Source organism: Thermoleptolyngbya sp. PKUAC-SCTB121, assembly GCF_016919485.1.
Lineage (GTDB): Bacteria > Cyanobacteriota > Cyanobacteriia > Elainellales > Elainellaceae > Thermoleptolyngbya > Thermoleptolyngbya sichuanensis.
In genome coordinates, this window is the sequence record NZ_CP070366.1 from 632335 (window position 1) to 690005 (window position 57671).

Below are 57671 nucleotides of genomic sequence, written 5' to 3' on the forward strand. Positions count from 1 at the left end.
TTTCAACGAACTTCAGCAATTTCGCCAAACGTTGTATGCCAGCTTGGGAAACGCCAGAGATGCCCTGTTTGATCTGATGGATGCCGTGTTAGTGAGTGCGTGCATCGTGTCGTTTGTGAGGCTATCGCAGAGTCCTGTCTTTCGTCGCCAGTGGTCGAGCCCCTATGAAGCGTTGCGCGATAGCCGCCTACCCCGCTCAAAGGTGCTGAAGCTGTTGGTGCAGCAGATACCGACTCAGCAGCAACCGTTGTTGGCAGGTGATGCGAGTCGGTGGAACCGTCCTGCTGCCAGGCGTTTGAAAGACCGCACCTTATCAGGCAGAACAGGACATGCCCCGATAGCCGGACAAAACTACAGTACCTTAGCCTGGATTGCTGAAGACAGGGGCAGTTGGGCATTACCATTGCGGCATGAGCGCATCACCAGCTTTGAAACACCCGCCAGTAAAGCGGCATTCCAACTCAAACAAGTGACTCGGCAGTTAGCGGTGCGTCCGTTGGCGATCTACGACCGAGGGTACGGCAATGCCAGTTTTGTCAACCAAACGGCAGGGATTGAGGCAGACTTGCTGCTGCGGGTTACATCCAATCGATGTGTCTATGGCGCGCCCCCAGCGTATCGAGGGCGAGGCGCACCTGCCAAGCATGGACATAAGATGAAACTCAATGACCCTGACACTTGGAGTGTCCCGGTCGAAACCGTTGAAGTCGATGATCCCAACTGGGGACGAGTGCGGGTCAGTCGTTGGAGTGCATACCATTTCCGCAAATCCCAACGGGCAATGGAAGTGTTGCGCGTGGAGGTGCTGGAGACACAGAGCAGCACGCGACGCTTGGCTCCTTTGTGGTTAGTTTGGCTGGGTGAGCAGATGCCTCCGTTAGAAACCCTGTGGTTGCACTACCTCCGTCGCTTTGCCATTGAACACTGGTATCGCTTTGCCAAGCAGAGGCTATATTGGACACATCCCCAGTTCAGTTCTGTATCGGCAACCGAACAGTGGAGCAGCCTGATGCCGTTGCTCAGTTGGCAGTTGTGGTTAGCGCGAAAGGACTGTACTGACCACCCCTTGCCCTGGCAGGCACCGCAAGAAACGTTGACTCCGGGTCGGGTCGCACAAGCGTTTGCAGGCATTTTGGCAGCGATTGGCACCCCTGCTCCTGCGCCTAAACCTCGTGGTAAATCGCCAGGACGAGGCAAGGGGCACAAGCCAACTCCTCGTCCCTGCTATCCGATGGTCAAAAAACGAGCCTCGAAACGCAAGACATCCGAACAATCCCTGAACAGTCCGGTTGCAACAGCAGCTTAACTGCGAGCAGGATTGTATCCAATTCCTTAAGTTCAACTGTTATGAACGGTTGAGCAGATTCTTTATGGCATCCTGTTGAGCATTATTGTGATGCCAGTTAGTCCAAACTAAAGTTATGAAGCCGCCGACGTGATGAGAACGCCGCCGCTGCGGACGTTTTTGACGGTAACGCTGCCCAGCGTCAAGTATGGGCTGATGAGCGCCATTTTTGTCTGTTTTACCCTGGCCTTTACCGACTTTGGCGTACCCAAGGTGGTGGGCGGCAACTTCAATGTGCTAGCGACCGACATCTACAAGCAGGTGATTGGGCAGCAAAACTTTTCGATGGGCGCAACCATCAGCGTTTTTCTTTTGCTGCCAACAGTTTTAGCATTTATCCTCGATCGCATCGTGCAGCGCCACCAGACGGCAATGGTCAGCGCCAAGTCGGTGCCCTATCAGCCCAAGCCCAAGCCCGCCCTCGATTGGCTGATGTTTGCGATTTGTGGGGCGATCGCCTGCTTTGTGCTGTTGGTGTTTGCGGCAATCGTCCTGGCTTCGATTGTCAAGGTCTGGCCCTACAACTTTGAGCCAACGCTGCGGCACTATAACTTCAATGCAGTCGGGGGTGGGGGCTACGCAGCCTACTGGAACAGCATTCGCATGTCGCTCTATACGGCAATTTTTGGGACTGCCGCTGTCTTTGCGATCGCCTACCTTGTCGAGAAGGGCAAAGGACTCAGGGGCCTGCGCCTGGTTAACTATTTCCTGGCGACGATTCCCCTGGCGCTGCCCGGATTGGTGCTGGGGTTGGCCTACGTGTTTTTCTTCAACAATCCCACCTGGAATATTGGCGGGCTGGCAATCAGAAACCCGCTGAACTGGCTCTACGGCACGATGGCAATTCTGGTGTTGTGCAATGTGATCCACTTTTTCACCGTTTGCTTTCTAACGGCCACCACTGCCCTGAAGCAAATTGATCCAGAGTTTGAATCGGTGTCTGCGTCTATGCGGGTGCCATTTTACAAAACCTTTTGGCGCGTCACGCTGCCGCTCTGCGTTCCAGCCATTTTAGACATCGGCATTTACTTTTTTGTAAATGCGATGGTGACGATTTCTGCCATCGTTTTTCTCTATCCGCCCACGTTGCCGCTGGCGGCCGTGGCCATTGTCAACATGGATGATGCTGGAGACATTGCACCCGCTGCGGCCATGTCTACCCTCATCGTGGCCACCAGTATCGGCGTGCGCCTGCTGTACTGGTTTTTGACACGCGGCCTGCAAACCCGAACCCAGGCCTGGCGATCGCAGGCAAGATAACTCCAGGCAAGATAACTCCAGGCAAGATGACTCCAGGCAAGATGACTCCAGGCAAGATAACCCCAGGCAAGGTAACCCCAGGCGAGAGCAGGCTACAAATCTTGAGCCTCGTAAACTTGCTGGCTGAATCGCTGAAAGTCTTCCTCACAGAGCTTTAGCGCCTCCACCGCAGTCGCATATCCAGCCGCATCAAACAAGTCTCGCTCGCGGATCTTTGGCAGCCATGAGCGCAGCTTAATTAGCTCTGTTTCGTTTTCGTCGAGTTCGGCAAAGGTAAGATTCTGCTCTTGCCGCTCGTGCTCTAGCTCTTTGTGAAAGTCCTGACAGCGCCCCAGAAATTCCTCGTACTCGGCCTCCGCCTGCTGCTGAAATCGCTCAATTAGTCTTGAGTTTTGCTTCTCCTCTTCAATCGTGACGGTCAGCAGATCCGCCTCCCCGCCACCGTCGATAATTTCCATCGTCAATGTCTCTAGCTGTAGCTGCAAACTCTGGCGTTGGGGCAGCACGCACACCGATTGCTGGAGATACAATCCCCCCCACCCTTTTAACTTTCGCCAGACGTAGACCCTCTGCGTGGACGGCTGAGAGGGGACACGGTAGATCAGCAGATTCCAGGACTGACCAGACATGGGTTTATTGTAACAGGTGTTGCATTTATCCTGAAGACGTGTCAAACTCTGATGCAACAAGTGTTGCTTAATCTGCTTGTTGCCTGATGATGCCCTAGAAGCAGTTGCCTCCCTGGAAACTCTTGGAAGAGTGTTTACTACAAATCCTCCTGCTACAAGTCCTCTTGCTACAAATCCTCTGGCATGAAAAACTCTGCACTTTGGTTCGTAATTTGTTTGGGGGTAGTGAGTCTGTGCGCGGATGCGACCTACGAAGGGGCACGGAGCATCACGGGCGCGTATCTGGGCAGCCTGGGTGCAAGCGGCGCGGTGGTGGGCTGGGTGGCGGGGCTGGGCGAACTGATTGGCTACGGGTTTCGGCTGGTCATTGGCTATTTGAGCGATCGCACTCGGCAATATTGGCGCATCACCACGCTGGGCTACTGCATCAACACGGCCGTCGTACCGCTGCTGTCGCTGACCACCACCTGGCCCGCCGCCGCCGGATTGATGATCGCCGAACGCACAGGCAAGGCGGTTCGCACGCCGCCGCGAGATGTGCTGCTGTCCCACGGCGCGATGCAGATCGGGCGGGGATTTGGCTTTGGGCTGCACGAGGCGATGGATCAAATTGGGGCTGTGGGCGGGCCGCTGATGGTGGCGGCGATGCTGACTTGGCAGTATGGCTATCGCGGCGGCTTTGCGATTCTGGTGATTCCGGCGGTGCTGGGGCTGCTGGTGCTGCTGGTGACGCAGCGGATTTATCCGAATCCGAGGGACTTTGAGCCACCGACTCCGGCGGATTTGCACACGGAGGGGCTGCCGCGCCGCTTTTGGATGTATCTGGGGGCGATCGCCCTTGTCGCGGCGGGCTATGCCGACTTTCCGCTGATTGCCTTCCATCTGCAACGGACGGGTGTGGAATCTACCAGCCAGATTCCGCTGCTCTATGCGCTGGCGATGGGCGTGGATGCGATCGCCGCGCTGCTGTTTGGGCGCTGGTTTGACCGGGTGGGGCTAGGCAGCCTGATGCTGGCGATCGCCCTGTCGCTGCTGTTCGCGCCGCTGGTCTTTTTGGGCAGCTTCCAGACGGCAATCTGGGGGATGGTGCTGTGGGGTATTGGCATGGGCGCACAGGAATCCATCATGAAGGCAGCGGTTGCGGGCATCGTCCCACCCCAGCGACGCGGCTCGGCCTTCGGCATTTTCAACACGGGCTATGGGCTGGCGTGGTTTGCGGGCAGCGCCCTGATGGGTACGCTCTACGATTTTTCGCGGCCCGCCCTGGTGATTTTTTCCGTGCTGATTCAGGCCCTATCGCTGCCTGTTCTGTTCTTGGTTGTCCGGGGTGCGCGGTCGTCCTGACTTCCGCCAATGCATTCTTTCACACGCCAGCCCCCACCCTGTCGTCCACAGGTTCCACACTGCCAGCCGCCGCCTGCACCCGCTGCGCCTGAATTGCGGTGATGGCGACGGTGTTGACAATATCGGGCACAGTGCAGCCCCGGCTGAGGTCGTTGACGGGTTTTCGCAAACCCTGGAGGACGGGACCGATGGCGACGGCGTTGGCAGAGCGCTGCACGGCCTTGTACGTATTGTTGCCCGTGTTCAGGTCAGGAAAGATAAATACCGTTGCGTGGCCTGCGACCTTGCTATCGGGCAGCTTGGTTTTGGCGACGCTGGCATCCACCGCTGCGTCATATTGAATCGGCCCTTCAATTTGCAAGTCGGGGCGCTGGCTCTGGGCAATGCGGACGGCTTCGCGCACCTTGTCCACATCTTCGCCCTTGCCCGAATCGCCTGTGGAGTAAGATAGCATCGCCACCAGCGGCTCGATGCCAAACAAGGCAGCGGTTTCCGCCGAGCTAATGGCAATGTCGGCCAACTGCTGTGGGTTGGGGTTGGGGTTCACGGCGCAGTCGCCATAGACCAGTACCCGGTCTTCCAGACACATGAGAAAGACGCTGGAGACGATGGAGCAACCGGGCTGCGTGCGGATAAACTCCAGCGCGGGACGGATCGTGTGGGCGGTGGTGTGCAGCGCCCCCGACACCATGCCGTCCGCCAGTCCCTTGTAGACCATCATCGTGCCAAAGTAGCTAACATCGCGCATCAGATCGTGGGCAAATTCCAGCGTGATCCCCTTGTGCTTCCGCAGGGCGTAGTAGGTCTGGGCAAAGTCTTCCTGCCAGTCGGATTCTAGCGGGTCGATCAGCGTTGCGTCGTCGAGATGGAGTCCGAGGGCGGCGATCGCCTCCTGAATCTGTCCCCGGTTGCCCAGCAGCGTCACGTCTACCACATTGCGTTGCAGCAAGATTTCGCTGGCCCGCAGGATGCGCTCGTCCGCTCCCTCCGGCAGCACAATCCGCTGGCGCATCGTCTTGGCCTGCTGGATCAGTTCATATTCAAACATCAGCGGGGTCATGCGCGTCGAGCGGGCCACCTCAATGCGGGCTTCCAGCTTGGACAAATCTACCGACGATTCAAACAGCCCTAGGGCGGCAGCGATTTTGCGCTCGTTGAATGGGCTAAGCTGGGCACGAACTTGGCTGGTGCGGGTGGCCGTTTCGTAGGTATCGGTGGCGACGGCGAAGATGGGCAGGGGCGATCGCCGAAAACCGTCCAGCAGTGCCCGCACCGACGGAGCTAGCTCCAGCCCGCCCGTCAGCGCGATGCCCGAAATTTTGGGATAGTTTTCGGCAAACATGGTCGTCAGGCAGCCCAGCACGATATCCGCGCGATCGCCCGGCGCAATCACCAGCGCCCCTTCCTGCACGTGGGTCAAGAAATTGGGCAACTGCATCGCCGCTACCTTGTAGCCCAGCACGTCGCGGTTAAGCTGGCTTTCGTCGCCCATCACGAGTTCTCCACCTAGGGTATGCATCACCTCGGCCACCGTGGGTTTGGTAATGCGCGGCTCCTCCGGCAGCAGGAACACAGGGTCGTCGGTTTGCCATGTAGCCTGGAGGCGATCGCCCAGTTCCTCGCGCATCTCTGGCGCAATCCGGTTGATGAACGTAGCGGCGATCGCACAGCCATAGTTCAAAAACGCCTCCCGCTCTGTCCGCACTGCGCTGATCAGTTCCTCTAGCGTTTTGCCCTCGCCGCTCGATACTAGGGCGATCGGTGCCGCCAGCAAGTTTGCCACCTGCGCGTCAAAATCATCCACAAAGGCAGAGCCGATTTCCGTCGCGTCCACGCCTTCGCACACGACAAAATCGCACTGCGCCTCCAGCGTTTTGTAAGCCTCCACCACCCGTTTCAGCAGGGTGTCCGTTTGGCCAGTGGCTAATAGCGCCTGCGCTTCCTCATGGGTGAGGGCATATTGCAGGTCGTAGGGCGCGGCAATGGCGTAGCGACTCCGCACTAGGTCAATATCGTTGTCCGGCGTGTCGCCCGCGTGGATCACCGGACGAAAGAAGCCCAGCCGCCCCACCCGTTTCGACAGCAGTTCCATCAGCCCTAGCAGCACCAGCGACTTGCCGTTGCCCGGTTCGATTGCGGCAATGTAGAGATTTTTAAGCATAAGATTTTGATCGGGGGCAGATTTTGAGCGGGGGGCGATCGCCAGCAGACATGACATCAGCGCTAGCCGAATAGAACACTATTGATTTTGGGTTTTAGATTTTGGATTTTGATTTTGGATTTTGGATTCTAGAGTGGCGATTTTGGGTTGCCAAGCCAGCGCCGCTGAAAGATCTCCAGCGGCCCTGTAGGAGCCTCTTGTAGGAGCCTATTGATGGGGAATCGATATCAAAGCCAATACCCAATACGATTGCTCCACATTCTACGCAGGCGCTTCCAGAAGATTTGGTAATCCTGGACACGGCGCACGACGCACTCGGATTGTCTCGATCAGGAATGTCAGGAATTCTCAATGAAAACGCAGTATTACACCGCAACCAGCCTGGATGGCTACATCGCCGACGCAAACAATTCTTTGGAGTGGCTGTTTCAGTTTGGCGACCCAGAAGACGGCAGCTATCCCAGCTTTATTCAAGAAGTGGGGGCGATCGCTATGGGTTCTACCACCTACGAGTGGATTCTTAACCACGACAGCCCCGACAATCCCAACGCAAACCCGGCGCAGCCCGCCTGGAGCTACACGCAACCCGCCTGGGTATTTACCACGCGCACGCTGCCCGCGATTCCAGGCGCGGATATTCGCTTTGTGAAAGGCGACGTGCGCCCGGTGTATGAGGAAATGCGGGCGATCGCCCAAGACAAAAACATCTGGGTAGTGGGCGGCGGCGACCTGGCAGGGCAGTTTTATGACCACGGGCTATTGGATGAAATTATCGTGACCATTGCCTCGGTAACGCTGGGCAGCGGTGCGCCCCTGCTGCCACGCCAAATTACCACACCGCCACTCAAGCTGGTGTCTGCAACGACCTATGGCACGGCCTTTGTCGAACTGCGCTATGCGGTGCAGCGAAGCGCCGATGAGGTCTAGTAGCTCCCAACAGAGGAAAACAAGAGTCCTGACCGCCTTCTCCTCCGGGAAAAGAGTTGGGGATGTAGTCTGCTTATCGCAGGGTGAGCAATATCTGCGTTCTGCTATCTGCGTTCAGCAACGCCCCTGTTGGAATTAATTGGAAGTAATTGGAATTGATTCGGAATTGATGCGTAAAGTTGCCTGAATGTCCTGATAAGTGCATAACCGCTGAAGAGTGGCGCTGGTCAGGTCATCCCAGACTGGAGATTTATCCAATCAAAGTATTCGGTTTTTTGGGGATACGGTTTATCGATCAGCGCTGGCTTCTCGGTTTCCGTGATTTTCTCAATTTCACCAGTTCTTTTGATTTTTGAGGTAATTTCCTATGAAGTACATTATGGCCTTTGCTCTTGGTGCTATGAGCGTTTTGGGGTTCGCTACGGCTGCCTCTGCTGAAACCTTTACGGTTGAATGCACCTCTACTAGCCAACTCTGTGACCGCACGGCAACGCTGAACTTTATCTCGGATGGGCCAGGGACAGAGTATGCCGTTACGCTCAAGGCTCCGTCAACCCACTGTTCAGCCGTGAGATACCTGGTGTACTCCAATGATGGTCAGCGCCGCTTATTGGGTCGCACTACTTTCTTGAATGCAGGGGAATCAGATTATGTTTTCTTAGGCAACAACTATGCCCGTGGTTCCCAGAGTGTGCTGATTGGGGCGGAAGGCTGGATTGGAAACTGCAATACTGGCCGTCTACATTCCTGGGGAGTCGATGCCAACGCATACCCCGTACCGCGTTAAAAAAAATCGCGCGATTCAGGTATGACTGATGGGGAAGCTGAGAGAGTAAGACGCAACACATGGGCAGTCTATGAATCTTGCATCCATCAAACAACAATTTCCAGAGTCAGCCAGCGACATCGAAGCTCTTGAAACCTTGGGGCTTGCGACTCGCCAGCCTGGTTGGATCAACACCCTCGACCTAGACAAGGCAATGACCGCTTGTTGGCTACTTGGCAAGATAGGAGATGACCAAGATGCAGATGCGATCGCCGATGTGTTAGCGGGTCAACGCAGTGAATTATGGGTGCAGGCAGCGGCATCCCTGAGTTCAATCATGACTCAGAGGCACTTAGGGCCCCTGCTCTCGATTCTTGAAACGAGTTTTGATCCGGCACAGCGAGAAAGTGTTGTGTATGCTCTCTCTTTCCAATCAGACAGCAAGATTACCCCACAAGTGATTCGGGTATTGACTGACGTTGCAACTCATCGGGGTGAGGCTCCTTCTGTTCGAGCGCAAGCCCTAGAAGGACTGGGAAATCAACTTTCCCAGGAGTTACTAACTCTACATCAGGAGTTACTAACTCTGCATCAGGAAGCAGTGAACGCAATATTGACCGCACTTGATGACTCGGAAGCTGTTATTAGGTTTTGGGCCTGCTTTGCTGCGGGCTGTCTCAAAAGCAAGGAAGCATTGTCAAAGCTCCAATTCTTAGCTCAGAACGACAAGACCTTTGTGGACGGGTGGTGGACTGTGAGTCAGGAAGCTGAGGATGCCATTGCTTTAATCAATCGAGATTAATCAATGGGAAACCTCCTCTGCGTTAACCAAGCCAATTGCTCACTATCTGCTTACTATCTGCTCACATCTACTCACTATCTAATAACTTTCGTACTCATGCGTACTCATGCGTACTTATGTGTACTTATGTGTACTTATGTGTACTCATGTTGTACCCATGAGCCGCCCCACGTTACTCAACTTTTATGGACATATGGAGGACAAGTATGATCGCCAAGTTTACGACCGATGAAGCCTATTACGCCAGTTTTCCCAGTCCAGCAGAGCAGCTTACGATTGAATGGGACACCGAAACAGGGAAGCCCATCCGCCTAGAATGGGTGCATGGTTCCGCAGTTTGGTTCCTCCACCCCAAAACGCCTGGCAGCATTACAAGGGAAATGCCAGACTTCAACTACTATGACGTTAACCTGCGGATGACTACGGCTGGCTACGAAGAAACCGCATACGGACTCAAGGGAAAACTCACGGTGGACGCGCACCGTCCTTCAGGGGCCACATTCGCTGCTATCTATGAAGGCACTGGCACGGCTTGGTTTGTGGCTGATGGTACGTTGACCCACATGGGCGCTTCCTGACTCATTGGAAATCTGTTCAGCAACGCCGTTGGGTCTGTTCATCAGGCTATGCCGCGACTGAAGGCTATAACGCCGTTGAGTCTGTTCATCTGTGACATCAGGCTATGCCGCGACTGAAGGCTATGCTGCGACTGAGGGCTATGCCGCTGTTTCGACCTTTTGCAAGAGTTCTTGGGCCAGCGACTCAAAGGACGCAAGCGCATTCTCGGCAGCGGTGCGGTCTTGGGCGGTGAGTCCGTCCAGAGAGTCCACCGCAAACAGCGGGCAGCCCTCGCTCTGAGACTTGGACACGATATTGAGGCGGGGCACCCAGGTTGCTTCTGAAAACAGTTGCACCTGATTGCCCCCAGGCAGTTTATTCAGCCGTCCGTATAGCTCTTCGACCATCGATAAGTTAAAGGCCCGCGAGGCGCGATCGTGCATACTGACTGCAATGCCCACGATGGGCAGCGGCGTTTCGCGAAACTGCCCGACTTCTTCGATTTGCCCCAGCACAAATTCCAGCGCTCGGATGGGATAGGGCGAAAGCTGAGTCGGCACTAGCACGCCCCCAGAGGCCATCAGGGAAATGCGGTTCACCTTGCCAAAGGAGGGCGGTGGGTCAATCAACACAAAGTCATAATCCTGGCTTTTGAGCTTTTTGGACAAAATGCGATCGCTGTCCACAATCTGAATCAACTGATTCTCCATATTGCTGAGGCGGATATGGGAAGGCACGACATCTAAAACTACGTTGCCCCAGCGCTTTTTCACAATCACATCGTCCAGCATCAGTCGGGGTTCGGTGAGCAAATGGGTAATGTCTTTTCGTCCGACTTTTTCCACATCTTCTAGCGGGTCGATTCCTAGGCCCGTGGTCAGATTTGCCTGTGCGTCGATGTCGATCAGCAGCACCCGCTTGCCCAGTTGCGCTAGGGCCGCAGCCAGGTTAATGGTCAGGGTGGTTTTGCCAACGCCGCCTTTGTTGTTGAAAACGGTGATGATCATAGCGTTTCGGGGTGGAGTGTGGGGGGACAAATCGGGCTGTATGGGCAGCACCGAGAGGACGTGGGAGTCTTGCGACAGTTGGGCGATCGCCCGCACAAGCTGTTCGTGAATTTTGCGGTGGCTGCTGCCAAAGGCCGCCATGACGCGATCGCAGTTTCGCTTCCACAGTAGCGACCCTAACACCCGATAGCTTTGATAGAGGTAGTCGCGGCTATAGGTCCAGAGCGAGTGAACCGCCTCGCCATCGTTGTAGAGCAGGCGAAACTGCTTGCCGTTGGTCAACAGTCCCAAAATGCTGCCCGAAGCGAGCAGATAATCCCGTAGTTGCCAGCTATTGTGGGCGATCGCCTGCTTGGGCGACTTCGCTTCGATAATCAGGTAGTGGCAATGGGGGGCAGATTGCTGCGCCCTGAGTAAAAAATCAACCCGCTTTTTGCCGAATGGAACCTGCTGAAGAATATCCTGCGGCCGGTAGCCCAGCAGTTCTAGCATGGGCAGAATGACTTGGGTTTCCAGCGCTTTTTCAGAATTGCAGCCATCTACCCGATCGAGCAAGGCACACCAGCGCTGATGAAACTCGTCTGAAACTGCCATAGGGAATTTCCATCCAAGCCAAGCCATGAGCGTTGCGATCCAGACTATCTTGGCATGGGGCATCCTGCCTGATCCACAAAAAAATCCAGAAATTTGACTGAAACAAAGCTAAAAGAAAGCTGTCATCAATTTTGCCGAGTCACATTGCCCAATTCTTCTGAGTGGCGCTAATTGAGTGGCGCTAGTGAAGTTGCTGGAAGATTGAGTGGCGCTAATGAAGTTGCTGGAAGATTGAGTGGCGCTTGACTGGCAATCTAAAATCGCAAATCCAAAATCGCAAGTCCGAAATCGAGAACTAATCGAGAATCAATCTGGTTATTCGCGGGTGGTCTGCCGCAGCCATGCTTCGATGCCGTCGGCCAGGGCATCGGCCAGGCGCTCCTGCTCCTGCGGATCGACGATCCACTCGAATTCAAAGGGATTGATCATAAAGCCCAGTTCCAGCAGGACGGACGGGGCAACGGCGGGGCGCGTCAGGGCGAGGTTATTCCAAAAGACCCCGTAGGAAGGGCGATCGCGCGTTTCCACCAGATAATCATGCAGAAATTCCGCCAGGTCTTGCGCCTGGTTTTGATACCAGAACGTGCCAATGCCTGCGGTGTTGATCGCGTCGCCATCGTCGGGCAGCGCATTGTAATGAATGCTGAGGGCGAGGTGTGGCTCCTGTTCCACGATCATGGCGGCGCGTTCGTTGGGGCCGAGGTCGATGTCTTCGGTGCGGCTCATGATCACCGTTGCGCCCCTCGCTTGCAGGCGATCGCGCAGCAGTTTGGACACAATCAGCGCCACGTCTTTTTCGGGATAGCCCGTGGGGCCGCGAGCGCCGAGGTCATCCGGGCCGCCGTGGCCGGGGTCGAGAAAAATCCGCAGTCCCGTCAGCGGTTGCCGCCGCGATGACGACAGCACAGGCGGGTTTCGCAGCGACAGCACCAGGCTAGTACCCTCGTAGCGCAGCTTGTAGCCCCACTGGTGGCGCGAGTTGAGCAGCACGGTGTATTGCACCTGGGTCGGCGAAATTTGCTGCCAGTCGAAGCGCTGGATCAGGCGATCGCGCGGCACGAAGATTGTGTCGGTTTGGGCGATGGTGTGGTGCAGGGTGAGGGCAATCGTGCGATCGCCCTGATGCAGCGACACGGGCACAGGTGCTTGCAGCGGAAACACGATTTCCATCCATTCCCCAGCCGATCGAGAGCGAACGCCACGAATCAGCGTTTGGGGTGGCGCGGCATTGGGCACGGGCTGGGTTTCCGACTCGCGAATCCACGCGCCATAGCCCAGCCGCAGCCAGCCGCCCTCGCGCCCCGTCACCATATCTCGCGTGCCCTGGGGCAGGGGGGTGAGGCGGGAATAGTCGGTGCTAGGGCCGGTGCGGGCGGTTCCCGATGCAGCGACCACCTGCACCACAGGCGGGTTTAGCAGCGGCAACAGCGACACGCTGCCGGGAGCGGTCTGGCGCAGGGTTTCGCCGCGAAGCTGGAGTTGATAGTCTGGCTGACCCAGCGCGACGGTCTGTGCCGGGTTCGGCAGCACGGCCCCGGTGGAAATTGCGTTGCCGTAGGTGAGGATCGGCTGGCTCAGCGGCAAGCAGCCCTGGTAGCGCTGGGCAGCCTCCATCACAGCGGGCTGGTTCAAGTCTGTCAGCACGGCAGAGTTGGGCGGCAAATCCACGGCGCTGGGCTGGGGCGCGAGGGGAATGGTCTGCCCCGCAAGGCTGACAGAAACGGTGGCATTGGGCGGGGCGATCGCCCCAAAGCAGACGGTCTCTCCTGGTCGCCGCGCCACGTCCACCCCTGGCCACAGCGATCCCTCTGCAAAACTAGCGCCCACCGGAGCCGCTGCCCCCGCCGCCACGCGCACCACGCGAATCACCACCGCCTCCGAACCGCGCCGCAGCGTGAAGACGTTTTCGCCCAGTTCTAACGGAAAACTGGGGGCAAAGTGGCCGGCTGGACTGCGCTCAATGGGCTGCCCGTTGACCGTCACCTCGCCGCCGGGAGCTGCCGTGCCAATCAGGAAAATGCGGCTGGCGGTGGTTTCGTGGCCGTCGTCGGGATAGACCACGCCCAGGGGCTGCTCGGCACGGGCGATCGCCGCCATGCCCACTATGCCCACCGTGCCCACTAGCGACAGCCCCAGCCCGTGTTTGATCCAGTTCATAATCTACCCAGGTTCAATCTTTGCAATCCAGCTTTGCGATCCAGCTTTGCAACCCAGCTTTGCAATCCAGGCTCAATCTGCATCGGGCGGCGCTGCGGCAGCGGGCGATCGCCCCCAAAATGGCTGGATTGCTTTTACTTCTGCTTTCACGCCTACTTTCACGCCTAAAAGAAGCCGCGTGGCACATCCTGCGTTAGACGGACTTCGATAATCTGGTTCGGCAGGATCGTCGCAGGCTGGGGGGCAGTGATAAAGGTCGTCGCTGCTCCAGCCCCCGCTCCCAGGGCCAGCCCCACCAGCCCGATGCCGCCCGTCAGCAGGCCCAGCAGCAGCGCCCCGCCTGCACCAATGGCGGAATTCCGCAGTATGTCGTCTTCAGAGACGCGGCGATCGCCCGATAGCCGATCCGATCGCGCTTCGATTCGCTGATTGCGTCCACCCACGCTCACTGCCTGGGCCACAAAGCGGCTGCCCTCGCGATTCGTCTCGAACCGTCCCAAAAGCTGGCTGCCTGCCGGAAACACCACGCGCCCGCTGTAGTCGCGCACGGGTTCTGTCAACACAAGAACTTCTTGCCAAGGGCGATCGCCACTCAGCGTCAGCGGTACACGACCGGGATACCGCGCAATCATCGACGTGCCCGATGGCAGCAGCACGTTTGGGTTGAGCGGTGTCGCGGCGACCGATGCAGCAGGCAGGCGACTGGCGCTCGACGGGCGACTCGAACCGCCTTCATTCACCACACCCGGCGCAGGTTGCAGCACGGGAAGCGATGGACTGGGCGAGGCAGGCGCACGATTCACCTCAATCGGAACAATGGGTTCGGGTGTAGACGCAACTGGCGCAGGCGCAATCGGCGGCAGCGGATCGGGCAAAATTGGAGCCGCCGCAGGAGCCGCGCTGGGAACTGCATTGGGAACTGCACTGGGAACTGCCGCAGGAGCCGCAGGAGCCGCATCCAGGGGCGGAATCGTCACCGTGACCGGCCGCCCGTCTGGCGCGGAGGGCGGCAAGGTTGCGGGAATCTGCCATGCGCCAGAAGCACTGCTGCTAGGCGGCGTGGGAATCGAAACCGCGCTGGGCGCAGTCGCCCCTGGTGGCGTGGTTTGCAGGGTCGCTGGCATGGTTTGCAGCGCCGCAGCGGCTGAACTGGCGGGTGGTGCTGTCGCTGCGGCTGCGGGCGGAATCTCAACGGGCACAGGTGGGGCGCTTGGCAACAGCGTTTCAAATGGCAGCTCGTTGCGACGAATTCGCACGGTGGTATTGCTGCCCGATAGCTCAGGCGGAATCGGAGAGGACTGGGACGGCGTTGTGGCAATGACAGGCGGCGGCGCGGGCTGGGGAACGGCTGATGCAGGCGGGAAAGCTTGCGGCTGGGAGACTGGCGGCTGGGAAACTGGCGGCTGAATTGGTTCAGACGGAGCCGCTGGCTGGGGCACGACTGGCGAAACTGGCGGCGCAGCGGAAAGCCCAAACGGTTCCGCAGGCGGGATAGACGGCGCAACGGGCTGAGTTGCGGTGGTCGTCGCCCCCACCAGCACCGGACGCAGCACCCAGCGGATCTGTCCGCTGGACGCAGGGCCCACCTGCTGAAGTTGCACCTGCTCTGGCGCAAGGGTGGCATCGGGCGACAGTTCCATCACAATTCGCGTTAGCCCTGGCTGAAACTGGCTCACGCGCACCTGCCGCACTGCGCCGCCATAGACCTGCCCGGCCGGTACTGCACCCACATCGGTATTGGGCAGATCCATGACAATTCGCGTCGGCTGCGCCAGCAAAAACGTGCGTGGCGTAACGCCTGCGGGCACCGTGACTTCTAGCTGCGTGCTGGCGGGGTCAAACTGCCACTGGGTTAGGGTAGAAGCCTGGACGGGTGCGGCGGTGGTGGTAGAAACAAGGGTGGCGATCGCCCCCAGGCTAATCATGGTAGGGTTCGCCGCCATCGCCGCCAGTCCTAAACTTGCCCCCCATCGCCGCAGTCGAGTGCTGCTCAACCGTTCATTCAGACTTTGGTTCCGCCTTCCGTTCCGCTTGCCATTCCGCCGTGTTGCCTGTTGCATAATCCTAAAACCTGACTGGCCTAACCCGCCGCGCAGCCCAAAGCATAACCCGACTTCCCTGAAACAGACCCAAACGCTGCGTGTAGCGGCTTACGAAGATTTTAACCGCTTGGTCTGGTGTCAAGTCTAATGAACCTGCGCCAATTTCTCAACTTTTTTTCGGTTGCGCCTCGATAGAGATGATTTTGGAGGAGAATGCCCCGCTTCGTGCAACTTTTATAGACGACATAGTTTTATAGACGACATAGTTTTAGAGCTGATTTATAAAGTAGCTAAGCTGCCAAGCGCTTGAGCATCAATTGAATCATGGCACCGTAGATCATGGCTTCACTCATTTCGCAATACAATTCGTAGTCTTTGCTCAAGCGTCGATAGCGATTCAACCAGCCAAAAGTTCGCTCCACAATCCAGCGCTTAGGCAGAATTTCAAACGACTTGGAGGTTCGTTTGATGACTTCTACGCGGACAGGTTCTCCACAGACCTGTTGGACTGCATGGGCAAACTTCTTGCTGCTATACCCCTGGTCTACCCACACCACCTCAAGCCGGGAGAGTTTATCGCTGGCTTCATCGAGCGTGACCACGGCTCCAAGCCGTTCTGAGGCATTCGCTTCGGTGACTAATACCCCAATTAAAAGCCCTTGGGAGTCTACAACGAGGTGGCGCTTACGCCCCTTAACCTTTTTGCCACCGTCGAAACCGTAGATGCCCCCCTTTTTTCGGTGGTCTTGACCGATTGGGAATCAGCAATTGCCACACTGGAGTCTATGGTTCTGCCCATTTTCTGCCGCAGGTCTGCTCGGAGTTGGTCGTGCATCTGCTGCCAAATCCCCTTGCGATGCCATTTGCAAAAGTAGAAGTACACCGTTGTATACGGGGGAAGGTCATGCGGTAGCATTTCCCACTGGCATCCAGTACGCTGCACGTAGAAGATTGCGTTGAGGATTTCTCGAAAGTCCACTTCACGGGGACGACCAAAGCCTTTACCGGCAGGTATCAGCGGTTGCAAAACGCTCCATTCTGCATCACTCATATCACTGGGATAGGCTTTGCGCTTGGGATTGGCGATTTCCGGTAGGCGACTCATAGGCGGGCTTCAGAAGCATCTCTTTCAGACTAAAGTTCACCCTCAGGTTCGCCTGCCTCTATTTAGATTTTCTTTATAAATTAGCTCTTATAGACGACATAGACATAGACGACTTAGAGGGTGTTTGAAAAGGTATCGCCTGTAATGTTAAGCACTCAGAGATCCCCCCTCGCCCCCCTTAACAAAGGGGGGAAACCGCCTTAAAGTCCCCCTTTTTAAGGGGGATTTAGGGGGATCTTGCACGCTTTGCTACAAACAGTAGGACTTTTCAAACATCCTCTTAGAAAAGCCCAAGTTCAGGGTGCATCCCACTTTTGTAACCTCTACCCTAAATTCCTTTCCTAAAGCAGGAAAGGGACTCCCAATCTGGCTCCCTTTCTCCCGCTCTGGGAGAAGGGGCTGGGGGATGAGGGCAAACTCGCATAGGATGCGCCCCAAGTTTAGGAAACCAGACAAATCGCATTTCACCCGATCGCCCGTGGCAGCAAGCCCCGATCGCCTAGTAAGATGGTTCAGAATGATAACCATTCTCAAATCGGCTTCGCCCCAGATCCATTGGGCAAAACCGAGATGAAATCAGCGCTCCATCAGGAGGTGTCTTTTGCAAGAGGTTGTGTTGGCCGTGGAGCGGCTAACGGTGTATCGAGAATCCTATGCGGCGGTGCAGGAGGTGTCCTTTGTGCTGGAGGCGGGCACCGACACGGCGATCGTCGGCCCAAACGGTGCAGGCAAAAGCACGCTGGTTCAGGCGATTTTGGGGATTTTGCCGCGTCAGGCTGGGCATGTGCAGTGTTTGGGGCATCCGCTCAGCCCGTTGGGCAAGTTGCCCATGAGTGTGCGGCGGCAAATTGCCTACCTGCCGCAAAATCTGCTGTTTGACCGCCGCATTCCAATGACCGTGAGCGAATTGGTGGGGTTGGGCTGGGACGCGCTGGGTATGCAGTGGCCGTGGGCAGGTGGGGGCGATCGCCATCGGACCGTGCTGGATGCGCTGGAGCGAGTCGGCGCAAGCCACCTGCGCCATCAGCCCATCAGCGGACTCTCCGATGGCGAAACCAAGCGGGTGCTGCTGGCCTATTGTCTGGTGCGTCCCCGGCGGCTGCTGATCCTCGATGAGGCTCCGGCGGGGCTAGACGTACGCGGCGAGTCAGAGTTCTATCGCCTGCTCAACCAGCTCAAACAAGAGCAGGGCTGGGCGATTTTGCAAATTTCTCACGATTTGGAAATGGTGCGCCGACACTGCGATCGCGTGCTTTGCCTGAACCGCCGTCTGCTGTGTCAGGGCGTTCCCGAAGTCGCCCTGGCTCCCGAAAACCTGGCCGCTGCCTACGGCTCAGAATTCGTGCAGTATCGACACATACACTAGCATCACCCATTGATCTCACCCATTAACCCTATGTCTTTGCAAGCCGATTTAACTCGCGTGATTGAGCTATTTCAGTTCCCCTTTATGCAACGGGCGCTGATGGGCGGTGTGCTGACGGGGCTGATGGGCGGCCTGTTGGGCAGCTTTACGATCCTGAGACAGCTTTCGTTCTTTAGCGATGCCCTGGGCCATTCCACCCTGCTGGGCATTAGCCTGGGCGTGCTAGTGGGTGTTAGCCCGTCGATTGTGTTGCTGCCGTCAGCAGTTTTGTTTGCACTGGGCGTGAATTACTTGCTGCAACGCACTCGCCTGTGGACAGACGCGCTGCTGAACATAATCTATTCTTCATCGCTGGCGATCGCCGTTATTATCCTCAGTTTTGTGGATTCCTACAAAGGCGGTCTTAACAATCTCCTATTTGGGGACATTTTGGCTATTCAGTATTCTGATTTGTGGACGAGCGGCATTCTGCTTTGCGTCTGTGTTCTATTCGTCAGCCTGTCGCTGCGGACACAAATGCTGATGACGCTGAATGAATCGCTGGCGATCGCCCGTGGGGTATCTGTTGAGTTTCACCGCACGGCATTTATTGTGCTGCTATCGCTCGTTGTCGGGGTGTCGATCAAGGCGATTGGGGCGCTGTTGGTGAGCGCGTTTGTGGTGATTCCTGCCTGCGCGTCGCGACTGCTGAGCTGCACCTTTGCTCAGTATGTGCTGCTGTCGGCCGCTCTGGGAGCCGTCAGCGCCCTGGTAGGCATTGGGCTATCGGCCTGGTTTAACCTGCCGTCTGGGCCTAGCATCGTTGTGACGCAGTTGGTAATCTTTTTGGGGGCGATCGCCTTCTCCCAACTTCAGCCCACGTCCGCCCGCACCTGACCAGCCCCTTGCTGAGCCAAGTCTTTGACCCGCCGATGGTTCAATCTACTCGATACACTCGATACGTTTAGGACTTACGCAGTTGGACAACTTCTCGCGGGCGCAGCCCGCGAGAAGTTGTCTAAAATCCAGAGAACTTACCGCAAGTACGTAAGTCCTGACGTTATTCATCGTTACTCGAAAAAAGAAGTCCTATAGGAGACGCGACCCTCTCGATCAATTGAGATATATCGCCGCTTTTGAAGCTCATAGACAATGAGTTCCTTATCTACCTCGGAAATGCCCCCCTGGAACTGAAACATCGCCCCAATCGAGTTCAGTAACGTAGTCTTTTTGGTCGGCTTGGACTTGAGTAGCCGTTCCGCAACGTACTGGATTGTCTCTGGGTCGTGGGCCCGGGATTCTTTTTGATCGGGATGTGCTTCTTCCTCTTCTTTGCGAGCTAGCTGAATGAGATGCTGAGCCAGCCGAAACTTTTCCCGATACGTCAGCTCCTCACAAATATCCAGTATTTCGTTGTAGGCTTCGCTGTTCATCTCAGGCTTTGTCCGTCTCACTCTTTATTCAGTGCATTTGTGTGTCGAATATCCATTCTCCCTGGTGGCGCTACGAGTGCAACGGGTGTCAGCCCCGCAGACGCTTGACTGGCAATCCAAAATTGCAAATCGAAAATCGAGAATCGATAAACGCCAAAGGCAGAAGGTAGTCTACCATGCGGCCAGAAAGCAGCTAGAAAGCGGCAGCAAGTACCGCTTTCTAAAGATACGTCAGATACGTTAAAAATACGCTGGTTTCGCCTTAGCGGAGGGCGCTGCTGCTCTTCCCAGCAGGTTGCAGCTCTGCTGTGCGTACCGACAGCGTGCGGGTCAGATCGCCACGCTTCACGGTAATCTGGAGCGGCTTGCCCAGTTCACTGTTTTCCACAAGGGTTTGCAATTGGTCGGCACGGGTAATGGCTTGCCCATTGACCTGCGTAATCACGTCGCCGCGACGGATGCCGCCCTTGGCAGCGGGGGAATCGGGCACAATCCCCATCACCAGCGCCCCGTTCACCTCTGGCAAAATCAGGGTCGCGTTGGGGTCTTCGTTGTTGTCTCGCGCCTGTTCTGGAGTCAGCGTGGCAATTTGCACGCCCAGGTAAGGGTGCTGCACAGACTCGCCGCGAGCCAGTCGAGTGGAAATGTCCTTGGCTTTGTTGATCGGGATCGCAAAGCCGATGCCCATTGCATTGGCGCGGATGGCGGTGTTGATGCCGATCACTTCGCCCTTCTCGTTGAGCAGGGGACCGCCAGAGTTGCCGGGGTTAATCGCGGCATCGGTTTGAATAAAGTCCAGGCGCTTGTCGGGAATGCCTACGTCAGCACTGGAGCGGTTGAGCGTGCTGACGATGCCCAAGGTGACGGTGTTATCCAGTCCCAGGGGATTGCCAACGGCGATCGCCCAGTCTCCCACCTGCACCGCGTCCGAGTCGCCCAGCGTTGCCACCGGAAGGCGATCGCTCGTGTTGATCTTCACCACTGCCAGGTCGGTCACTTCGTCTACGCCGCGCACCTCGCCATCAAACTGACGGCCGTCCTTCAGGCGCACCGTCACCCGGTCGGCATCGTCCACCACATGGGCATTGGTCAAGATCGTGCCATCGGCGCTGATGATAAATCCCGACCCCTGTCCCCGCAGTCGCTCCTCATAGCGACCGCCAGGGGGAATCATGCCATCGCCAAAAAACTGGCGGAAAAAGGGATCGTTGAACACTGGGTCTAGGTTTCGAGAAACCGTGCGCTCCGTGTCAATCCGCACGACTGCCGGCCCGACCCGGTTCACCGCTGCTGCCACAAAGCTGCTCCCGCGCGCTGCCCCCACGGGCACATCAGCCGACGCGGCCGGAGTGGTCAGCGGATTTAGCAACAGCAGCCCACACAAAAACACCATCATCAGCCGCGCCACAATCCGACGCAGCGCTTGTAACTTCAGCCCATTCATGAACCTGTCCCGTTGCATGGCAATTTCTCGTCTCGCGCAATAACTCTGAGCGTGCCGGAACGCACTTGATGCAGACAGCGCTCCATCACATCCATCCCATATCTTAGCGATCGCCCTTCGCCAGCGACAGTCCAGCGGCGGTACGGTTTTCAGGACTGGGCTAAGATGAAGGCAGTTCGGGTAGCCGATGGGCTGCCCCTATCACCTGCTCTGTGGCACTGATTATCAGTAATTGTCGGTAATTGTCATAGCACCGTCCGTTTTGTACCTTTCTTGCCCCTATCATGACCGCCCCCAAGCTTTCGCAAAACAGCCCTGAGCATTCCCACCCGCAGTCTGATGCCGCACACCTGCATACCGACCCCGCCACGCCCGATCGCGCCCACATCCACAGCGAGGAATCGCTCCGGCAAATCCTTAATCGGCTGTCTCGGATCGAGGGTCATATTCGTGGCATCAAGCTGATGGTGCAAGAAAGCCGCCCTTGTCCTGATGTGCTGGTGCAAATTGCTGCTGTGCGGGGAGCGCTGGATCGCGTGGCGCGGGTCATCCTAGACCAACACCTGACTGAATGCGTCGGACGCGCTGCCCAGGATGGCAACATCGAGCAAGAATTGGAAGCCCTGAAAGCCGCGCTGGATCGGTTTTTGCCGTAGATCTGGCTCTAGTAATTGTTCTGGGTTCTGGTGTGGGTTCTGGTGTGGGTTTTGGTGACTGTTCCGGTGACTGTTCTGGTGACTGTCTTAGTTTCCGGCGATCGCCAGTTCCTCTCTCAGCATCTCTTCGTAGATATAGGGCAGCGAGGCGCTCATGGAATTGGTTTCGATGCCGTAGCCTAGACTGGTCCAAGTGGGGGAAAGGATATACAGCACCTCCTCAATTGCCCCATCGCGCAGCAGTTGGGCCAGGTCTACGCCCCAGGCCTGGGGGTCGCTGAGCCAGGCATAGACCACGGCATCCTGATATTCTGGCTCAAAGCTGTAGCTGCGCCAGCGCCACAGGCCAGACGGGTTGGGGTGATAGGTCTGGGCCTGCTCTAGCCAGGTGGAGGTGATGAACTGGTAGCGGCCCGCAGCCGTGGTGCAATCGCCCAGATTGGGCCCCGCGACGATGGGAACGCAGCGGTCGGGATGCTGGGAAAAATCCTCGAAGCGATCGCCCCCATAAATTAGCGAATAGGGCCGCGGATCGTTGGACTCGCTGGCAGAAATCGTCCGCATTAGCGCTCGAATATAGGGATCGCCACCCTTCATCCGCAGGGGAATCGGCGTGACGCTGCCGACGGGTTCTCCACTCCGCGGCAGAGACCCGTCCCAGCCCATCACTTTTTCCACGACAGGCAGCGCCATCAGCGCCAGCGCCCCCATCAGCAAAATGCGGGTCACGGCGCTGCGCTTGGACGGCAGCGGCTTGGGGGATGAGGTTTGAGAAGGAGGAATCAGAGTCACAAGTTGGCAAGAAGGTTCAGCATTGTGGAGTGCCTAGTGGAGTACCCAGTGGAGTAACCCAGTGGAGTACCCAGTGAATGAGCCAGCCTGGATTTAGGCGATCGCCCCAAACAGGTCACCATAGGAACGGGCGGGGGCATCGGGACGGGCCACCACTTCCACAATCTTATTGCGGGCCTCCGGTAAGGTTAGCGCTTCTACGCAGACTTCCGCCACCTTTTTGCGGGGAATGCGCCCGTCAAACAGCGTATCTGCGCCCTGCATTACTACTGCATCAGGCAGGTCGTCTTCTAGCAGCCCGCCGGGCCGCACGATCGTATAGATCAAACCGCTCTGCTGAAGGTATTCCTCCGCCTGCTTCTTCCAAACCAGGATCAGCCAGAACAGGTTAAGCGGATGAAATAGCTTGGACACGCAGAGCGACGACACCAGAACAACGTGCTGAATGCCCTGCGTCTTGCAGGCATCCACCAGATTCTTTGTGCCTTCCAGGTCTGTTTTGTAAGGGCCCGTTGGGTCGAAGCTGGGGGCGGCTCCGGTGGCGCAAAGCACGACGGTACAATCGGCGATCGCCGCTTTTAGGCTTTCCGGTTGCAGCACATCGCCCACCACCAACTCGGCAGCCGGAGGCAACACCTCGCGCCCCCGCTCCAAATTTCGCACCACCGCCCGCACGGGAATCTCTCGCCGCACCAGTTCTTCCACAATGCGCCGCCCCGTGCGCCCTGTTGCGCCTACCACACAAGCCTTCATCGCGATTTCTCCTGAATTTCAAGCCCTGAATTTCAAGCTTGTTCTGCCCGTTCTCGTTGCAGAACCTCCCAAATCCTACCCCAGCCCGCCCGCATTCCAGGTCGGGAAATCTCGCTCGGAACTGTGTAGCTACCCGATGTTAAATAAAAACCAGGGGTTTGTCTTTGAGCGGGGCAAAGGCATCGGCATCGAAACGGTAGAGGCTGGCGGGTCGGCCCGCGCCCCGCGACACCTTGATTCCTGTATCAGCCAAAAATCCCAGCTTCAGCAGGCGCGATCGAAAGTTGGAATAGTCTGAAAAATTTTCGCCCAGCACGGTGGTATATAGCTGGTACAGATCGCCGAGGGTAAACAGTTCGGGCAGCACCTCAAAGGCGATGGGGCTATATTCCAGCTTGTTTCGCAGGCGGCGATAGCCATATTGCAAAATTTCCTGATGGTCAAACGCCAGGTCGGGCAACTGGTTCATGGGATACCAGGCGATGCCGCTGACCCCATCGGCAATCAGTTCTGCATCTGCCAGCCGCACCAGCGCAAAGTAGCTCACCGACAGATAGCGCACGCCATAGCGGTTTGGCGCTTCTCGCGGATCGCGCTGGGGCCCGCCAAAGGTATATAGCTGTTCCAGGTACAGGTTATTGACCCGAATCTTTTCAGACAGCACGCGATAGGCCGCGTCCTCCAGCGATTCGCCCTGGCGCACCAGCGTCCCCGGCAGCGACCAATAGCCCAGGTAGGGGTCGTTGTCGCGCATGACCAGCAGCACCAGCAGCCGATTCTGTTCCGTATCGACAGAAAAAATGACGTTATCCACGCCCACTTTGAAGTCTGCTAGCTGGTGTGGAGTGGAGTCACTAGGCTTGCGGGAGTGTCGTCCTGGCATGAGGTGTAGAGGCGCTGTTGGTGAATATATGCCTCGATGGGAGGAATGAGCAGGTGTGGGTCTTTGTCGGTGCGGTAGGCGGTGGAAGAGGCGGGAATGCCTTCGTGGGGGGCGATCGCCACCGTTGCGCCCAGTTTCCGCAGCGGCTCCAGATCCGCCTCTTGCAGGGGATAGCCCGGCCGGGGCACCACCAGCAGCCGCACTGCCTGCAACAGCGCCTCCACCCGATACCACTTGGGCAACTGCGCCACCAAGTCAGACCCTACCACCAGCGTAAACGTCGCCCGCTGCCATCGCCTCCGTGCCCGGTTCACCGTCACCAGCGCTCGCGGATGGCTGAGGTCAGGATAGACGTGCAAATTCCGGCGAGGGGGGTGAATTGCCGCCACCATGAGCCGCAGCATGGCCGTGCGATGTTCCAGTGGCGTTTGGTGCAGCTTGAACGGGTTGTCCGAAGCCCACACTGCCACCTCATCAAACTGATCCGCCAGCCATACCAGAATATCCTGGTGGGCGCGGGTTGGTGGGTCGGCGCTGGTTCCAAAAAGGGCGATGTGCATATCAGGGGCAAGGGGCTATGGGTTAGGAGTAGGGGATTGATTTGAGCGTTGTCTTTTCTGCATGACCCGGCCTAAGCATCAGCGATTAATCGGCGGTTATCCCCGCAGCCGCGCCTGCGTCTCTTCGGTCAGGCTGTGTAGTGCGGGCGTGATTTCTGGCGTGTAGGGGTCGATGCAGATGACCTGACGGAGGGTGGAGGGGAGGGCGGCAACGTTGGCGCGGGTTCGCTGGGCGATCGCCTCTAGCGGTTCGGAGTGAGCGAGGCGCTGGCCCTGCTTCATCACCTGTTGCAGCAGCGGTTGGGCGCTGGGGTGAGATTCGGTGCAAAGACCGAGGCGATCGCCCCCAAAGCGTCCATCCTGCACCAAGCGAAACACCTGCTTGCGACCGGGGTAGGTGGCTTTGCCGCTAGAGCCTTTCAGAGTCGGGATGTTGTCGATTTCGACGAGCTTATACACGCCGTTGACCGGAGAACCCGTGACCAGTTTCGTACCAAAGCCATAGCCGTCGATGGACGCTCCCGCCTGTTGCAGCCGCTCGACTTCGTACTCATCTAGGTCGCCGCTGGCAAAGATGGGAACACCGGGAAGGAGCGATCGCACGGATTTCGACAGTTCCACCAGATCACCAGAATCCAGCCGCACGCCGCCCAACTCCAGCCCTTCCAGTTTCATCCGCTCGGCTAGCCGGGCCGCCGCCGCCTCAGAATCGTAGGTATCGATCAGCAGCGGCGCTTTGGGAAAATAGCGATGAAATGCGGTGAACGCATCCTGCTCGCTGCCTTCCAGCGCTTCCAGCGCCATCACCAGCGCATGAGCCATTGTGCCGCTGGGCTTGCGTCCCAGTTGCAGCGCCGCCAGCACGTTTGAGGTCGCGTCTAACCCCGCCGCCAGAGCCGCCCGCGCCGCCCAAATCGAAGCCTGGGGACTAAAGGCCCGCCGCGTGCCAAATTCCAGCAGCGTCGCTTCGGGGCCTGCCAAATCTCGCAGCCGCGCCGCCCGCGTCGCGATCAGGGTTTGATAGTTCAGCGTGTTCAGCAGGTAGGTTTCCACCAGTTGTGCCTGCCAGAGGGGTGCTTCGATCCGCAGCATTGGTTCATGGGCAAACACGACCGTCCCCTCCGGCAAGGCCCACACGTCGCCGCCAAAGCGCCCGGTTTCCAAAATGTCCCAAAACGCAGCAGGTGCATGGTCAAACAGTCCGGTAGCCCTCAGTGCGTCAAGCTGGGACGTGCTAAATTTCAACTGTTGCAGGTAATCCAGGGCTTGTTCCAGCCCCATTGCCACCAGATAGCCAAAGCTCTGGGGCAGCCGCCGCACAAATAGCTCGAAGCTGGCGGGTCGCAGTGCTAGGTCTTCGCCGACGTAGCAAGCCGCCATTGTGAGCTGGTAGAGATCGGTCAGTAATCCGTAGTCTGCGGGCGTAATGTTCAGCGCAGAGGCAGCCATAAGCCAGGTTGGCGAGTGAAAGAGGAGGAAGCTTCAGCCATCATTAGCCACCATCAGCCACCATCAGCCGTCATTGATGATTAAAGATGATTGAAGATGACAGGACTTACGCACTTGTAATAGGTTTTCTAATAGGTTTTCTGGGTTTTGGACGACTTCTCGCGGGCGCAGCCCGCGAGAAGTCGTCCAACTGCGTAAGGACTGGATGATTGAAATTATAGTAACTTCAACCATAAATGTCTATGGCTAACTCAGGTTGTCTTGGAAGAAATGCTCAGCAGAGCGATTAATAGACGGTCAGGTTGTGCCCAGTTTTACTAAAAAAAACCAAAACTGCGGACAGAACTTTCATGAAGATTGCGTTGAAACGCTTCTTAGAAATCTTAAGCATTTTCGCCTGGACTGGTCTTCTCACCTGCGGCTAGTGTTGAAACCAAGCCCCGCTGTTTGGTGAGCGTCTGCTCCAAGTCTGGGGGGACTCTCTGGGGCGATCGCCCTTACCTGCCTGCCTCCTGGGATTTACAACGCCGCACCTGCCCTATGGACATTTCCGTTCTCACGCAAACATTTCTGGCAATCTTTGTGCTAGCCGATCCGCTGGGCAATGCGCCGATCGTCGTGCTGCTTACCAAGGGCATGGATCTCGACCAAAAAAACCGCGTGGTCGATCGCGCCACGCTGGTTGCCACCCTGATTTTGCTGGGTTTTGCCTTTGTCGGTCAGCCGATTCTCACCTATTTGCACATCAGCACGGCCTCGCTGAAGGTGGCGGGCGGGCTATTGCTGCTGCTCGTGGCGCTGGATATGTTGCAGGGAGAAATTAACACTTATGAGGCGGAGCAAGAGCGCGACGTGGCGATTACGCCGCTGGCACTGCCGCTGCTGGCAGGCCCTGGTGCGCTCACCACCGTCACGCTGCTTATGGCCGATCGCCCTACGGCTCGCCTGAGCGTGGTGCTGGGGATCGTCTTATCAATGTTCGTGACCTGGATCATTGTGCGCCAGTCTACCCGCATTGAAAAATGGCTGGGCGAAACCGGAACCACCATCGCCGCAAAGCTTCTGGGCTTTATCCTGGCAGCGCTGGCAGTAGAAATTGGCAGCGCGGGAATTCGAGAACTATTTTTGTCCTGAAGGTTGTCCAGCAGGTTTGGGGTGGGCGTGATGGCGTTTTGATGCGTTGGGGAGAGTTGATGGTGGGATGATGAGATCAAGAGAGTGTTGAAGGATTGGAATGAGACAACCTTGGGCTGTATTTAAGCTCATTCCTCATTCCTCATCCCCAGACCTCACATCTGTTCCCCTGCCAGATTTCCAGCCATGCGCCGCCTCCTACCGCTGCTCCTCCTCTGCCTCTGTCTGACGGGCTGCATTCAATACGACGTGGGCATTACCTACGACAGCCAGATCCACGGAGAACTGGTGCAGCGGATTCGGCTGGATGGGCAGATTCCGGCGGCGCGGCAATCGACGGCGCGGGCATGGCTGGATGGCCTGGAGCGACAGGCGCGGAAACTGGGTGGCAAGGTGCGCCACCCGTCGAAGCAGGAGTCGCTAATTACCATTCCGTTTAATAATGGCAAAGACTTGGCCGCGAAGTTCAACCGCTTTTTTAACCCGTCTGCGGAGGAGCGGCGGCAGCTTTGGGGGCCAGATCTGGCGGAACTACCTGCGATCGCCGCTCAGATGAGTGTCCGTGAAACGAACCTGCTGCTGGTGCAGCGCAATCGGCTAAGTTTAGATTTGGACTTGCGATCGCTCGCCGTTCGGGGAGCGGATGGCCGCCTGCTGGTGTCGCCCGGTGGTCTGCTGGATGTCGATTTCAGGCTCAACACGCCTTGGGGGGTGCGGCGCGTGGACAGCACCCCAGCAGCGGAGGTGGGCGATCGCGGAGCGTTTCCGAAGGAAAATCGCCAGCTTGCCTGGAGGCTGGAACCCGGCGAGCTGAATCATTTGGAGGCGGTGTTTTGGGTTCCCAGTCCTCTGGGTTTAGGAACCGTGGCGATCGCCCTCATTGTCGGCATCGGTATGCTGATTAAAGCGTTGCTGGAGGGGGATGGGGGAGTGGAGTGATGGGGCGAGAGAAAAACCGAAAAACGAAGAGCGAAAAACGAAAACTGGAATCCCTTCGCTCTTCCCTCTTCGTTCTTCGTTCTTCGTTCTTCCCTCTCCGTTCTTCTCTCTTCTCTCTTTCCCCCTCCACCCCTCCTAGCTCCCAACCTCTGGCTCTCGCTCTGTCCGAATCCACTGGGTTTGACGGTTTGTGAAGAAGCCGAAGTAGCGGGGAATCTTGCGAAGCACGTAGAGCGGAATGCTCAGCAGCGCATGGGCGGGGATCAGCGCTGTGCCAAAGCGAACCCATGCGCCGGAGAGCGCGCCCAGCAGCAGGCAGCCCTGGGCCAGCAGCAGCGCCGCAGGCAGGGGAGAGGCACCCAGCGGCAGGGCGATCGCCGCCAGACCCAAAGTCATTGCCCACAGCATCACCAGCAGCGATAGGGGCGGCACGGCCAGATCAAGGGCGATCGCCAGCAGGTCAATACGCCCTTGCCGCAGCGCTTGCCGCAGCAGTCGGGGAACTTGAGTCATCAGTGTGTGCAGATGGCCATGCTCCCAGCGGGTGCGCTGCTGGTCGGCGGCGGTTCGGCGGGCGGGCAACAGCCCCATCACGTAGGCGGTGGCGCAAAACAGGGGCGGATGGCCGGCGATCGCCAAGTCCAGCCCAAGCTGCATATCTTCCACAATATTGCCGCTGGCCAGGGACACCTGCCGAATCACGTCCCAGGGAAAGGCCATGCCCGTGCCCGTCAGCAGCGATGGTAGCCCCAGGCGGGATAGCCCCAGCAGGCGCACCTGATTTTTTACCAGAAACGCCAGGGAGGACACAGCGCTGGCGGCACTGGGGCGGGGCGGCGTTTCCATCAAATAAACTGCCTGCACCGGGCGATGGGTTGCCGCTGATAGGCTGGCGATATCGGACAGTGCGCCAGCGTTCATCCAGCAGTCTGCATCGGCCATTACCACCACTTCTGGCGGGTTTTTGGCAAGGTGGCGCAGCCCAAAATCCAGCGCATAGCCCTTGCCACGACGATCGGGATCGCGCCGCTCAATCACCTCAGCGCCAGCCGCAAAGGCTACAGCGGCGGTATCGTCGGTGCAGTTGTCGGCTACCACCAGCAGGCGATCGCCCGCCTGGAGCTGCGGCAAAATCGTGGCGATCGCCGCGCCAATGCCCGCCGCTTCGTTGTGAGCAGGCATCAGCACCGTCGTTCGGGGATGCACTCTGCGTCCGCGCATTCTAGGCGCAGGCAGCGGCAGTAGCGCCATCGCACATTCCACAAACAGTACCAGTACGGGCACCAGCAGCAGCCCCGCAAGACCCAGTAGCAAAAAATTAAGCAACAGCATACGGCTTCGCCTTCAGCAACCAACTTGAGACGCGCAAATCAAGACACATAAACCAGCGCTCTCTTAGTGTGGGTGGAGAAGGGCAGCGGCTAACTCCGAAAACTCACGCAATTTGCCAGCCTGCTAGACGTTTATATCGAGATAATCGCCTTTATACGGGTTTATACGGGCTTTGGCGAAACGCTAAAGTCCTGGAAAAAGTTCTAAGTAGGTAGACTAAATTAAAAATCAGATTCCAAACCCTGCACCGCGCACTGTGCGGGCAGTGCAGGGTTCTTGATGTTATGTTTATTGGTGTCCACTTACTTAAACCTGCTTAAAAAGTTAGGAGATAAAGATTTCACGCTGGTTGACTGACAAAACTAATCGGCGACACAGCAGTACGTGTGTACTTTGAATTCGATTCGATAGGTGCGTTGCTCATGCTGTTTGCGAGATGCCATCGCGGGTTCAGGATCGCGGTTATGAGTGAAACAGACATGACGGATGAGTGGCCACCCGTTCTCTAGGGCGGCTTTCAGCCAATCCCATCCAATGCGGAAGTAGCTATTGCCACGAAACCAATGGGGGTCAACCCATCGCCGTTTGCCTGTTGCGACGACCTCGAGACCTTGAGCGGTGACGTAGAGCGTCGCGACGGCCAAAAGGAACCAAAGCCGGGATAGGGCGCAGAGGGAGCGAATTTCAGATTTCTGGAGATTCCAGCCGTTGGATTGGTCATCGAGAAACGCCTCCTCAATGTCGAAGCGCAAGCCGTATTCCTCGAAGGTGCGCAGGTGGGTGGGTTCATCGCTGACGATGGTCCAAAACTCGCCGTTGAGGCTGTTATGACCAAAGGCGATATGCACTGGCCCGTACCACTCGCCTTTGTGGAGCTTCACGGTGTGCCAACAGAGAGCCTCCCCGCGCTGAAGGTGAATGTCCTTCAATTGACACCATCCATGGCCCGCCCGCCAAATCCAAGTATTCCGCTTGATGCGGATGCGGTAGTGCCACCCGAGTTCAGCGGTTATGGCGCTCATGGCCTCGGTGTGAATGAAGCCCCGGTCGGCTAAGACGACCACTTTTACCCCCGCCGGCAAGCGATGGGCGGCTTGGTGGAGCATCTCCCGGTAGTCACTGAAGGCGACGGACGCACTGCGGTGCTGGAGCACCCGCCAGACCACAGGCAACGCCCGGCCTCGATGCACCACCGCTAGGCGAATCAAGCAATACTCATCCCAAAACAGCGAGGTGTCCAAGCTCAGGTACAAACAATCCTCATCCCAATGGGCTAATGCCGCTTGAATCAGGGGCTTGTACAGGCGATGGACGTTCAGGCGACTGTTGTGCAGCCAGCGGCTTAGCCGTCGTTGTTTGCTTTGTGCCTGCACCCCTCGACACGGCACATAGGGCAGCCAGCGAGTCAGGTTGATTTCTCCGCGCTGGAGCAAAGCCACCACCATCCACAGGCAGGTCGTCAGATGGCTACGATGAGCCCAGGGCACCGATTGACCCAGCCAAGCGTTCAAGGCATTGTAGAGGGGGGAGTTTTTTTCACAGCATCTACGCTTTTGAGTGGTATCTAAGCTTAGAACGCTGGCTCCCCACTTCTTCCTCCAATCCCTGAAACTACCGCACCACAAGCTGTTCAGCAGATTTCAGGTAACTTTTGTCAGTCAACCAGGGTTCAATCAGCTCCAGATGGTCAATCGCGATCTTGCGGGCGATCATCATGGTGACTCGTGCCAGCTCTATGGCAAATGGGTTGATGTCCATCCCGTAGAATTGGTTTGGCGTTACGAAGCTGATGGAAAGCTGCTTATCGTCAGCCGTTTGGTAGCGACTGAGCTTGTCCAATAGCCGCAGTTCTATTTTCTTAAGTTCCTGATACGCCACATACAGGAAGTTTCCCGCCCCACAGGCGGCATCCAGCACTTTGTAATCTCTCAGCTTGCGATGCAGGATGTTTAGCTCTTTTTTGGTGTTGGCTTCAGCAATTAGGTCTTCCCACGGTTCCGTGATGGTCGGGATGACGATTTGCCGAATGTCAGCTTCGGAGGTGAAATGTACCCCGTGGGCATGGCGTTTTACCGGGTCAATCGCAGATTCAAAGATGCTGCCAAAGATGGAAGGACGAACCAGATCCCATCGTTGTTTGGCGCAGTCTTCCAAAAGCTTGAGATCTTCTGGGCTAAGCTCAATCGAGTGGATTTTGGCGAATAGCCCACCGTTGAAATAGTCAACGCCGCGATAGCGACCCGCCGGAACGATGCCCCGTTGGTTCATCGCGTTGAACAAGCCACCCAGGATGTCGTAGGAACTGCCTTTGCGCTGAATGCAGTCCTCTAGGCACGAAACAAACATATCGCAAGGCAATAAGCCCCGGTCTTCGGCAAACATCGCCAAAACGCACTGCAACACAAACCGCTGGGCTGCCTGTTCATCAAAGTCAAGATGGTTTGTCTTTTTGGCTCTGTTGCTCAGGTCTCGATAGAGTTGCCCCATCAGTTGAGCGTTGCGCTCTGTGATCTCGACCTGATTGTTTTGAAAGACGGGCGGCTTCTCATCTGGATACATGAAGCCAAAGGCACTTGCCCGATTGGGCAATTCCTCTAGCCTGACGACATCAACCGGAGCATCAACTTGGTTGTTGAAGTCAAAGATCCAGAACTCATCAAAGTTGCTCAGGATTGAGTATTTGGGTTTTGGCGCAAGCCTCATCCAGTAGCGTTCAAGCTGGTCGTAGTGGTGCTTGAGGTTCGCGCCCCTGGATTTCATCTCGACCAATAGGCGTGGCTTCCACACGAGATCCGCATAGCCCTTGTGCCCTTTTTCGCCGCCACGATCTACCCGATATTCAAACTCGGCTCCGGCGTGTTTGGCACTTTCGTATCCAAAGGCTCTAAAGAATTCGTTCAAAAACGATTGGGATTCACTTTTCTCGTCACCCTGAGCAAAGTGTTCTTTGCAGCAGGAAACAAAGGTCGCGAGTCGGGGTTCGTTTGGCACGGGAATCGCTCTCGTGGGGTGCATCCCAGTTATGCAATGAGTAGAAGTGCTTAGTGCAGATTAAGGGCAGACGCCGTAGGCTCAGAGCAGTTGCTCTAAGGATAGTTGAAGCGATGGATGCCACCAAGGAAGCCCAAATCAAAGCCCATGCACTGGCGTTAGCGGAGTTGCTTTACGACGAGACAGACCCTGAACAAGTCAAAACATTGGCCGGGATCGAAGTCGCCGTTCGTGACCACCTACTGGAGTATGTGGGGCCTGAGATCGGAAATTTTTTATCTGCACAAGCAGCGGCACAAGCTCTGGGCGAAAGCGGCACATCCAGAGTATCGTCGGACGCTTAAGTCTGAGTCAGCGCCAGAGCCAGCGGCTTAAGGTCAAGGCCCGCACCCAGTGGAGTCCTCAGGTTGAGACGTGCTGCTTGCTGCTGAGTGCCAACGAAGCCTATGCGCGAGCTGCCGACGATATCGCTGTGCTCACCGGGGTGTGCGTGTCAGGGAGTACCCAGCAACGGCTGGTGCATCGTCAAGACCTAGAGCCACCAGCGGTGGACAGCGGGGTTAAGGAAATGAGCTTAGACGGGGGCAAAGTCCGTCTGCGGACTCCTCAGGGGCAGCCCTGCCAGTGGCGCGATTACAAGGGGGTAAACCTGCATCAGTGCAGCATTAGCGCCTTCTACAAAGACAACGACAGCTTGGTCAACTGGCTCAACCAGCAGCCCTTAGCGCATCCCCTCGTTTGTCTTGGGGATGGTCACGACGGCATCTGGAACCTGTTTTCACAGATCGGGCATCGCAGCGAGCGCCTTGAGATCTTGGACTGGTACCACCTGATGGAGAATTTGGGTAACGTGGGTGGGTCTCAACAGCGTCTTGATGCCGTCGAAGCCTGCTTGTGGCAAGGGGATGTGGATGGGGCGGTTAGGCTATTCGACGACTGGTCCCATGAGCGGGTAGACCAGTTTATCGGCTATCTGGCTAAGCATCGGCTCCGTATCGTTAACTACAGCTACTACCAAGCTGAGGGGATTTCAATTGGCTCGGGTGCCGTGGAGTCGACTATCAAGCAAATTGGTAGGCGGGTGAAAATTTCAGGCGCTCAGTGGAAGGAAGACAACGTTCCACAAGTCCTTCGCCATCGCTGCGCTTATCTCAATGGTCAATTCTCATCCTGAGTCTTGTAAGACTGGGATGCACCCCTCTCGTGAGGTTGAAGGCAATCGCCTGTACTCTGATCAGATCTGCTAAACCTTTGCTGGGCAAGGATTTCGACAGATCTAAAATGAATTTTGAAACAAAGGCGATCGCTTACTCAAGATTCCCGATTTGTTAAAGTTAAAAACGAAAATGTGCTGTAAATTCATCAAAAGATCAAACAAAAGTAATAGATAGTACACAGGTTCCATGAATTTAATACACCTGAAAATAGATAAGCTTGGTGCGTCAGGTATATAAATACCTTTGCTTATGGGACGAGTGATGCGCGATCGCCCTCTAACTGCTATTCGCATTGAATTGTGTGGCAAGGGACTGAGACTGTCAGGGCGATAAAGTCGTGACTGCAAAATAACGAGGTCGGTATAAGCCGCAAAAAGTCGTGAAAAGCCGTATAGTTTTGAAAAATCGACTAAACGTACCGAGTCCGGCGATACACTGTGTGGTGTGAACCTATGGATCTGGATGAGTTGATCAGGGTTGCGGATGCTGTTGTTCGGCAAGAACTCAAACGACCGCTAAGCGATTTGGAGCGCTATGTGCTGCAAGAGTCGTTTAAGGGCAAAAGCTACGAGCAAATGACAGACGGCTGGGCTTTTAAGACGGTGAAAGATGCAGGTTCGCGGCTGTGGAAATGTTTTTCTCAGGCGCTTGGAGATGGCGTAAAAGTTCAGAAGTCTACGTTTCAGATGGCGCTAGTGCGCTTGTCAGAGCGGCTGGGGCATCGCCCGCCCGAACCTGCTCAAGCGGCTCTCTCCCCAGACTTATCCCTTCAAAAAAAGTCAATTAACTTACCTACCAATCCATTTGGCGATCGCGGCTGTATCACCGACCCCTCTCGATTCTTTGACCGATATGAGATTCTCAGGCAGGTCTTTGAAGCGTTGCATCATGGGGTCAGTGTGTCGCTGGTCGGTGAGTCGCGGATAGGAAAGTCTTCTTTGCTGGCGATGATTTGTGCCAAGGGGCCGGCAAAGCTTCAGCTACCGCCCACCGCTTTTGTGCAGCTCAATATGCAGTCGATTCGAGATGAAGCTGAATTTTTTGAAGCGCTGTGTCAGGAACTGGGCATCGAGCCGCCCTGCCGGGGCTATGCGCTGCGTCGCAAGCTGAAAGATACACACCATATCTTGTGTCTGGATGAGGTCGAGCGGATGAGCCATTCCGACGACTTTAGCGGGCGCGAGCGGACAGAACTGTGGGGGCTGGCAGATGGGGCGATCGCCCCCTTAACACTCGTCACCGCCAGTCGCTTGCCCCTGAGCCAGTTGTTTCCCGACTCACCAGAGCAAACCTCCCCACTGGCAGGCATTTGCCAGACTATTCAAGTAGAGCCATTTTCGCCTGCGATCGCCCAATCTTTTATCATGCACCGTTTGCAAAATGGCCCAATCCAGTTCACGCCTGCCCAAATCCACCAGCTAATTGCCCAGAGCGGGGGGCATCCTGCGCGTCTACAAGAGAGTGCGTCAGACCTGTACCGTCAGTTGTTGGAAGCCTGAATTGACCACAATGCCACAGTTTTCTGTAGATTCCCAATGCTCCTGGGCTTCGAGGCGGACTCGCTGCCTTAGCCTGTTGCGAGGGCAACACTATCTCTGGCTACTGTATTGGGTTTATTTTCGCCCAACTCGGTTGAAGGAATATTTCTATCACATTAATCCTGCAATCTATAAGGCTGAACCAGGGCTTCAGACCATCTTTCGCACAACTCAGCTTTCGCCGTATCGGAATCTTTACTGCATGATTCCTATCCTGAGTCTATGTTTTGGACTGGGGCTGGGGCTACCTTTATTGTGGCTCGCGGGCTGGCACTTGCAGCATTCTGTTGGTCTATTTTGGGCCATAGGTGGGGCGATCGCCGGAGCAGCCGTAGGAAGCTTATTTTTTATCTTATTTCTAGGCGTGCTTGGAACTGTGGTCAGTATTGCCAGAGGACTGATGGCAAGCACAGTGGTTGGCGTTGCTAGCGGCATTATGAATAGTATTTTATTCTGCGTCATCCTTGGCATTTCGCAGAGCTTACCCTGGCTAAATGTAGAAACACAACCTGGGGTTATTGCGTCCTTTGCGTTGTCCTTTGGGCTGGCTATTGGAATTATGGTCGGTGTGACGATCGGTGGCGTAGCGGGGGGCATTGTGGGGCTGGTGTTAGGAAGCACTGGAAGCCTGATCGTTGGCATGGTGTTTAGCGTGCTGATCGTTGCCCTATCGGCAATTGACATTGCCGCTGAGCATACAGGTATCGTATTTGGATTTGTGTTTGGGTTGGTGGCGATCGCGACTGGCGGGGCTGCGGTTAGTCTGGTAAAGGGGATTTTTAGCAGCGTTATTATTTCAGCGGCCGTGGGGGTTGCGGTTGGGTTTTCGTCCACTCCGGCTGTCGGTCTGCTGACGGGGGCGATCGCCATCTCCTGCTCACTACGCTTGCCGTTTTATATTATCGAGTTAGTTTGGGCAGGGTGCTGCCCTCAAAAATGCAATCTTGCTGCATGGGATGAGCTGCTAGTTATTTATCTTCCTGGGTCGCGACAGCAACTTTTGCAGCAGATACAGCAAGATTTTGATCATGGTGTGATACAGCTTTGTTATATAGCCTGCAATCCTTTTCAGCGTTGGGTTGCACAGTCTGCACTAAAACATTATCTTATCCATCACCCTAGCCCACTTCATGAGCTGCATGGCTTACTGACTCACCCAGCAAGCCATGCATACGTTTTTGCGCCGCTCAGTCATCACGGCTGGCTGCATATTCCAGCAATCAACTATGTTCTTTTAGGGGAATTACACGATCGCTGGGTCAACTGCACTACTGATCCCAGCAGCCGCTTGTTTGAGCATCTGATTTATCAGATCAGCCGCTGTTTGCGAAACAATAGCCAGACCCCGCTAACCGAATGGGCTAGGATCTTATTCCAGTTGCAGCTTGCAGAAATATCCCAGCAAAAGCTTTCATTGCGGCAGATTGCTGAAATCCAGGCGATCGCAGCTCAGCTTGACTCCTATCCCGGCGGTGCAGAAATCTGTCAGATGTTTGATGTTATTCATATTTTTCTCAAGGGCGATCGCCTTGCGCCTCTTGCAGAGACAGTCTCTCATACAGATCTCCGCTTTCTCCGCAAAAAAGATGCGCTTAATCCACCCGCACTAGAGATTTTGCATCAATTGCAAACGATTGCAATCGACATCTACACATCTGAGCAAACCAGCCGGGTTAATCAACAGGCGGCCTTGCTGCGAACAACCAACACGCTCAACTTGCTAGAAGAAAAGCTCGACGCACACGTTATTACGCCTGAGCGAATCCTTTTGCGGCAAGTGATTCATCACTGGCAGCATCTTGTTTGCATAGCCAGTGGAGAAATTGGCAATGCCCAGCTTATTCAGCCAATCCCTAATCCCTATGTCATCGGCAACCCAGTGACAGGTAGCCTTTTCGTGGGTCGTGAGGACATTATGCGTCGGCTCGAAGAACTCTGGTTGCCTAGTCAACAGGTGCCGTCTGTGGTGTTGTATGGGCAGCGGCGCATGGGAAAATCGTCAATTTTGCACAACCTTGAAGCTATTTTGGGCGATCGCGCTGTCATCGTCGACTTCAATTTGCAGGTCATGGGCATCGTCAATAATACTCACGAATTGCTCTATGCGCTTGCCATAGAAATGTACGATAGGCTGCCTCCACCCTTAACTGTTACATTCCAGGAACCCCAGCTTTCTCAGTTCATGCAGAATAATCCTTATCAATCTTTTCTACGGTTTCTTAAGCATCTTGATTCTGTTCGAGCTGGCAGGCGATTTATTATCACGGTTGATGAGTTTGAGTTGTTAGAACAGCTTATTGAAGCCAATGTGGTAGAACAACGATTAATCACCTTTTGGCGAGGGCTAATTCAAACCTATCCGTGGTTTATTATGGCCTTTGCTGGACTGCATACCCTTGATGAAATGCGGCAAGACTACTGGTGTCCGCTTTTTAGTAGTGTAACTGCTATTCCAGTAGGGCCTCTCTCGTTTTCAGCAGTGCAGCAATTAATATAATAATGCAACCCAGAAGTGTTGAAAGATAGCTCAACATACAAAAAATGGGGGCAGAATATTGTATTCTAGCCCCCAGCAAACAAAAACAATGTTTAAGATGCTAGTGTCATTTCCTGCGCTTGTCAAACCGATACTCAAGCAGTTGTGCCCACATAACTATCCTGTTTTGAACTCTCGCTTATTCTTTGAAATCTGGTTGACCTTCGTTTTAGACCAGGGTTTAACGAGCATGAGAAGCCTGTTTTATCGTCTCAACAAAGCAGGAATCAAGGTTGATATTTCCACCTTTTCTAAAGCCTGCAAGACTCGACAGGATGAACACTTTTGTCGCATCTACGCTGAGCTCATAAGACAGCTAAAACAAAAAAATCCAGCGACAGCACAGATGCTGTTTCCCATTGATTCAACGGTCATCACATTGACAAGCAAGTTGTTCTGGATGCAAGGCTATCATCAAGTCAAATTGCTTAATGGAGTCAACTTAACGCAAGGTAATCCCAGTGAATGCCTGATTCATTTTGGTCAAGGACATGACGCAAAATTTGCTGACAGAGTGACAGGAATGATTCCTGAAGATGCCATCGGCGTCATGGATAGAGGCTTTGCCAGTTGGGATTTCCTTGACCAATTAAGCCAGGATCAGACTCGCTTTGTTGTCCGCCTTAAGAACACGATGAAGACCGAGTTTGAGCATGAGCGATATCGAGTGGTTTGGTTTTGTGACTTAGAGAGCCAAACGGAGTTTCGGCTGGCGACCAATGTAGAACTGATGACGAATGAAGAGATTAGTGAAGTCTATCGCCATCGGTGGCAGATAGAAGTGCTGTGGAAGTTTCTAAAGATGCACTTGAAGCTAGATAAACTAATCTCTAAGAGTGTCAATGGAGTCACCATTCAAATCTACATGGTGTTGATTGCCTATCTGATTCTGCAATTGATAGAAATTCCAGAGTTTTATGGTCATCAATTACTAGATAAGTTGCGCTATTTGCAACTTGAATTGAGTCGTCGTTGTTCGATTGTCCATTGGAGCTACGATCTGCTGCCAGAGACACTCGTAGGAGCTTCGTAGGGTTGAATGTAAAGTTTTATGTCTCAATTCAACACTTCTGAATGCAACCCTCTCCTGATTTCGAGTTGGAATATGAACTAGCAGTTATTCAGAAAATTTTTACCCTTACGAATGGACAGCCTTACCTTGTGCAACTTCTAGGACATACGTTAGTTACTTGCTTCAATCGGGTGGTATTTGAGCAAGGTGCTATACGAAATAAAAAAAATAACACTTCAGGATCTAGAAATGGTGATCAATTCCTCAAGTTTCTATCGAGATGGAGATGCTTATTTTATGGGAATTTGGCGACAGGTAGGAAGTAGCCAGCCTGATCATCAATCTAAAGTACTGCTTTGCTTGTGCGATCGCCCACTCTCTATCTCAGAGATTTCAGACAAAACCGGGCTGAGTGTTTCGAGCCTCCAGCCGATTCTTTCAGCATTACAAAAATGTGGCATCATTACAGATACGGATGGGTATTATACCTATGCTGTTGAGCTGATGCGTGGCTGGCTAAAGCGCCTATATCCACAGCTATTGACTTCTGGACACCGAGAAAGCGACTGGTAGTGCCTGGTTGGCAATCAGTAACGCTCACTCAGCCCTATGCAGCAAAGTAAGTTGCACAAAAGCGCAAGTTCTAAATCCTAAAAATGCAGATTCAAAGACCAGTTTTACCTCTTGAGTCGGCGTAAAAGCGTAGTGACTTTTCGGTTCCATCTCGGTAGGCTAGTAAGCATCGAAGCAAGGTCGCAACACGAGCCACAAAATAAAGCGTCATGGCGATCGCGCTTAATTGCTAAATCTGTTCCGGTCTGATTGTGCGCCCCCCTGATCAATCCAGAAGAGGACATTCACCCATGACTGCCATACTCGCCCTCACATCTGTTCCTAAATCGGTTCAGAATGCTATTCGTAATGTCGCCTTTCCGCTGTCCCCGGTTCCCGAATTTGAGCGTTCCGTGTTTGATTGGACCGTCATCACGTTGACAGTCGGTACGATGATCTTTGGAATCTTTGGCGTGTTGGGCGGGTCGTTTGCCCAGCGGGCCAGCGCCGCAGAAGTTCCCCCCACCACCGAAACCCAGGTGCAGCCGAACCCTGGCAGCGCGGCGGATTTGGGCGGTGTGGTGGTGCCGTTCTGCTACTTTCCTGAAGACCCGACGATCTGCTTTACCAGCGTGGGATACGGGGGCGACGAACCCGTGCAGCCGGGCCCTGCTGTGCGGCTGATCAAGCCGCCGCTGATTCATGTCCGCCCCACGCTTTCGCCAATGGAGCCGGAGCCGCCCGTTTTGCCGATTGTGATTGCGCCGCTCTCTTGAGACGGGGTCTGCGGCTCACGTTAGAGGGTTGTCTCAGAGTCACATTCTCGGCTCAGCACCAGCCGCCCGTCGGTTAATTCATACACGCCCTGCGGTTCGATAGTGGGGTCGCCGGGCTGCCAGGAACGGCTCTGGGGCAATGGCTCTGGGGTCGTTTCGGGTAGCGGCTGCACGTCTCCGGTTGGGAAGGGCGACAGCGACGCATCCCCCGGTGCGTAGGGCAAGCCGCCAGACCCCGTAATGACGAAGCGACCCGATTGGCGATCGCGCACCACGCAGCTACTGGCCAGCAGTCGCCCCTCGTCTATCGAGGCATCTGCTAGCGGCGTGAGGCTATTTTGGACGCTGCTGGTATCGGGAGTGATGATTTGCCCGGGGGCGGTTTGTCCTGAGGCGTTTAGGTCTACCTGGTCGTTGCCGTCAAAGTCATCTGCGCTACCGGGGGGATTCGTCTCGCTGAAAAAGGGCGGGAGCGTGATGTTGCCGCCACGCCCCTCGGCTGCTCGACTAATAATGTCGCTGTCGTCGAAGGCGACCACGCCCGCGCCGCCGATGGTGATGTTGCCGCCGTCGCCCCGGCTATTGGTGGTAATGTCGCTGTCGCCCTCCAGCACCATGAGGCTGCGGGTTGACCGACTGCCTGTGTTGATTTCGATATTGCCGCCGGAGGAGCGGGGGGCGCGGGTGGTGATGTCGCCGTCGGACATTTCCAGGCGATCGCCCGTGTTGATGCGAATGTTGCCTGCTGTGCCGCGCCCGCTGCTGGCGGCAGTGATGGTGGCGCGTTCGTTGAGGAACAGGCTGCCCGTGTTCAGCGTGATGTTCCCGCCTGCGTCTCGGCGGCTGGCGGCGGTGATGTTGCTGTTGGTCAGAAAGGTGCGATCGCCCACGGTCAGCGTGATGTTCCCCGCCGTGCGCCCTCCCGTATTTTCTGCGGTAATGGCGGCGTTGTCGGTTAGGTTCAGGCTGCTAGTACTCAGCGTGATGCTGCCGCCTGCGGCAAACCGTCCTGCGGCAGTGATATTGCCATTGTTCAACCGCGTGCCGCCGCGAATTGCGATGTTGATATCGCCTGCATCTCCCTGCCCTGCGGTTTGGGCAGAAATGGTGGCGCTGTCCAACACCTGCAAGCTGTTGCCGCGCAGGGTGATGTTGCCGCCGCGTCCTCTGGAGTTGAGCCGGGTGTCGGCAAATAGCCCGCTCTGCCCATCGGCTACGTTGGCGACCGCAGTGCCAAATTTTTCGCGGCGATCGCCCACCGTTGAATCGCTGCCCGAAAACAGAATGTCGCCGCCCTCCAGGGTAACGCTGCCCGCCTGCCCTCGCCGCAACGCGCTGGCAATCACCTGGCCGCCGCCCGTCGCCTCAAACTCGTTGACCGATAGGCGAATGCTGCCACCGCGACGGTTGTTTTCGCTGAGCGCATAGATCACGGCCCCATTTAGAATTCGCAGACGGTTAGCTCGAATGAAAATTTCGCCGCCGCGCCCCTGTGCGCCCTGCTGAGCATTTGTGAACAATCCGCTGGAGCGACCCGTTTGGTTGGTCAATCCTGCCAGCCGGACATTGCCTGTTGCGATCACCCGAATGTCGCCTGCATTGCCCCCTCCGCGGGTATTGGCCACCAGTTGGGCCCCACGGGTGATGGCCAGCGATCCGGTTCTGATGTTGACCCTGCCGCCTTGCCCGATTCCACCAGTTTCTACATTGCTGAAGATACCTGTGCCTGTGCCTGAGAGAAAGATGCGATCGCCCACTCGAAGAATCACAGCTCCCGCATTGCCCCGTGCGCGAGTGCTGGCGACGAATTGCACCCCATCAGCCAGTTCCAACCGATTGGCGGTAATGCTGATGTCGCCGCCGTTTCCGACTGCATTCCCTTCAACGTTGCTAAAGGCAACGCTGACCTGTCCATTGGGGCCGGTTCCAGCAAAGCGCACCTGACCCGTAGCGTTGATCGTGATGTCTCCGGAGTTGCCCTTGCCCAGCGTGCCCGAAAATAGCCGTGCCCCGTCCAGCACAAACAGGTTGCGGGCTTGAATGTAAATGCTGCCACCATTTCCGGTCGCACCGTTGTCAACGCGGCTAAAGATGGCGCTGGTCAACTGCTGGTCTGCGCTGAGTCCCTGAAACAGCACATCCCCACTTGCGCGAATCAAAACATCTCCCGCATCGCCCTGACCGTTGGTATTGGACAAAAGCTGTGCGCCGTTTAGCACCGACAGTGACCCTGTTTCAATGTCAATGGTGCCGCCGCGAAGCTGGATGCGGTCGTCTAGCGCCAGGGTTTCTGCATTGATACGGGTGAAAATGGACGTGTCCTTACCATCGAGTAAGATGCGATCGCCCACTCGAATCACCACGTCTCCCGCATTTCCTTCAGCGCTCGTGCTGGCGACCAGTTGCGCCCCATCAGCCATCTCTAGCACGTTGGCGGTCAGGCTGATGTTGCCTCCATCGCCTACTGCGTTTCCCTCTGTATTGGCGAATACTACGCTGGTTTGTCCAGTGGGACTGGTTCCGGCAAATCGCACTCGCCCGGTGGCATTGATGATGATATCGCCCGAATTGCCCTGGCCTAACGTACCCGAAAACAGCCGCGCTCCGTCCAGCACGAATAAGTTACGGCTGCGGATATCGATATTGCCGCCCTGACCCCTGCCGCCTGCGCCGATTCGGCTAAAGATCGCGCTGTGGAATTGGTTGTTGGCGCTACGCCCTCGAAAGGTGACATCGCCCGCCGCCCGAATCGTAACGCTGCCTGCGTCGCCCTGCCCTTCTGTACTGGCGACGAGTTGCGCGCCATCTAGGAATTCTACTGCTTCAGCCGTAATGCTAATATTGCCGCCCCGCCCAAAGCTGTCAGTTTCAACATTGGTAAAGGCAACGCTGTTTTGTCCGTTGGCGCTATTTCCGGCAAATCGCACTCGCCCGGTGGCATTGATGATAATGTCGCCCGAATCGCCCCTTCCGAGCGTGCCTGCAAACAGCCGCGCCCCGTCCAGCACAAACAGGTTGCGGGCTTGGATGTCGATATTGCCGCCATTACCCTGTCCATCTTCTCCCACGCGGCTAGAGGCGGCGGTTGGCAATACACCATTTGGGCTACGTCCGCGAAAGGTGACATCGCCCGCCGCCCGAATCGTGATGCTGCCTGCATCGCCCTGCCCATCTGTGCTGGCGATCAGTTGCGCTCCATCGGCGAGGTTCACGGTTTCGGCGGTAATGCTGATGTTGCCGCCCCGGCCGATGCCGCCCTCTTCAACATTGGTAAACGCCACGGTGGTCTGTCCGCCAGCCCCAGTTCCAGCGAAGCGCACCTGATTTGTGGCGTTGATCAGGATATTGCCCGAATCGCCCGTCCCCAGTGTGCCCGCAAAAAGCCGCGCCCCGTCCAGCACAAACAGATTGCGGGCTTGGATGTCGATATTGCCGCCGCGTCCTCTGGCTCCTTCATCAACGCGCACAAAGGCGGCGGATGGCAGCGAGGTATCAGTAGGGCTGCGGCCTTGAAACGTCACGTCTTCGCGGGCGCGGATCAGAATGCTGCCTGCGCTGCCCTGCCCTTCGGTGTTGGCGAGCAGTTGCGCTCCGTTGATCAGCACCAAAGACCCCGTGGTGATTTGAATATTGCCGCCCTGAAGCTGAATGCTGTCGTCTAGGGCTAGGGTTTCTTCTCCCACGCGGCTAAAGATATCGCCGCCATCGAGTAAGATGCGATCGCCCACCGTCAGAATCACGCTCCCCGCATTGCCCTGCCCCAGGGTACTGGTGCTGATCTGGGCCGTGTCTAGCAGTTCCAGTTGATTGGCCACAATTTCCACATTGCCCGCGTTGCCAATCGCGTTTTCATTCACGCGGTTTCTCACAAGGCTGTCTTCTGCGATTCGCACTGTGCCCGTTGCATTCAGCCGGAGGTCGCCCGCTTGGCTGCCCTCTGCGCCGAAGGTAGATGCGATGCCCGCCTGCAACTCGCTATCGCCCAGCAGCGAGATGTTTCGGGCGGTGACGTTGATATCGCCCTTGTCCCCCAGCAGCACGTCCACAATTGCGCCGTTAGTAAAGGTCACGTCACCCCGCGCCAGCCCGTCGGGAATCACCAGGCTCCCGTTAGGGTTTAGTTGCGCCGTGCCGCCCGCCGCCACTGCGCCAATGTCGATGCGGCCGCCAAAGGCGCTCAACCGTCCCCCTTCGACCTGCACGTCGCCCCCCAGCAGCGTCAGGCTTTGCCCATTGGGAACCCGCAGCCCCACCAAAAACGGGTTGCCTGGAGCAACAGGCGTGACGGAGCGGTTGACGATAGTTCCTGCGGCCACCTGATTGAAAAATAGCGCCGAAGGATCGATGGTCAGCAACGCCGACGGAACTTCGGGGGCAGTGGCGCTGAAGCGTCCCAAATTGCCAAACTGGAAGCCACTGGCGGTGGTGGCCAGGAAAGACCCCTGGAGGTCGAGGCTGGCGGCGGGGCCAAACAGGATGCCGTTGGGATTGAGGAAATACAGGTCGGCGCTGCCCAACACGCCCAGCCGTCCCAAAATGTTGGAGGGGTTGCCCCCGGTGACGCGGCTAAAGATGGCTTCCACCCCGGCGGGATTGGCGAAATACGCGCCGCGCCCCGCGTCGATGTTGAACTGTTCAAAGCTGTGAAACAGGTTTGCGCCGCGCCGGGCCCCGCCATCGATGCGATCGCTCAAAATGCCCTGAATCAGCACGTCCCGCGTCACTACGGAGCTTTCTGCCCCCAGCGTGCCATCTTCAAGAATTGCCTGCGCTTGGGCAGCAGACGGCATGGTCAGCAGGCCCAGGGCCGCCGCGAGGGCAAAGGCTGTGACAGTTCCCTGGGGTGGACTAAACCAAGTAGGGCGTTGGGACTGGGGGCGGGATGGGGGACGCATAGACGCTTTTCGGAGAGCAAAAGTTGCCTGTAGTCTACCATCCTGCTTTTGGGTGAAACGCATCTAAAAAGTTCATTAAATTCAGCAGTTTTAGCGGTTCTCCCCTGGGGCCATTGCAGAAAAGTGCAAGCAAGTTTTCAGGTTTCAGCAAATCCTTTGAGCAAAAACTTCAGCCCTAGGGCTGGGTCGCTCCGATATAGTTCGGGTGTGATGCAGTTCCAGTTTGGGAAGTGTCCCACCCCAGCCCAACTTGAGCGGTTCAGTTCTTAAGCCACTATTTCGCGTTTGCGATTCCGGGTTCCTTTGTGATTTCTGTGCTGTTGATCGGTTTCCTGGTTTGGCTGGCAGTGTTTCATTGGCAAACGCAGCGAGCCTTGCGGTGGTGGTTTGAGCAGCAGCACCACTGGCTTTGTCGCGAGGCGGAGCAGGTTCGCAACGGCCCTTTGCAGAATACCTTCGTTATGCGGCGACAGTTGGAAATGAACTTGGAAATGAACTCGGAAAGGAACTCGGAGGCTCTGAGCAACCCCCTGACCGAGCAGCCCGCCTGGATGGCCCAAGTGACGCAGTTAAATGGGCAATTGGTAGGGCAACTGGTGCGGTTGAGCGATGAACTCTCGCCGCCGTATCTGGAAACCAGCCTGCCGCTGGCGCTTCAGGCGTGGGCGCAGGAGGAGGGGCTGTCGGGGCTGCTGCTGTGTTTACCGTCGAGGTGGCCAGTGGAGCCGACGCTGCGGGTGTCGCTGCTGCTGTCGATGTTGACGCATCTGCTGCGGGGAGCGATGTCTGGGAGAGACGGGCCAGCGGCGATCGCCCTAGAACTGGTGGAGCGATCGCCCCTCGGCATCGGTCACATTGGCGTACTGACCATTCGGCTGGAGTATCCGGCGGTGGCGGCGGCAAGGGCAGCCGGGCGATCGCCCCAGTGGGCGCTGCTCAGTCGTGCCTTTGCGGTGCTGGCTCCAGGCCGCTGCACCCGACGGCGACAGGCGCAGTGCATAGTTTGGCAGTTTCGCTGGCGGCTCTCGCCAGACCTATCGCCCTCCGATGTTGAACCCAGGTTGAACTCAGATCGAACCCAGATTGAACCCAGATTGAACCCAGATTGAACCCAGATTGATTCACGATTGAACTCAGATTAAACCCAGGTTGATTCACGATTGGATCGATTGTCTCATCCCTGCGGATCGCGCAATGCTGTCTTGGATCAGCCCCCATCCACGTTATGACAAGAGTAAGGACGGCGCATTATGATGACCAGAGCACTCGCCTTTAACCCAGCGATCGCAGCGGGCAAGCCCCAAAAGCGGCGATCGCAAATGACCACAGCGCTGGCGCTTAAGCTAGAGAGGGAGAAACGACGGGAGGCGCACATGGCGGGATCTTCTACCCTGAAGAAAATTGTGGTGGTGGACGACCATGAACTCGTGCTGAACAGCACCGTAGAAGCCCTCCGGCAGCAGTATGTCGATGCCCAAATCACCACGGCCCAAACCGCAGCCAGCGCCCTCGCCCAGATTGCCCAAACCCAGCCCGATCTGGCTGTGGTCGATCTGGCGCTGCCCGAACAGCCGGGCCAACCTTCGCGCCCAGAAGTGGGGCTGCAACTGCTGCGGACGCTGATGCAGCAATATCCCAGCCTCAACATTGTGGTGCAAAGTGCCAATGCCAAGTCGCTGGTGCGGCTGAAGCCTGCGATCAATGCCCACGAGGGCGGTTTCATTATTGCTGACAAGAGCCTGTCGCTAAGGGAAATGCTGACCAAGGTGGAGTGGGCGATGCAGGGGCTGGTGTTTACGCCGAAGGAAATGCGAACTGGGCTGGAAATCAAACCAGAGTGGCTGGAGGTGCTGCGGCTGGCGTTTCATGAAGGCTTGCAGGATAAGGCGATCGCCGAACGGATGAGCGTTGCTGAGCGCACCGTCCGCCACTATTGGACGCAGGTGCAAGATGCGCTGGGCGTGTATCCCGACAGCGGCAAAAACCAGCGCATCCAGACCGAAATCCGCGCCCGCGAAGAAGGGCTGATTGACTAGCTATGAACAAGCGGCAAACGCCCTGGGCGGCGCTGCGGCGCGAGTGGCGCATCTGGAAGGCGGGGGCGCTGCCGGGGCTGGCGGTGATTGGGCTGGTGGCGCTGCTGCGGCTGACGGGCAGCCTGCAAGTGCTGGAACTTCTGACGTTGGATCTGCTGCTGCTGCTGCGGCCGGCCGAACCCACCGACCCGCATCTCCTGATCGTCGGCATTGATGAAGACGACATCAAGGCGGTTGGGCAATACCCCATTCCCGATGGGCAACTGGCGGCGCTGATCCAGACCTTGCAACAATCGCGGCCGACGGCGATCGCCCTTGACCTGTACCGCGATCTGCCCCAAGAGCCGGGCAGCGCCGACCTGCAAGCGCTGTTTCGTAGCCAGACCAACCTATACGGCATAGAAAAAGTGATCGGACGGGCGATCGCCCCGCCCCCCGACCTGCCCGATGAGCGAGTCGGCTTCGCAGACCTGCCCACCGACCTAGACGGCAAACTGCGCCGCAGCGCCCTCGGTAGCTACAACGCGGAAAAGACCGAGTTTCGCTTCTCTCTGGCGCAGCGTCTGGCCGAACGCTTTCTGTCGGAACGCGGTATATCGCTTGCAGGCGGCATTCGCGATCCCTACGCCATGCGATTTGGCCCGGCGGAACTGCCCCGCACCCAGCCCAACACAGGCAGCTATCACCAGATACCGCTCATGGAAGTGGAAACGCTGCTGTTTTTCCGCAGCGGTTCTCGACCGTTTGACTTGGTAACCCTGCGCGAGGTGTTGGCGGGGCAGGTGTCGGCAGACAAAGTGCGCGATCGCATCATCCTCATCGGTGTCGTTGCGCCCAGCGTCAAAGATACCTTTAACGCTATGGCCGCCGTCACGGGTGTTCCAGAAATCCCGGCGGGCACCATCGCCGGAGTTGAAGCCCACGCCCACGCCACCAGCCAGATCATTCAGGCCGCGCTCTACGGGCGGCCGCTGCTGCGCGATTGGGCAGACCCCTGGGAATATGGCTGGCTGATTCTTTGGGGCATTTTGGGTATCGGGCTGGGGCGGTTTCTGGTCAGTCCCCTGCGGATTCTGGCGGGGCTGGGGCTGGGGCTAATCATTCTGCTGGGGCTGTGCTTTGCGCTGCTGCTGGCGGGCTGGTGGGTGCCGCTGGTGCCTGCGCTGCTGGCGTTTTTCCTGAATGGGGTAGGGCTGACGGCGGCGCTGTTCTATCGCCACCAGCAGGATTTGAAGCTGCAATTGCGCGATCGCCAATATGTCATCGACCACACCTTCAACGCCATTCACAGCGGCCCGCTGCAAACCCTGTCGCGCCTGCTCAGCAAAACGCGGTCTGGCCACTTGCCCGAACGCCAGTGGGAAACAGAGCTAGAGCATCTCAACCGGGAACTGCGCGTCGTCTACGATTCGGTTCGTAAAGAAATCCTGACGGAAGACGGCAGCCTCTACCTGTCCGAAGACCAGGCTCTTGATCTCAACGGCCCCTTTGAAGAAGCGCTGTACGAGGTCTATGACCACACGCTGCGGCGAGATTTTGACTGCTTTAAGACGCTGAAATTGCGCCTGACCACATTTGATCCGCTGGAAACTGCTGGGCTGACGCTAGAACACAAGCGAGAACTCTGTCGGTTTCTGGAAGAGACGCTTTGCAACGTGGGGAAATACGCCGTTGGAGTCACCCAGTTGAACGTCGTGTGCAAGCAGGAAAATGGTCAGAATCTCATCCGCGTGATTGATAACGGCAAAGGAATAGACCCCGAACAATCCATCAAGCCGCCTGCGCTGGGAGGACGCGGCACACAGATCGCGGAAAGCATCGCGAATCAGCTTGGCGGCAAATTTCGACGAGAGCCGATCACGCCCCACGGAACGCTGTGTGAATTGATGTGGAACCCTAGCAAGATTCGATTTTGGACGTGAGGTTGAACTTTGGACGTGAGGTTGAACGGAATTCTGCTGCCTTGCTGTTTTCTGCAAGGGGGATGACGGTTTTGGGCGATCGCCCCCTCCCAAACTCGCCAGCGATCTTTCCGAACTCTTCATAGGCAAAAGGAATTTTCTCCGATAGCCTAATGCATAGGTGAATTAGCTCGTTGATATAGAGTCTTATCGAAGGGACAAGGCGAAGGAACAGGGATTAGGGCAGACACCAAAATCCAAAACCCAAAATCCAAAACTCAAAATCCAAAATCCAAAACCCAAATCCCTTCCTCCCCTTCCACCGCATTGACCTTGAACCTAGCCCTGAACGAGGAGGTTTGCCCCATGACCCGGCGTTCGCGTTTCCATCGACTATCCAGGCGGCGGGTTCTGCCCCCGGCGATCGCCACTGGATGCGTGCTGGGGCTTGCTCTGCTGGGTGTCGTCATAGCCCCGGCAACCGTCGGGCAGGCAAAACCCTCGCAGCCGCCCGCCGCGCTCAAGTCCTACAAGCCGCCGCCACCAAATTCGGACTATCAAGCACCCGCCCCCGGTGGCGGAATACGAACCTCCGATTGCAGCAATATGCCGCTGTTGGCCCTTGCGCCCCAGCTTCACCAGGGGCAGACCAGTACCCGCCGTCCCACTCTCGCCTGGTACGTCCCCGGAGACGTGGCGGGGATGCTGGTTATTCAGGTGTTTCGGGGGACCCTGCGCGATCTGGAGCGGGAAACTGAGCTGCCGCTGCTAGACGAAACGCTGACCAGCCGCGCTGGCATCATGACCTGGACGGTGCCGCAGGATCTCACGGTGGGTGAAACCTATGCGTGGCGCGTGGTGCTAATGTGCGACAGCAATCGCCCATCGCTGAACCTGCGCGATGTGGCGGAGTTTGTGGTGGTTGCGCCGACTGGGGCGCGTTCGGCAGACCCAGTGCGCGATGCCCAGCAGATGGCTGAGGACGGTATCTGGTACGATGCCCTGGCGCTGACCCTCAGTTCGCCCGCGTCGCCACAGATGCGATCGCTCCGCATCGATATGCTGGAAACCCTGGCAGATCTGGAATCCCGCAGTGATAGTCTGCAAGCTGCCACCCGCGTCCAGGCGTTGCGCCGGATTGTGGAGGTGGAGCGATAGAGCAGGCTGGGAGTTGGGGTTTGGGTTTTAGTAGGACTGACGCACTTGCGATTAAATTTCCTGGGTTTTGGACGATTTCTTGCAGGCACAGTCCGTGAGAAATCGTCCAACTGCGTAAGTCCTATTTAGGATTTTGGGGTTTGGATTTTGGGGTTTGGATTTTGGGGTTTGGATTTTAGGGCTGGAGTTGAGGGGTGGGCGATCGCCCCTGTTCCTTGGCCTTGGCAAAAGCGCTAGTACACCATCGGGCGGGTGGGGTCGCTGGCGAAGGCAATCCACAGCGGGAATTGCAGCAGCGACAGGTTCACCACATCTTCCGACTCGTCCATGATGATCAGCGGTAGCTGCTTTTGCTTGAGCAGGCGATCGGCCCGCTGGGCCAGAGGTTCCGGCGCTTCAAACAGCACCACCCCCTGATCTGCCCCAAAATCGGTGCGGGAAATGCCGAGGCAGTCTTGCAGGCCGCGCCGCCACTCGCCCAGGCGTTCTGGTGTGTCTGCCAGAATCAGCGTCCGCACTTTGGGGCCATAGAGCTTCCGCAGGATAGAGATAATCGCCGAAGCCACCAGAATGTTTTGCAGGCGCGACCCCATCGTTCGGGTTGCGCCGCGGCCGCCCTGAGTAAAGAACCAGTTGGCAACGCGCTCGGCGTGGACTGGCTCGAAGGTGCGGCGCAGTTGCCAGGCGGGGCCATAATAGTCGGGCGAGGTGCGATACTGCTCCAGCAGCTTGCGGATCTGCCGGGTTTCTTCCTGAAACGCGGGTTCGCCGAATTTAGGCTTGGGGGCGGGTTCTTCGCGCTCTTTTTCCCGCTCTCGATCGCGCTCCCGTTCTCGCGGCGGCGGTGCAGACAGCTTCAGGTCATCTGCCAGCGTGACCAGATCTTGCAGGCTGCCCACCAGGTAATCCTTGAAGCCCTGGATGCGGATGGCGATGTCTTGCGAACTGCCCGCAAAGGTACTCCGCATTTCGGTGCGAATGCGCTCTTGGCGACGCTCCAACTGTTCCACAGAAACTTGCAGCGCCTGTTTTCGCTGTTCCAACTCGCCCAGACTTTCGCGGGCCAGGCGACCCAACATTCGCTCGGTGGCAGCAAAATCGGCCTGGAGTTGGGCGATCGCCCGCTTCAGGTCTTGCTCCTGCGCTTTGAGGTCGGCAACCCGTGCGGCGATCGCCGCTGGAGAGTCGTCGTCGGCATCCTTCGCCCAATCGGCGGAGAACTCGGCGGGTGCAGTCGAGCGTGGGGCCGCCAGAGGCGCGACGGATTCTGCCATCGGTTCCGCACCGGAGGGCAAATCATCGGCCCAGTTGCTCGACCCGTTCTCATCCGCTGCTGGCAGGGTCGATTCAGCCCCAGGTTCCGAGGAGAAATCCGAATTAGCCGCCGCATCCAAACTGGCGATCGCCCCGACGCTGTTCTCGTCAGCCCTGGGTGGCGGGGTCGCTGGCGACGAGAGGCTGAGCGGCGCAACGGCCCCGTCTGGCATTTCGCTGGCGGGTGTCGTGAAATTCACTCCGGGGGACTGAGAAGACTTCTCCTCGTCCGAGTCAAAAAAATCTGCGTTGGATTCGTCTGGATTCATGAGGCAAATTACTCGGAAACGGTCGGACAACGCTGCTCCAGGCAGGCTTGTAGCGCTTTGGGGTCAAACAGGATTGGCAAAAAGTGGATGCTGTTCACCTCTTTGAAATAGAAGAGAATGGGCACGGGTGGCCAGAAAATCGCCCAGTTTTGCCAGTCCTGATAGGGAAAACGGCGGATGCGCGTTTCGCCGTGAAAAATGTCGAGGGCCGTGTCAGTGAAGTGGAGCCGCAGTGTTGCGGTTTGCACCAGCAAGAACACGCCAAACAGCCCAACCGCCGCACCAACCCAGACCTGGAGCCACACCAGCGGCAGCGCCAGCAGCAACAGTCCGATGGGCAATCGATAGCTGGGTGCAAGCTGCACGGGATCAGTAGGGGCGATCGCAAAGGGTGAGTTCACGTTGATTCTTGCAGTTGATTTTTGAGTGGATGTTTGGGTTGCTTTTTGAAATTTGAAAGCAGCGTTACAAGATTCCTCTCTATTCCTCTATTCTAAGTCGTGTTGCTGACGACCCTTTCAGAATGCGGTTTGAAGAACACCCGGATCGAGCGCCCATTACCGCAGCCAGGAGACCCCGTTCGCCCGCCAGCCTCAAAACGAAGCGCCAGTGTCAATGCCTCGGAACATGAGCCAGGACATGAAGAAGTTGCTGACAAAGATCGCCAGCAGCGCCGTTACCACAGCGGCGGTGGTCGATTGGCCGACCCCTTTTGCGCCGCCTGTGGTGGTGAGGCCCCAACTACAGCCGATGATGGCAATGAGCGCCCCAAACACCACCGACTTGATTAAAGCGCTGATCAAATCCCACTCTTGCATGAGATTTTGGGCAGAGTCGAGAAAAACCTGTGTCGAGATATTGTAAAGCGACTCCGCCAGAATTGCCCCGCCTGCCATTCCGGTGACAAAGGACAACACCGTTAGCAGCGGCAGCATGAGGCAGCAGGAGATGACGCGGGGGATCACCAGATAGTCGATGGGGTCGGTTTTCAGCATGTAGAGCGCGTCGATTTGCTCCGTCACCTGCATGGTGCCAATTTCGGCCGCAAAGGCAGACCCGATGCGCCCTGTGACCACGATCGCCGTGACCAGAGGGGCCAGTTCTCGCGAGAGGGCGATCGCCAAAACGCCCCCCACCGCCGTTCCTGCCCCAAAGGCGATGAATTCTCGCGCCACGCCGATGGTAAACACCATCCCTACGGTCAGCGCGGTCAGCAGGTTGATGGGCAGCGACTCTGGCCCAACGACGGCCATTTGCTCCGACGTATTGCGGACGTGGATCTTGCCTGTCAGCAGGTGAACCAGCACCTGCCCGCCCAGAAACACTGCCGCCACGAGCCGTCGCCACCAGCGCCCCAAACTCGAATTTCCCAACTCCGTACTCAAGGATGTTTCCGCCGACTCTCTAGGGTGTGCAATAGATTGATACTATGCGAATACTATGCGAACTTCACTCCTCTGACATGACTCGATCGCGCTAGAAACTGGATCGCGTCGCTCTAGAAAACAGGGGCTTGATTCCGGGTGTCTTTCTTAACTCGGCGTTACAGAATTCAGAAAGGGCAGGACGGGCGATCGCCCCAACTCCGGTTTCTCGGCCGCGCTTTGGGGTTGGAGTGTGTTAGAAGCCGCGAATACTCATCGGTTTCAGGTTGTCTCAGTGATTTCTCTAGGGCGATCGCTCGCAGATTGCGTTTTCTGAGAGCGATTTAAGATTTCTGTCATATTCTGCGGGTCGCCCCAGATTCCGCCTATCTTGGATGCAACAGGCTGACTGGGGCGATCGCCAAAACGGGGTCGAGCTTGCGCTGGTTCAGTCTGCATCGTGAGCGATTGCACCGAATATGGGGCACATTGATTGCACCTGTATTCTGCTGCACTTGCCTATCGCACTTTGCGTCCTAAACTCTGCCACCGTTCGTTTCCCTGGTTTTGTCACACGTTATGCGTATGTTTCCTAACCTGATGCGATCGCTCCTGATTACAGCCATTTTCAGCTTTTTGCTGCCTGTGGTGCTGGTGGGCTGCTTGCTGGTGCCGCTGCGGGTGCTGCAAGAAATTCCCAGCCTGGAAGTCATGAGTCAGGCCGGCATTGCTCCGGTGGTCGAGTTTTTGCGAGTCTTTGGCAGCGGCAATCCCCTCCACGGGCTGCTGGTGATTGCGTCTGTGTCTAGCCTGGTGGGTATTTTGTTCGATTCCTACACGCTCTATCGGCACGAAAAGATCGGCTAGGCCGAGCTTCAAATCTTGGATTGGGGGCTGCAATTATCGCTTATTCGCCTTCAAATTATTCGCCTTCAAAGCTGAGGATGCCGCGATCGCCATCCAGCCAGACGGGTACACCTACCGGCAGCGCTGCATTGCTGCCGTCGTGGCCAAAGGGCAGATCAGACACGACCGGAATGCCCAAATCACTGAGGCGATCGCTCAACACGCCCTCCACCGAAAAGCTGGGAATGTGCTGCGGTGCGTCGCACTGGCTAAAGCGACCCAACGCAATGCCGCGTACCTGCGACAGCAAACCGCTCATGCGCCACTGGGTCAGCATTCGGTCGATGCGGTAGGGGGCTTCCATCACGTCTTCCAGCGCCAGGATTACGCCATTCAGGTCGGGCTGGAGCGGCGTATGCAGCAAATGCGTCGCCACTGTCAGGTTTGCAGGCAGCAGCAGCCCCTTGGCCGTGCCGCCGCCCCAGCCGTCGCCCTTCAGGGGAGATAGCGGCTTGCCCTCGACGCAATGGATTAGCCGCTCCACCGACCAGTCTGGCTCTACGCACAGCGTCGTTAGCACGGGGCCATGCACGCCGGAGATGCCCTGCTGCGCCAGCCCCCACAGCAGGCTGGTAATGTCTGAAAAGCCAATCAGCCACTTGGGTTCCGCTGTGCCCCAGTCCCATTCCTCCAGCAGGCGACTGCCGCCATAGCCGCCCCGCGCACAGAGAATCCCGCGACAGGTCGGATCGTTCCAGGCTTCGGCAAACTGCGATCGCCGCTCCAAATCCGTGCCTGCCAGATAGCCCCAGCGCTTGTCGATGTGGGGGGGGACTTCGACCCGATAGCCGTGCGATCGCCAAATTTCCACGCCCAGATGAAAAGCCTCCATCTCTCGCAGGGCCCCACTGGGAGTAATCACACGCAGCAAATCGCCAGGTTTGAGCGGAGCAGGAGGGAGGCAGGGACGCATTGGGTTGGCAGGGAGGGATCTCGAATCAGTTTTCCCTCCCATCATCGCATCATCTTTTGCGCTTCTGCCTCCCCCCTTATCCCACGGTTTGCCTGACAAACTGCACGACTGCCAAGGCGATCGCCTTTCCAAGCCGCTGGCGATAGTCGGGGCTGGTCAGATTGGCAACGTCTGTTTCGCCAGTTAAATAGCCCAACTCCAGATGCACGGCGGGAATGGGTGGCCTCAGGAGGGCAAAGGAGGCGGTGCGAATGCCGCGATCGCCCATTTCCAGGGTTTGCACGATATTGGTGTGAATGCTCTGGGCCAGGCGGCGGCTCTCGGCTGCGTTGGGCAGGTGATAGGTTTCCAGCCCGTTGATGGTGGGGCGCGGCGGGCGGGTGGCATTGAGGTGCAGGCTGATCAGGGCGCTGGGTGCAGGTTGGGTTTGTTGCAGAATCGCAAGGCGATCGCCCAGCGACACCGTGCGGTCGTCCGTGCGGGTGAGGCGGGTCTGTACGCCATAGTCTTGGAGCAGTTTGGCTATGTCCAGGGCGATGGCCAGCGTCAGGTCTTTTTCCTGCGCTTCACCCGCGACCACGCCCGGATCAGCGCCGCCATGCCCCGGATCGAGGATCACCATTGGCAGATCCTCCGGTCGGCCGGCGGGATAGCTACCCGGCGGAGACGATTGCCCCACCGACGGGGCCGCTGGAGCCATTGCAGACTGAGCCGCCACCTGTGGCTCGACGATGTAGGGAGAGAAAATCGCGGGCGATCGCCCAGCCTGCACCAGCGCCTGGTAGACCATCGCGGTCACTTCGGCGCGGGTGGCTTCGCGCACAGGTTCTAGGCGATTGAGGTCGGGATAGTTGACCACGAGGCGCTGGCCCGTGGCGCTGGCGACGGCAGGCTGGGCAAAGGTAGGCAGCGTGTCGCGGTCAGCATAGCGGTTCAGCAGCAGCGGATTTCCAGGCGGCAGTCCCAGCCCGTTCACCAGCGACAGCAGCACCTCGATGCGCCGCACGTTTTGGTCGGGGCGGAACTGGTTTTCGCCCACGCCCGATAGCAACTTGCCGCGATAGGCCTGCTGAATGGCGCGATAGGCCCAGTGCGTCGTGGGCACATCGGTAAACTCCAGCGCGGGCCGCCGGGGCAGCGGATTGAAGGTATTGACCAAAAGCGCAGCATACTGGGCGCGGCTCATGCCGACCTCTGGCCGAAACGTGCCGTCGGAAAACCCGCTGACTGCGCCCTGGCTGACCAGGCCCTGAATAAAGTCTGCTGCCCAGTGGCGGGTGGTGTCTGAAAAGGCGACAGCGACCGTATCGGGAACCACGATGTAGGGCGAGGGAATGGCGCGAGCCTGGGCGGTAATCACGAGTGCCTGGTACAGAATGGCCGACACCTCGGCGCGGGTGATGTCGCTCATGGGGCGCAGCAGCTCCACCTGGGGATGGTTCACAATCAGGCGCTTTTGGGTGGCGGCGGCGATGGGGATGGTGGCGTAGGTGGGAATTTGGGCGCGATCGCGGTATACGCCCAGATGCCCCGGATGTCCGCCCGTCAGCCCCAGCCCGTTGACCAGGGCCAAAATCGCCTGCACCCGCGTCAGGTTGACATTGGGGCGAAACGTACCGTCGGGAAAGCCCGCCAAAAAGCCCATTTCTACAGCACGGGCGATCGCCGCTGTGGCCCAAAAGTCTGGCGCAACATCGACAAAACTGGAGGGCGAGCGCACGGCGGGCAGGTCAAAGGTGCGCGTCAAAATCGTGGCAAATTGCGCCCGTGTCAGCGGCAAATCGGGCTTGAAGGTGCGATCGGGAAAGCCGCCAATAATGCTGCGTTCTACCAGCGCCGCGATGAAGGCCTCTGCCCAATGACCCGATATATCGGTCAGTCCGGTTTCGGGAATCGGGACGGGGGGCAATGGCGGAGTCGGCACGGGCCGCGGCTGCGGCGGCGGCGAGATGGGTCGAATCTGCTCTGCTACGGTGCTGGCAATGAACTCCAAGCCTTTGGCCGACGGCAATGCGCCCAGGTTGACGCGGGTTGGATTAATCTGGTTGCCCACGGAGGCCAGAACGGCGCTGGTGCTGTTTCGCACGTCGGCTGCGCCGTTGTTTTGAAACACATTGCCGCCGGGGTCCTGGGGCTTGCCAAGGTCGGGCGCAGCGTTGCCCACGGTCACTAGGCCGTCTTCGCCGTTGCGCTCCACCACGTTATTCCGCAGCACCGGACGAGCATTGCCCGAAATCACGATGCCCACGCGGTTTTGCACCAGCCGATTGCCCACCAGCAGAGGGGCGGTGTTGTCGCTGAGGGTGATGCCCGTCGCGGTTTGCTGACAGAGGTTTCGCAGCAGTTCGCCCTTGGCGTTGCGGCTGAGGGAAATGCCGCTGACGGTGTTTTGCTGAAACATGCAGTCGGCAATTTCAGGCAGGGCGCTGCCCGTGGCCACAATGCCCTGCCCGCAGCGGGTGAAGGTGCATTGCGCTACGCGGGCCGCTGGGTTGGCCCCGGTTGCCCCTTCCAGCCAAACGCCTGTGCCCTGGGGCTGGGGATTGATTACCGTCACGCCGCGCAGTTCGGCCTTGTCCTCCAGCCGCAGCGTCACGCTCTGTCGGGCAAAGGTGGGGCTGAGGTAGTCGCCGCCGCCTTCGATGATCAGGCGATCGCCCTTCGAGACCGGATCACCCACCACGGTAATCCCCGCACCAACCACCAGCGGAAAGGTTTCGCCCGTCTTGGTGCTGTAGGTTCCTGCCGCAAGCTGGATCACTGTGCCTGCCGTTGCCCGCCGCAGCGCCCGCGTGATGGTGCGATAAGGAGCGGACTGGCTGCCGCTAGCGTCATCGCGACCCGTGGCAGGGTTGACGTAGAGCGCTTGAGAGAGC

The 57671-nt window shown here is 57.1% G+C and carries 44 protein-coding genes and 1 pseudogene (2 of these 45 only partly in view); 23 read left to right on the forward strand and 22 right to left on the reverse strand.

What is annotated here, in order from left to right; genetic code table 11:
- Together JTM80_RS02620 and JTM80_RS02625 are read left to right on the forward strand one after the other, a co-directional pair.
- Positions 1 to 1306, forward strand: partial view of an NF041680 family putative transposase gene (locus tag JTM80_RS02620; protein WP_205370538.1) — the 3' portion only. The gene continues 5 nt to the left of window position 1, outside the view; 1306 of the gene's 1311 nt are visible here — the last part of the coding sequence; its start codon lies off the left edge, out of view; its stop codon occupies positions 1304 to 1306.
- A 132-nt stretch (positions 1307 to 1438) separates the two neighbouring features.
- Positions 1439 to 2605 (forward strand): hypothetical protein, encoded by a 1167-nt coding sequence (locus JTM80_RS02625; protein ID WP_205371238.1) that lies wholly within the window; start codon positions 1439 to 1441, stop codon positions 2603 to 2605.
- 92 nt (positions 2606 to 2697) lie between these two features.
- On the opposite strand, the gene JTM80_RS02630 is transcribed toward JTM80_RS02625, so the two are convergent.
- Positions 2698 to 3234 carry a Chromate resistance protein ChrB gene (locus JTM80_RS02630; RefSeq protein WP_172354036.1) on the reverse strand — a complete coding sequence of 179 codons (537 nt, stop codon included), beginning with the start codon at positions 3232 to 3234 and terminating at the stop codon, positions 2698 to 2700.
- 183 nt (positions 3235 to 3417) lie between these two features.
- Between JTM80_RS02630 and JTM80_RS02635 the strand changes: the two genes are divergently transcribed.
- Entirely contained in the window at positions 3418 to 4578 is a 1161-nt protein-coding gene (locus JTM80_RS02635) for an MFS transporter (protein ID WP_172354037.1), read from the forward strand.
- Positions 4579 to 4597: 19 nt separating this feature from the next.
- Here the strand turns inward: JTM80_RS02635 and pta are convergent, their stop codons facing one another.
- The gene (pta, locus tag JTM80_RS02640; RefSeq protein WP_225906917.1) at positions 4598 to 6739 is read right to left on the reverse strand and encodes a phosphate acetyltransferase; all 2142 of its coding nucleotides are present in this window, start codon (positions 6737 to 6739) and stop codon (positions 4598 to 4600) included.
- A gap of 351 nt (positions 6740 to 7090) precedes the next feature.
- Between pta and JTM80_RS02645 the strand changes: the two genes are divergently transcribed.
- The 4 genes from JTM80_RS02645 (at position 7091) to JTM80_RS02660 (ending at position 9812) form a co-directional block, all read left to right on the forward strand.
- Entirely contained in the window at positions 7091 to 7666 is a 576-nt protein-coding gene (locus tag JTM80_RS02645) for a dihydrofolate reductase family protein (RefSeq protein ID WP_205370543.1), read from the forward strand.
- A gap of 379 nt (positions 7667 to 8045) precedes the next feature.
- Positions 8046 to 8453, forward strand: coding sequence for a hypothetical protein (locus tag JTM80_RS02650; RefSeq protein WP_205370544.1), 408 nt, complete (start codon positions 8046 to 8048; stop codon positions 8451 to 8453).
- A gap of 70 nt (positions 8454 to 8523) precedes the next feature.
- Complete coding sequence (locus JTM80_RS02655) at positions 8524 to 9234, forward strand: HEAT repeat domain-containing protein (RefSeq protein WP_205370545.1); 711 nt, start codon at positions 8524 to 8526, stop codon at positions 9232 to 9234.
- Positions 9235 to 9440: 206 nt separating this feature from the next.
- Entirely contained in the window at positions 9441 to 9812 is a 372-nt protein-coding gene (locus JTM80_RS02660) for a hypothetical protein (protein ID WP_172354041.1), read from the forward strand.
- 138 nt (positions 9813 to 9950) lie between these two features.
- Here JTM80_RS02660 and JTM80_RS02665 read toward each other — a convergent pair whose 3' ends face one another.
- The 4 genes and pseudogenes from JTM80_RS02665 to JTM80_RS02680 all read right to left on the reverse strand — a co-directional run bounded on the left by JTM80_RS02665 (position 9951) and on the right by JTM80_RS02680 (position 16697).
- Positions 9951 to 11393, reverse strand: coding sequence for an AAA family ATPase (locus tag JTM80_RS02665; RefSeq protein ID WP_172354042.1), 1443 nt, complete (start codon positions 11391 to 11393; stop codon positions 9951 to 9953).
- 315 nt (positions 11394 to 11708) lie between these two features.
- The gene (locus JTM80_RS02670; protein ID WP_172354043.1) at positions 11709 to 13550 is read right to left on the reverse strand and encodes an N-acetylmuramoyl-L-alanine amidase; all 1842 of its coding nucleotides are present in this window, start codon (positions 13548 to 13550) and stop codon (positions 11709 to 11711) included.
- 164 nt (positions 13551 to 13714) lie between these two features.
- Entirely contained in the window at positions 13715 to 15610 is a 1896-nt protein-coding gene (locus tag JTM80_RS02675; RefSeq protein WP_205370546.1) for an AMIN domain-containing protein, read from the reverse strand.
- Between the two features lie 272 nt (positions 15611 to 15882).
- Positions 15883 to 16697: pseudogene (locus tag JTM80_RS02680) on the reverse strand (IS5 family transposase).
- Between the two features lie 601 nt (positions 16698 to 17298).
- On the opposite strand from JTM80_RS02680, the gene JTM80_RS02685 reads away from it, so the two are divergent.
- Both JTM80_RS02685 and JTM80_RS02690 read left to right on the forward strand, forming a co-directional pair.
- The gene (locus tag JTM80_RS02685; RefSeq protein WP_172354046.1) at positions 17299 to 18063 is read left to right on the forward strand and encodes a metal ABC transporter ATP-binding protein; all 765 of its coding nucleotides are present in this window, start codon (positions 17299 to 17301) and stop codon (positions 18061 to 18063) included.
- Between the two features lie 30 nt (positions 18064 to 18093).
- On the forward strand, positions 18094 to 18939 hold the full coding sequence (locus JTM80_RS02690) for a metal ABC transporter permease (RefSeq protein WP_205370548.1): 846 nt from the start codon (positions 18094 to 18096) through the stop codon (positions 18937 to 18939).
- 173 nt (positions 18940 to 19112) lie between these two features.
- Here the strand turns inward: JTM80_RS02690 and JTM80_RS02695 are convergent, their stop codons facing one another.
- Complete coding sequence (locus tag JTM80_RS02695; protein WP_205370549.1) at positions 19113 to 19475, reverse strand: hypothetical protein; 363 nt, start codon at positions 19473 to 19475, stop codon at positions 19113 to 19115.
- Positions 19476 to 19737: 262 nt separating this feature from the next.
- The gene (locus tag JTM80_RS02700; protein WP_172354049.1) at positions 19738 to 20937 is read right to left on the reverse strand and encodes an HhoA/HhoB/HtrA family serine endopeptidase; all 1200 of its coding nucleotides are present in this window, start codon (positions 20935 to 20937) and stop codon (positions 19738 to 19740) included.
- Between the two features lie 266 nt (positions 20938 to 21203).
- Here JTM80_RS02700 and JTM80_RS02705 point away from each other — a divergent pair, with 266 nt between their 5' ends.
- Positions 21204 to 21575, forward strand: a complete 372-nt coding sequence (locus JTM80_RS02705; RefSeq protein ID WP_172354050.1) for a metal-sensitive transcriptional regulator — start codon at positions 21204 to 21206, stop codon at positions 21573 to 21575.
- Between the two features lie 87 nt (positions 21576 to 21662).
- Here JTM80_RS02705 and JTM80_RS02710 read toward each other — a convergent pair whose 3' ends face one another.
- The 5 genes from JTM80_RS02710 to JTM80_RS02730 all read right to left on the reverse strand — a co-directional run bounded on the left by JTM80_RS02710 (position 21663) and on the right by JTM80_RS02730 (position 26012).
- Positions 21663 to 22241 carry a glycoside hydrolase family protein gene (locus tag JTM80_RS02710; protein WP_225906918.1) on the reverse strand — a complete coding sequence of 193 codons (579 nt, stop codon included), beginning with the start codon at positions 22239 to 22241 and terminating at the stop codon, positions 21663 to 21665.
- A 219-nt stretch (positions 22242 to 22460) separates the two neighbouring features.
- A complete protein-coding gene (locus tag JTM80_RS02715; RefSeq protein WP_172354051.1) occupies positions 22461 to 23120 on the reverse strand; it encodes an SDR family oxidoreductase in 660 nt (219 codons plus the stop codon).
- 139 nt (positions 23121 to 23259) lie between these two features.
- Positions 23260 to 24003 carry an NrtR DNA-binding winged helix domain-containing protein gene (locus JTM80_RS02720; RefSeq protein ID WP_172354052.1) on the reverse strand — a complete coding sequence of 248 codons (744 nt, stop codon included), beginning with the start codon at positions 24001 to 24003 and terminating at the stop codon, positions 23260 to 23262.
- On the reverse strand, positions 23952 to 24563 hold the full coding sequence (locus tag JTM80_RS02725) for a nicotinate-nucleotide adenylyltransferase (protein ID WP_172354053.1): 612 nt from the start codon (positions 24561 to 24563) through the stop codon (positions 23952 to 23954). Before JTM80_RS02725 ends, JTM80_RS02720 begins: the two co-directional genes overlap by 52 nt.
- A gap of 96 nt (positions 24564 to 24659) precedes the next feature.
- Entirely contained in the window at positions 24660 to 26012 is a 1353-nt protein-coding gene (locus tag JTM80_RS02730; protein ID WP_205370550.1) for a nicotinate phosphoribosyltransferase, read from the reverse strand.
- Positions 26013 to 26552: 540 nt separating this feature from the next.
- Between JTM80_RS02730 and JTM80_RS02735 the strand changes: the two genes are divergently transcribed.
- Positions 26553 to 27146, forward strand: a complete 594-nt coding sequence (locus JTM80_RS02735; protein WP_172354055.1) for a MarC family protein — start codon at positions 26553 to 26555, stop codon at positions 27144 to 27146.
- A 186-nt stretch (positions 27147 to 27332) separates the two neighbouring features.
- Positions 27333 to 28085 carry a DUF3153 domain-containing protein gene (locus tag JTM80_RS02740; protein WP_205370551.1) on the forward strand — a complete coding sequence of 251 codons (753 nt, stop codon included), beginning with the start codon at positions 27333 to 27335 and terminating at the stop codon, positions 28083 to 28085.
- Between the two features lie 135 nt (positions 28086 to 28220).
- Here JTM80_RS02740 and JTM80_RS02745 read toward each other — a convergent pair whose 3' ends face one another.
- The 3 genes from JTM80_RS02745 to JTM80_RS02755 all read right to left on the reverse strand — a co-directional run bounded on the left by JTM80_RS02745 (position 28221) and on the right by JTM80_RS02755 (position 32408).
- Positions 28221 to 29417 (reverse strand): glycosyltransferase, encoded by a 1197-nt coding sequence (locus tag JTM80_RS02745; RefSeq protein ID WP_205370553.1) that lies wholly within the window; start codon positions 29415 to 29417, stop codon positions 28221 to 28223.
- Between the two features lie 362 nt (positions 29418 to 29779).
- Positions 29780 to 30904 carry a transposase gene (locus JTM80_RS02750; RefSeq protein WP_225906655.1) on the reverse strand — a complete coding sequence of 375 codons (1125 nt, stop codon included), beginning with the start codon at positions 30902 to 30904 and terminating at the stop codon, positions 29780 to 29782.
- Between the two features lie 124 nt (positions 30905 to 31028).
- Positions 31029 to 32408, reverse strand: a complete 1380-nt coding sequence (locus tag JTM80_RS02755; protein WP_205370555.1) for a type IIL restriction-modification enzyme MmeI — start codon at positions 32406 to 32408, stop codon at positions 31029 to 31031.
- Positions 32409 to 32521: 113 nt separating this feature from the next.
- Here JTM80_RS02755 and JTM80_RS02760 point away from each other — a divergent pair.
- From JTM80_RS02760 to JTM80_RS02785, 6 genes are all read left to right on the forward strand, one after another.
- Positions 32522 to 33582, forward strand: a protein-coding gene (locus tag JTM80_RS02760; protein ID WP_172353248.1) for an ISKra4 family transposase whose coding sequence is annotated in 2 segments (ribosomal slippage) — positions 32522 to 32678 and positions 32678 to 33582 — 1062 coding nt in all. Because the reading frame shifts where the segments join, the coding sequence is not laid out codon by codon here.
- 480 nt (positions 33583 to 34062) lie between these two features.
- Complete coding sequence (locus JTM80_RS02765; RefSeq protein WP_172354061.1) at positions 34063 to 35124, forward strand: hypothetical protein; 1062 nt, start codon at positions 34063 to 34065, stop codon at positions 35122 to 35124.
- Positions 35125 to 35437: 313 nt separating this feature from the next.
- Positions 35438 to 37660, forward strand: a complete 2223-nt coding sequence (locus JTM80_RS02770) for an ATP-binding protein (protein ID WP_205370556.1) — start codon at positions 35438 to 35440, stop codon at positions 37658 to 37660.
- 97 nt (positions 37661 to 37757) lie between these two features.
- A complete protein-coding gene (locus JTM80_RS02775) occupies positions 37758 to 38732 on the forward strand; it encodes a transposase (protein ID WP_205371237.1) in 975 nt (324 codons plus the stop codon).
- Between the two features lie 228 nt (positions 38733 to 38960).
- Positions 38961 to 39284, forward strand: a complete 324-nt coding sequence (locus JTM80_RS02780; RefSeq protein ID WP_205370557.1) for an ArsR family transcriptional regulator — start codon at positions 38961 to 38963, stop codon at positions 39282 to 39284.
- Between the two features lie 290 nt (positions 39285 to 39574).
- Complete coding sequence (locus tag JTM80_RS02785; RefSeq protein WP_172354064.1) at positions 39575 to 40039, forward strand: hypothetical protein; 465 nt, start codon at positions 39575 to 39577, stop codon at positions 40037 to 40039.
- 20 nt (positions 40040 to 40059) lie between these two features.
- Here the strand turns inward: JTM80_RS02785 and JTM80_RS02790 are convergent, their stop codons facing one another.
- Positions 40060 to 44934, reverse strand: a complete 4875-nt coding sequence (locus JTM80_RS02790; protein ID WP_205370558.1) for a filamentous hemagglutinin N-terminal domain-containing protein — start codon at positions 44932 to 44934, stop codon at positions 40060 to 40062.
- A gap of 305 nt (positions 44935 to 45239) precedes the next feature.
- Between JTM80_RS02790 and JTM80_RS02795 the strand changes: the two genes are divergently transcribed.
- From JTM80_RS02795 to JTM80_RS02810, 4 genes are all read left to right on the forward strand, one after another.
- On the forward strand, positions 45240 to 46043 hold the full coding sequence (locus tag JTM80_RS02795; RefSeq protein ID WP_205370559.1) for a hypothetical protein: 804 nt from the start codon (positions 45240 to 45242) through the stop codon (positions 46041 to 46043).
- A 264-nt stretch (positions 46044 to 46307) separates the two neighbouring features.
- Complete coding sequence (locus tag JTM80_RS02800; RefSeq protein WP_172358787.1) at positions 46308 to 46970, forward strand: response regulator transcription factor; 663 nt, start codon at positions 46308 to 46310, stop codon at positions 46968 to 46970.
- A gap of 2 nt (positions 46971 to 46972) precedes the next feature.
- Positions 46973 to 48892 (forward strand): CHASE2 domain-containing protein, encoded by a 1920-nt coding sequence (locus tag JTM80_RS02805; protein ID WP_205370560.1) that lies wholly within the window; start codon positions 46973 to 46975, stop codon positions 48890 to 48892.
- Between the two features lie 345 nt (positions 48893 to 49237).
- A complete protein-coding gene (locus JTM80_RS02810; protein ID WP_172354068.1) occupies positions 49238 to 50029 on the forward strand; it encodes a DUF928 domain-containing protein in 792 nt (263 codons plus the stop codon).
- 233 nt (positions 50030 to 50262) lie between these two features.
- Here JTM80_RS02810 and JTM80_RS02815 read toward each other — a convergent pair whose 3' ends face one another.
- The 3 genes from JTM80_RS02815 to JTM80_RS02825 all read right to left on the reverse strand — a co-directional run bounded on the left by JTM80_RS02815 (position 50263) and on the right by JTM80_RS02825 (position 52985).
- Complete coding sequence (locus JTM80_RS02815; protein WP_225906742.1) at positions 50263 to 51612, reverse strand: DUF3086 domain-containing protein; 1350 nt, start codon at positions 51610 to 51612, stop codon at positions 50263 to 50265.
- A gap of 8 nt (positions 51613 to 51620) precedes the next feature.
- On the reverse strand, positions 51621 to 52013 hold the full coding sequence (locus JTM80_RS02820; RefSeq protein WP_255548864.1) for a DUF3119 family protein: 393 nt from the start codon (positions 52011 to 52013) through the stop codon (positions 51621 to 51623).
- A 192-nt stretch (positions 52014 to 52205) separates the two neighbouring features.
- Positions 52206 to 52985 carry an MlaE family lipid ABC transporter permease subunit gene (locus JTM80_RS02825; RefSeq protein ID WP_228721710.1) on the reverse strand — a complete coding sequence of 260 codons (780 nt, stop codon included), beginning with the start codon at positions 52983 to 52985 and terminating at the stop codon, positions 52206 to 52208.
- A gap of 570 nt (positions 52986 to 53555) precedes the next feature.
- Between JTM80_RS02825 and JTM80_RS02830 the strand changes: the two genes are divergently transcribed.
- On the forward strand, positions 53556 to 53843 hold the full coding sequence (locus JTM80_RS02830; protein WP_172354070.1) for a hypothetical protein: 288 nt from the start codon (positions 53556 to 53558) through the stop codon (positions 53841 to 53843).
- A 55-nt stretch (positions 53844 to 53898) separates the two neighbouring features.
- Here the strand turns inward: JTM80_RS02830 and JTM80_RS02835 are convergent, their stop codons facing one another.
- Both JTM80_RS02835 and JTM80_RS02840 read right to left on the reverse strand, forming a co-directional pair.
- Positions 53899 to 54795, reverse strand: coding sequence for an LD-carboxypeptidase (locus JTM80_RS02835; RefSeq protein ID WP_172354071.1), 897 nt, complete (start codon positions 54793 to 54795; stop codon positions 53899 to 53901).
- A 76-nt stretch (positions 54796 to 54871) separates the two neighbouring features.
- Positions 54872 to 57671: the 3' portion of an S-layer homology domain-containing protein gene (locus JTM80_RS02840; RefSeq protein ID WP_205370561.1), read on the reverse strand. Its footprint extends 38 nt past the window's final position; the window shows 2800 of its 2838 coding nt (coding positions 39–2838); the start codon falls outside the window, past its right edge; the stop codon is at positions 54872 to 54874.

Excerpts from the sequence above, each read along its gene's own strand:
- JTM80_RS02625 (WP_205371238.1), top strand. The coding sequence starts at position 1,439 with ATGAGAACGCCGCCGCTGCGGACGTTTTTGACGGTAACGCTGCCCAGC.
- JTM80_RS02630 (WP_172354036.1), bottom strand. The coding sequence starts at position 3,234 with ATGTCTGGTCAGTCCTGGAATCTGCTGATCTACCGTGTCCCCTCTCAG.
- JTM80_RS02635 (WP_172354037.1), top strand. The coding sequence starts at position 3,418 with ATGAAAAACTCTGCACTTTGGTTCGTAATTTGTTTGGGGGTAGTGAGT.
- pta (WP_225906917.1), bottom strand. The coding sequence starts at position 6,739 with ATGCTTAAAAATCTCTACATTGCCGCAATCGAACCGGGCAACGGCAAG.
- JTM80_RS02645 (WP_205370543.1), top strand. The coding sequence starts at position 7,091 with ATGAAAACGCAGTATTACACCGCAACCAGCCTGGATGGCTACATCGCC.
- JTM80_RS02650 (WP_205370544.1), top strand. The coding sequence starts at position 8,046 with ATGGCCTTTGCTCTTGGTGCTATGAGCGTTTTGGGGTTCGCTACGGCT.
- JTM80_RS02655 (WP_205370545.1), top strand. The coding sequence starts at position 8,524 with ATGAATCTTGCATCCATCAAACAACAATTTCCAGAGTCAGCCAGCGAC.
- JTM80_RS02660 (WP_172354041.1), top strand. The coding sequence starts at position 9,441 with ATGATCGCCAAGTTTACGACCGATGAAGCCTATTACGCCAGTTTTCCC.
- JTM80_RS02665 (WP_172354042.1), bottom strand. The coding sequence starts at position 11,393 with ATGGCAGTTTCAGACGAGTTTCATCAGCGCTGGTGTGCCTTGCTCGAT.
- JTM80_RS02670 (WP_172354043.1), bottom strand. The coding sequence starts at position 13,550 with ATGAACTGGATCAAACACGGGCTGGGGCTGTCGCTAGTGGGCACGGTG.
- JTM80_RS02675 (WP_205370546.1), bottom strand. The coding sequence starts at position 15,610 with ATGCAACAGGCAACACGGCGGAATGGCAAGCGGAACGGAAGGCGGAAC.
- JTM80_RS02690 (WP_205370548.1), top strand. The coding sequence starts at position 18,094 with ATGTCTTTGCAAGCCGATTTAACTCGCGTGATTGAGCTATTTCAGTTC.
- JTM80_RS02695 (WP_205370549.1), bottom strand. The coding sequence starts at position 19,475 with ATGAACAGCGAAGCCTACAACGAAATACTGGATATTTGTGAGGAGCTG.
- JTM80_RS02700 (WP_172354049.1), bottom strand. The coding sequence starts at position 20,937 with ATGCAACGGGACAGGTTCATGAATGGGCTGAAGTTACAAGCGCTGCGT.
- JTM80_RS02705 (WP_172354050.1), top strand. The coding sequence starts at position 21,204 with ATGACCGCCCCCAAGCTTTCGCAAAACAGCCCTGAGCATTCCCACCCG.
- JTM80_RS02710 (WP_225906918.1), bottom strand. The coding sequence starts at position 22,241 with ATGGGCTGGGACGGGTCTCTGCCGCGGAGTGGAGAACCCGTCGGCAGC.
- JTM80_RS02715 (WP_172354051.1), bottom strand. The coding sequence starts at position 23,120 with ATGAAGGCTTGTGTGGTAGGCGCAACAGGGCGCACGGGGCGGCGCATT.
- JTM80_RS02720 (WP_172354052.1), bottom strand. The coding sequence starts at position 24,003 with ATGCCAGGACGACACTCCCGCAAGCCTAGTGACTCCACTCCACACCAG.
- JTM80_RS02725 (WP_172354053.1), bottom strand. The coding sequence starts at position 24,563 with ATGCACATCGCCCTTTTTGGAACCAGCGCCGACCCACCAACCCGCGCC.
- JTM80_RS02730 (WP_205370550.1), bottom strand. The coding sequence starts at position 26,012 with ATGGCTGCCTCTGCGCTGAACATTACGCCCGCAGACTACGGATTACTG.
- JTM80_RS02735 (WP_172354055.1), top strand. The coding sequence starts at position 26,553 with ATGGACATTTCCGTTCTCACGCAAACATTTCTGGCAATCTTTGTGCTA.
- JTM80_RS02740 (WP_205370551.1), top strand. The coding sequence starts at position 27,333 with ATGCGCCGCCTCCTACCGCTGCTCCTCCTCTGCCTCTGTCTGACGGGC.
- JTM80_RS02745 (WP_205370553.1), bottom strand. The coding sequence starts at position 29,417 with ATGCTGTTGCTTAATTTTTTGCTACTGGGTCTTGCGGGGCTGCTGCTG.
- JTM80_RS02775 (WP_205371237.1), top strand. The coding sequence starts at position 37,758 with ATGCTAGTGTCATTTCCTGCGCTTGTCAAACCGATACTCAAGCAGTTG.
- JTM80_RS02780 (WP_205370557.1), top strand. The coding sequence starts at position 38,961 with ATGGTGATCAATTCCTCAAGTTTCTATCGAGATGGAGATGCTTATTTT.
- JTM80_RS02785 (WP_172354064.1), top strand. The coding sequence starts at position 39,575 with ATGACTGCCATACTCGCCCTCACATCTGTTCCTAAATCGGTTCAGAAT.
- JTM80_RS02790 (WP_205370558.1), bottom strand. The coding sequence starts at position 44,934 with ATGCGTCCCCCATCCCGCCCCCAGTCCCAACGCCCTACTTGGTTTAGT.
- JTM80_RS02800 (WP_172358787.1), top strand. The coding sequence starts at position 46,308 with ATGGCGGGATCTTCTACCCTGAAGAAAATTGTGGTGGTGGACGACCAT.
- JTM80_RS02805 (WP_205370560.1), top strand. The coding sequence starts at position 46,973 with ATGAACAAGCGGCAAACGCCCTGGGCGGCGCTGCGGCGCGAGTGGCGC.
- JTM80_RS02810 (WP_172354068.1), top strand. The coding sequence starts at position 49,238 with ATGACCCGGCGTTCGCGTTTCCATCGACTATCCAGGCGGCGGGTTCTG.
- JTM80_RS02815 (WP_225906742.1), bottom strand. The coding sequence starts at position 51,612 with ATGAATCCAGACGAATCCAACGCAGATTTTTTTGACTCGGACGAGGAG.
- JTM80_RS02830 (WP_172354070.1), top strand. The coding sequence starts at position 53,556 with ATGCGTATGTTTCCTAACCTGATGCGATCGCTCCTGATTACAGCCATT.
- JTM80_RS02835 (WP_172354071.1), bottom strand. The coding sequence starts at position 54,795 with ATGCGTCCCTGCCTCCCTCCTGCTCCGCTCAAACCTGGCGATTTGCTG.